This window comes from Crenobacter luteus (assembly GCF_004345725.1).
Lineage (GTDB): Bacteria > Pseudomonadota > Gammaproteobacteria > Burkholderiales > Chromobacteriaceae > Crenobacter > Crenobacter luteus.
Genome location: NZ_SLXG01000023.1, coordinates 1 through 44,154, shown reverse-complemented (window position 1 = coordinate 44,154; position 44,154 = coordinate 1). Strand labels below are relative to the sequence as shown.

General features: G+C 62.5%; 36 protein-coding genes and 3 pseudogenes. 28 read left to right on the top strand and 11 right to left on the bottom strand.

Going from position 1 to position 44,154, the window contains the following annotated elements:
• A pseudogene (locus EV683_RS12250) lies at positions 1-183 on the bottom strand (IS481 family transposase); the annotation flags it as partial.
• Between the two features lie 101 nt (positions 184-284).
• On the opposite strand from EV683_RS12250, the pseudogene EV683_RS12245 reads away from it, so the two are divergent.
• The 17 genes and pseudogenes from EV683_RS12245 to EV683_RS12165 form a co-directional block, all read left to right on the top strand.
• Positions 285-518: pseudogene (locus tag EV683_RS12245) on the top strand (transposase); the annotation flags it as partial.
• Between the two features lie 80 nt (positions 519-598).
• Positions 599-2,068, top strand: coding sequence for a lipopolysaccharide biosynthesis protein (locus EV683_RS12240; RefSeq protein ID WP_131862973.1), 1,470 nt, complete (start codon positions 599-601; stop codon positions 2,066-2,068).
• Between the two features lie 40 nt (positions 2,069-2,108).
• Positions 2,109-3,512 (top strand): hypothetical protein, encoded by a 1,404-nt coding sequence (locus EV683_RS12235; RefSeq protein ID WP_165916833.1) that lies wholly within the window; start codon positions 2,109-2,111, stop codon positions 3,510-3,512.
• Between the two features lie 241 nt (positions 3,513-3,753).
• Entirely contained in the window at positions 3,754-4,641 is an 888-nt protein-coding gene (locus EV683_RS12230) for an NAD-dependent epimerase/dehydratase family protein (protein WP_207910458.1), read from the top strand.
• Positions 4,638-5,669 (top strand): GDP-mannose 4,6-dehydratase, encoded by a 1,032-nt coding sequence (locus EV683_RS12225; protein WP_131862971.1) that lies wholly within the window; start codon positions 4,638-4,640, stop codon positions 5,667-5,669. Before EV683_RS12230 ends, EV683_RS12225 begins: the two co-directional genes overlap by 4 nt.
• Before the next feature lie 13 nt (positions 5,670-5,682).
• A complete protein-coding gene (locus EV683_RS12220; RefSeq protein ID WP_131862970.1) occupies positions 5,683-6,714 on the top strand; it encodes a GHMP family kinase ATP-binding protein in 1,032 nt (343 codons plus the stop codon).
• Positions 6,711-7,295, top strand: a complete 585-nt coding sequence (locus EV683_RS12215) for a D-sedoheptulose 7-phosphate isomerase (RefSeq protein WP_131862969.1) — start codon at positions 6,711-6,713, stop codon at positions 7,293-7,295. Before EV683_RS12220 ends, EV683_RS12215 begins: the two co-directional genes overlap by 4 nt.
• Positions 7,295-7,984, top strand: coding sequence for a nucleotidyltransferase family protein (locus EV683_RS12210; RefSeq protein WP_131862968.1), 690 nt, complete (start codon positions 7,295-7,297; stop codon positions 7,982-7,984). The genes EV683_RS12215 and EV683_RS12210 overlap by 1 nt, the downstream gene beginning before the upstream one ends.
• The gene (gmhB, locus tag EV683_RS12205) at positions 7,981-8,541 is read left to right on the top strand and encodes a D-glycero-beta-D-manno-heptose 1,7-bisphosphate 7-phosphatase (RefSeq protein WP_131862967.1); all 561 of its coding nucleotides are present in this window, start codon (positions 7,981-7,983) and stop codon (positions 8,539-8,541) included. Before EV683_RS12210 ends, gmhB begins: the two co-directional genes overlap by 4 nt.
• Positions 8,542-8,565: 24 nt before the next feature.
• A complete protein-coding gene (locus EV683_RS12200; protein ID WP_131862966.1) occupies positions 8,566-9,528 on the top strand; it encodes a hypothetical protein in 963 nt (320 codons plus the stop codon).
• 46 nt (positions 9,529-9,574) lie between these two features.
• Positions 9,575-10,585 carry a hypothetical protein gene (locus EV683_RS12195; protein WP_131862965.1) on the top strand — a complete coding sequence of 337 codons (1,011 nt, stop codon included), beginning with the start codon at positions 9,575-9,577 and terminating at the stop codon, positions 10,583-10,585.
• Positions 10,586-10,595: 10 nt separating this feature from the next.
• Positions 10,596-11,738 carry a non-hydrolyzing UDP-N-acetylglucosamine 2-epimerase gene (gene wecB, locus EV683_RS12190; protein WP_131862964.1) on the top strand — a complete coding sequence of 381 codons (1,143 nt, stop codon included), beginning with the start codon at positions 10,596-10,598 and terminating at the stop codon, positions 11,736-11,738.
• Positions 11,739-11,818: 80 nt separating this feature from the next.
• A pseudogene (locus tag EV683_RS12185) lies at positions 11,819-12,785 on the top strand (IS5 family transposase).
• A gap of 232 nt (positions 12,786-13,017) precedes the next feature.
• Positions 13,018-13,872, top strand: a complete 855-nt coding sequence (locus tag EV683_RS12180; RefSeq protein ID WP_131862963.1) for a dTDP-4-dehydrorhamnose reductase family protein — start codon at positions 13,018-13,020, stop codon at positions 13,870-13,872.
• Between the two features lie 21 nt (positions 13,873-13,893).
• Entirely contained in the window at positions 13,894-14,922 is a 1,029-nt protein-coding gene (locus EV683_RS12175; RefSeq protein ID WP_131862962.1) for a polysaccharide biosynthesis protein, read from the top strand.
• A 29-nt stretch (positions 14,923-14,951) separates the two neighbouring features.
• Positions 14,952-16,082, top strand: a complete 1,131-nt coding sequence (gene wecB, locus EV683_RS12170; protein WP_131862961.1) for a non-hydrolyzing UDP-N-acetylglucosamine 2-epimerase — start codon at positions 14,952-14,954, stop codon at positions 16,080-16,082.
• 15 nt (positions 16,083-16,097) lie between these two features.
• Entirely contained in the window at positions 16,098-17,294 is a 1,197-nt protein-coding gene (locus EV683_RS12165; protein WP_131862960.1) for a glycosyltransferase family 4 protein, read from the top strand.
• A gap of 66 nt (positions 17,295-17,360) precedes the next feature.
• On the opposite strand, the gene mnmE is transcribed toward EV683_RS12165, so the two are convergent.
• The 5 genes from mnmE to rpmH all read right to left on the bottom strand — a co-directional run bounded on the left by mnmE (position 17,361) and on the right by rpmH (position 21,261).
• The gene (gene mnmE / locus EV683_RS12160) at positions 17,361-18,707 is read right to left on the bottom strand and encodes a tRNA uridine-5-carboxymethylaminomethyl(34) synthesis GTPase MnmE (RefSeq protein WP_424948510.1); all 1,347 of its coding nucleotides are present in this window, start codon (positions 18,705-18,707) and stop codon (positions 17,361-17,363) included.
• 216 nt (positions 18,708-18,923) lie between these two features.
• Entirely contained in the window at positions 18,924-20,558 is a 1,635-nt protein-coding gene (gene yidC / locus EV683_RS12155) for a membrane protein insertase YidC (RefSeq protein ID WP_066613939.1), read from the bottom strand.
• A 17-nt stretch (positions 20,559-20,575) separates the two neighbouring features.
• Positions 20,576-20,785, bottom strand: coding sequence for a membrane protein insertion efficiency factor YidD (yidD, locus tag EV683_RS12150; protein WP_131862958.1), 210 nt, complete (start codon positions 20,783-20,785; stop codon positions 20,576-20,578).
• Entirely contained in the window at positions 20,761-21,123 is a 363-nt protein-coding gene (gene rnpA, locus EV683_RS12145) for a ribonuclease P protein component (RefSeq protein ID WP_131862957.1), read from the bottom strand. Before rnpA ends, yidD begins: the two co-directional genes overlap by 25 nt.
• 3 nt (positions 21,124-21,126) lie before the next feature.
• Positions 21,127-21,261 (bottom strand): 50S ribosomal protein L34, encoded by a 135-nt coding sequence (gene rpmH, locus EV683_RS12140; protein ID WP_004283944.1) that lies wholly within the window; start codon positions 21,259-21,261, stop codon positions 21,127-21,129.
• A 297-nt stretch (positions 21,262-21,558) separates the two neighbouring features.
• On the opposite strand from rpmH, the gene dnaA reads away from it, so the two are divergent.
• From dnaA to EV683_RS12100, 7 genes are all read left to right on the top strand, one after another.
• The gene (gene dnaA / locus EV683_RS12135) at positions 21,559-22,950 is read left to right on the top strand and encodes a chromosomal replication initiator protein DnaA (RefSeq protein WP_131862956.1); all 1,392 of its coding nucleotides are present in this window, start codon (positions 21,559-21,561) and stop codon (positions 22,948-22,950) included.
• 51 nt (positions 22,951-23,001) lie between these two features.
• Complete coding sequence (gene dnaN / locus EV683_RS12130) at positions 23,002-24,108, top strand: DNA polymerase III subunit beta (RefSeq protein ID WP_066613943.1); 1,107 nt, start codon at positions 23,002-23,004, stop codon at positions 24,106-24,108.
• 80 nt (positions 24,109-24,188) lie between these two features.
• Positions 24,189-26,585: a DNA topoisomerase (ATP-hydrolyzing) subunit B gene (gene gyrB, locus EV683_RS12125; protein ID WP_131862955.1), complete on the top strand. Its 2,397-nt coding sequence runs from the start codon at positions 24,189-24,191 to the stop codon at positions 26,583-26,585.
• Positions 26,586-27,200: 615 nt separating this feature from the next.
• Positions 27,201-30,038 (top strand): YjbH domain-containing protein, encoded by a 2,838-nt coding sequence (locus tag EV683_RS12115; protein ID WP_341773910.1) that lies wholly within the window; start codon positions 27,201-27,203, stop codon positions 30,036-30,038.
• A gap of 60 nt (positions 30,039-30,098) precedes the next feature.
• Positions 30,099-31,991 (top strand): SLBB domain-containing protein, encoded by a 1,893-nt coding sequence (locus EV683_RS12110; RefSeq protein WP_165916831.1) that lies wholly within the window; start codon positions 30,099-30,101, stop codon positions 31,989-31,991.
• A gap of 43 nt (positions 31,992-32,034) precedes the next feature.
• On the top strand, positions 32,035-33,219 hold the full coding sequence (locus tag EV683_RS12105) for a GumC family protein (RefSeq protein ID WP_131862952.1): 1,185 nt from the start codon (positions 32,035-32,037) through the stop codon (positions 33,217-33,219).
• Positions 33,220-33,295: 76 nt separating this feature from the next.
• Positions 33,296-34,414, top strand: coding sequence for an MraY family glycosyltransferase (locus tag EV683_RS12100; protein ID WP_243694759.1), 1,119 nt, complete (start codon positions 33,296-33,298; stop codon positions 34,412-34,414).
• A gap of 52 nt (positions 34,415-34,466) precedes the next feature.
• Here EV683_RS12100 and EV683_RS12095 read toward each other — a convergent pair whose 3' ends face one another.
• The 3 genes from EV683_RS12095 to EV683_RS12085 all read right to left on the bottom strand — a co-directional run bounded on the left by EV683_RS12095 (position 34,467) and on the right by EV683_RS12085 (position 37,528).
• Complete coding sequence (locus EV683_RS12095; RefSeq protein WP_131862950.1) at positions 34,467-35,243, bottom strand: 3-hydroxybutyrate dehydrogenase; 777 nt, start codon at positions 35,241-35,243, stop codon at positions 34,467-34,469.
• Positions 35,244-35,393: 150 nt separating this feature from the next.
• A complete protein-coding gene (locus EV683_RS12090) occupies positions 35,394-36,821 on the bottom strand; it encodes an ATP-binding protein (RefSeq protein WP_207910457.1) in 1,428 nt (475 codons plus the stop codon).
• Positions 36,818-37,528, bottom strand: a complete 711-nt coding sequence (locus EV683_RS12085) for a response regulator (protein ID WP_231879859.1) — start codon at positions 37,526-37,528, stop codon at positions 36,818-36,820. The genes EV683_RS12090 and EV683_RS12085 overlap by 4 nt, the downstream gene beginning before the upstream one ends.
• 199 nt (positions 37,529-37,727) lie before the next feature.
• On the opposite strand from EV683_RS12085, the gene EV683_RS12080 reads away from it, so the two are divergent.
• Positions 37,728-38,222 carry a Spy/CpxP family protein refolding chaperone gene (locus EV683_RS12080; RefSeq protein ID WP_066612160.1) on the top strand — a complete coding sequence of 165 codons (495 nt, stop codon included), beginning with the start codon at positions 37,728-37,730 and terminating at the stop codon, positions 38,220-38,222.
• Positions 38,223-38,333: 111 nt separating this feature from the next.
• On the opposite strand, the gene alr is transcribed toward EV683_RS12080, so the two are convergent.
• Positions 38,334-39,563: an alanine racemase gene (gene alr, locus EV683_RS12075; protein WP_131862949.1), complete on the bottom strand. Its 1,230-nt coding sequence runs from the start codon at positions 39,561-39,563 to the stop codon at positions 38,334-38,336.
• A gap of 755 nt (positions 39,564-40,318) precedes the next feature.
• Between alr and EV683_RS12070 the strand changes: the two genes are divergently transcribed.
• The 3 genes from EV683_RS12070 to EV683_RS12060 all read left to right on the top strand — a co-directional run bounded on the left by EV683_RS12070 (position 40,319) and on the right by EV683_RS12060 (position 43,801).
• On the top strand, positions 40,319-41,188 hold the full coding sequence (locus tag EV683_RS12070) for an outer membrane protein OmpK (RefSeq protein WP_066612165.1): 870 nt from the start codon (positions 40,319-40,321) through the stop codon (positions 41,186-41,188).
• Positions 41,189-41,328: 140 nt separating this feature from the next.
• Complete coding sequence (locus EV683_RS12065) at positions 41,329-42,696, top strand: nucleobase:cation symporter-2 family protein (RefSeq protein ID WP_197457442.1); 1,368 nt, start codon at positions 41,329-41,331, stop codon at positions 42,694-42,696.
• 166 nt (positions 42,697-42,862) lie between these two features.
• Positions 42,863-43,801, top strand: coding sequence for a LysR family transcriptional regulator (locus EV683_RS12060; protein ID WP_066612167.1), 939 nt, complete (start codon positions 42,863-42,865; stop codon positions 43,799-43,801).
• Between the two features lie 137 nt (positions 43,802-43,938).
• On the opposite strand, the gene EV683_RS12055 is transcribed toward EV683_RS12060, so the two are convergent.
• Positions 43,939-44,154: outer membrane beta-barrel protein (locus tag EV683_RS12055; RefSeq protein WP_165916830.1), on the bottom strand; the 216-nt coding region annotated here is incomplete at its 5' end.

The window sequence follows — 44,154 nt, the reverse complement described above, 5'->3', positions numbered from 1 at the left end:
GGTTTGCAAGCGATGCGCGGTGTGCGAGCGATCCTCGACGCTGTCGCGATGCTTCCATTTGCGGATGGTATCGACGGTGACGTTGTAACGCGCAGCCAGTTCGACCAGCGTACCGGTAGCCTGGCGGATTTCCGCACGGATGGCCGGCGTGGTGCGGGCCTGCTGGTGAAGCTTGACGATCATCGGGACTCAGCCTGTAGCGTTTGCAGAAGCTTACCCAAACCCTCGCGGGCAAGGGTCAGTTTCCCGATGCGTTTGCATAGATGATCGTCCGGGATGCGACACCGCCGGCGATTCGCAAGGTCATCTACACAACCAACGCCATCGAGTCGGTGAACATGAGCTTGCGGAAATTGACCAAGAACCGGGGCTCGTTTCCGAGCGACGAGTCCTTGCTGAAGCTCTTCTACCTGGCACTGCGCAACATCAGCAAAAAATGGACCATGCCCATCCGGGATTGGAAGGCGGCCCTCACTCGCTTTACCATCCAGTTCGGGGAGCGGATTTCCCAAAACTGAGTTCAACCCCGTTTACACAAAAATTCGGACACGCCCGGAACTCACCCCACCCAGAATTACTCAACAAAGCCGCTGAAATCATGATTAGCAATAGCAACTTCTACAATAAGGTAACGATCAACACGTTGATCGCGGTATTCTCGACTGGGGTATCGATTTTTCTGGCCACCGCGATCGTGCCAGTGATCGTGTTTTCGCTGGGCACGGAGAACTGGGCGCGTTACGCCTTCTTCCTATTGTACGTGGCGGCGCTCCAGTGTGTGGAAGCTGCCTTGCAAGGCTATACGCTGCAGATGAAAGCAATTGCCAATTCGACCGGTGCCAGCTACGAATGGCGGCACGATCGTACCCTGCGAGCAGGCATGCTATGGCTTGCGCTCGCCGCGAGCCTTGCCGTTGCTGCCAACTACGCGTTCGAGGCTATCAGCGATGGCGACATGCGTGTGCTGATTAGCCTTGCGGTCGTAAATGTGTTTCCGCGCGCTTTCTGCGCGGTATTAAAAGGCAACATGCTGGGGCAGCAAAGTCAGACGCAATACTACTTCGTAACTACTGTTTTCAATGTCGGGCGTCCGTTGTTCCTGCTGCTCTGCCTGTGGGTGGCCGGAGTCCGTTCAGTGGTTACGCTGGCCCTGCTGTATGTATTGTTCAGCCTTTTCGAACTGATCGTACTATGGTGTCTGATCGGGAAGGTGCGTGCCGGGCAAGGTGTGCATGCACAGCAGGCCACTTGCGAACGCCAACTGCTGCCCGCGCTTATTGCCGCCAACCTGATGTCAACACTGTCGACCAATTTTGACAAGATTCTCGCATACGGCGCACTGAATTTGCGGATGCTAGGCGAGTACACCTTCGCGGCACAGATCGCTGCACTGCTGAACCTGTTCGTGAATTCGGCGGTGGCCGCTTTCAGTCCCCGTTTCCGCGAGCTTTACATTCAGCGCGACTACGAGCAGATCCGCCGCGTCTTCATGCTGCTTTCAGCCCTCAACAATTTCTTGGTCTTGGCTGCCGCAGTGCTGTTTCTGACAAACGGCGAATTTTTTCTCAGCGTGTTCAAGGGACTCATTGGCCGCGAAGCTTTGCTCGGCACTTTTGCGATCCTGGCGGGGGCGACCTTAGTCAGCAGCAACTTGTGGTTCCCGGGCGCCATCGCTACTTCCACAGGCAAGCCGCATTTCAGTGTGTTCACCAATATAGGGTTTATGGCAGGTTACCTGTGCTCGTTCCTCGTACTGCGCAACCGTTTTGGCGATTCCGTATTCGCCTTGTCGATGTTGTGTTCGGCAGTGGTGACCACAACAGCCGGGCTTGTGTATTTCAAGCTACACGTGCTGGACTTCAGCCTGTCTAGATATGGCTTGGTCGCGATGGCTTTGCCAGTACTGATTGTAGGCGTTACCTATGTCCTTCCAGCACTACTCATCAAGAACCATTTCAGTGGCGTGCTGCCGGGTCTGGCGTTCGCAGCTGCGTGGCTGGGTGCGCTGTTACCGGTGGCTTTCCACGGGCGGCATCTTCTTACGCCAGGACGGCAGCATGCCAATTAAATGCAGTCGGGTACTATCCCCTCACGCTATGAGAAGCGGTATGATGGCCTCGGCGGCTTTGTCTGAGCGCAGCGAGGAATACCGACGGACTCAGGTTGTGCCCTATCTGGTCACGGCGGTAGTGCATCTGGTCTCAAGCCTACCGGGGCTGAGCCCACTGTACCTAGTGTTCTCGCTGGTCGGCTTCCTATATTGGACGGTTAAGAAAAAGGACGAGCTTGCACTGTTGGTATTGCTGCTCGGTTCGTCGTTCTCCTATACCAGCTTAAATGTCTGGAACAACGGCGTAGTTCCAGGATTGCCGTTCCTGTTGCTGGGGGTATCGTTGCTGGTGACCCAGGTGCGGATTACGATGGCCGGCGTGGTAATCACGGCGTTATGCATCGTCGGGTTGTTCGCTCTCAGTGTGGGCAACGTATTCGAGGTCGGCATATCGCCCGTTATCGTCGATCTGCTGGTAATCGCGTCAGTCCCGTTGGCGGCGCTCCGTTTCCGCAAATTGTCTGAGCATCAGTTCTTTCTGGTATTATCGGCCTGCGCGCTGATTACGTTGGCAAAGATAAGCATTTTTGCTTTCGGAGGCATCGAAAACCCGAAGCTGTCGACCTACACAGAAGCGAAATTCCTAGACACTTTAGACGAGTTGACTGGTTTTTTCCTGGTGTTCGCACTGCTGTTGATGTCCGCACCGAACCGCTTGCGCTGGGTGATCATCGGCCTCTTCGGCGCTCTGGTATTTCATTACATCAGTTCGGATTACTGGCTCGGTTACTACGGTATCGGCTCACAGACATTGCTTGCAATATTCGTCTTTTTCATTTTTCTGTTAGTCCGCTTTCCGGTCGGCCTTGTCGCCATTGCAGGTGTAATGGTGTTTCTTATTCATCTTATGACGGCGCCTTTGGACGGTGCGGGCGACCTGAAGCTGCAGCAGCTGCTGTCGGTGCTAGATATCTTAGCGGGATCCAACATAGCCTTGCTGCCGCACAGCGTTCACGTTCGCGTGGCAGAAATAACAACTTTTTTTGACAGCGCCTGGTGGCATCAAGTGTTCGGTGGCGGGCTGGGTGGCTATATCAACCTGTCCGATGACTTTCCCAATTATTTGGGGCCGGACGACTATAGCGAGCAGCAAATCAATTCCGGAAAGATCACCACTCCCCATAACTTGGGTTACTTGATGATCAAGTTCGGCTATTCTGGCTTGGCACTGGCACTGGCGTTCCTAGTCTGGATCTATCGTCCGGCGCGGCGAATGACTGCGCTAAAATTTGCGTTATATATGACATTTGGCGTGTTTCTAATCCTCAACCTTGGCTACACGCTGAAGATTTCTTTCTTGCTCGGGGTGCTGTGGGTTGTGATCCGCAATTGCTACTGGCTTGAGAGGGTAAAGCTGCCACAGCCGGATGTAGACGAAAGCACAAGCAGGAGGAAAATTTGAATATAATGATTACCGGTATCGGTAGTATGGTCGGTACGCACATGACCGATTACCTGTACGAATGTGGGGGCCGCCCGGTCGGTCTGTACTTTAACTCGACAGCCCCCTTGTTTGATGTCGATCGGAACTGCCTGGGCGTAATTCACCGTTTAGCGGTGCAGAGCTACCCTGCAGCCTTGTGGCTGTGCCCGGCGGATACACTCGACATCAACCTAGTCGGTACCGTCAACGTGTGCGAGGTATGTCAGTGATGGTGGCCAGCAGATATATCGTAATTGGTGGCCATGGTTACCTTGGTGCCAAACTATACGCCTCGATTCCCGATGGAATCATCGGCTTGCGTACCGCATCGTCGCCGTCCGAAGGATTTCTTCGCTTGCGTCTCGAAGTCCGACAGGATGGCGCCGATCTGCCGATTAATGATGGTGATGTTGTCTTCTTAACTGCTGCCATTTCGGCACCAGATATCTGTGTCCGTGAGCACGACCGAGCATGGGCTGTAAACGTCACTGGTACAACAGAGCTCATAGAGAATGTGATTGCGCGTGGTGGCCGAGTAATTTTTTTCTCCAGCGACACAATCTATGGAGAGCATGTAGATGAATTCGAAGAGCGAGCCAGTTGCAATCCTGCCGGTGAATATGCAGTAATGAAGTATGAGGTTGAGCAACGTTTTGCCGGGAACCCTTCGTTTAAAGCGATTCGTCTTTCTTACGTGTATTCTCGCGAAGACAAGTTCAGTCGCTACCTAGCCGGGTGCGCGGAGCGAAACGAGGAAGCCGACCTGTTTCATCCGTTTTTTCGCGCTATCGTCCATAGGGATGACGTCGTCACTGGCGCATTGAAGCTAGCTGAGCGTTGGGATGAGATGCCCGAGCAGGTCATTAACTTCGGCGGCCCGAAAGTGATTTCAAGAATCGATTTTGCCGAATGCCTTCGCGAAGCTTACCTTCATGATCTGCGCTTCAAAGTAACGGAGCCTGGCCCCGATTTTTTCAAAAACCGACCTCGCGTCATTTCTATGATATCACCAGTTTTTGCCAGATTACTTGGGCGGCCCCCGCGCACACTTTGTGAGGCGGCTCGCCTAGAGTCTGCATCGTTTTCCAATTCTGAGAGAGTTTTATGACTAAAAGGATATTGATAACCGGGATTACAGGCCAAGTAGGCTCGCAGCTTGCCGATTATGTACTCGAACGCACATCGTACGACGTCGTCGGCATGATGCGATGGCAGGAACCGATGGATAACCTCTATCATCTGACTGACCGGATAAATCGCAAGGATCGCATCAGCCTGCACTACGCCGACTTGAATGACTACTCTGCTCTTGCGCGCATGCTTAAATCCACCCGACCGAATTACATCTCGCACTTGGCCGCGCAGTCGTACCCGAAGACATCATTTGATATTCCGATCGAGACACTACAGACCAACATCATCGGAACAGCCAATCTGCTTGAGGCCGTCCGCCAACAGAAGGAATCCGACGGCTATGACCCGGTCGTCCATATCTGCTCTTCGAGCGAAGTCTATGGGCGCGCCAAGCCCGGTATTCCGCTTGCGGAAGACACGCCCTTTCATGGTGCAAGCCCGTACAGCATTAGCAAGATCGGCACCGATTATCTGGGCCGCTTCTATGGCGAGGCGTACGGCCTACGTACTTTCGTGACCCGTATGGGCACGCACTCCGGCCCGCGACGGAGCGACGTGTTCTTCGAGAGCACCGTGGCGAAACAGATTGCGCTGATCGAGGCCGGCTACCAGGCGCCGGAGATTCGCGTCGGCAATCTCTCCAGCACTCGGACTTTTCAGGATGCGCGAGATGCCGTCCGGGCCTACTTCCTTTTGCTGGAAGCGAGCGCCCAGGGCAAGATCTCCTGTGGCGACTATTTCAACATCGCCGGCGAAGAGGCTTTCCAGCTGCCGGAAGTGATCGAGATTCTGCTTGGATTCAGCCGTCGCACTGACATCAAGGTCGTGACCGATCAAGACCGCCTGCGGCCGATCGATGCCGACTATCAGATGTTCGACAACACGAAGATTCGTGCGGCGATCGATTGGAGGCCAGAGATTCCTGCAAGAAAGATGTTTGAAGACCTGCTGAACCACTGGCGAAATGAAATCGCCAAGGGTCGCATTCCCTTGAATCGCTGATCGGGGAGATGCGATGCCCATTTTCCGCTCCCGCGCACCACTGCGCCTCGGACTGGCCGGTGGCGGCACTGACGTTTCGCCGTATTGCGACATGTATGGTGGCTATGTGCTGAATGCGGCCATTGACCGCTACGCCTATGCCGTGATCAAGACACTGGATGAGCCGGTGGTCCGCTTCATCGCCACCGACCAGCGTGTCGAGACGGTTGTACCGGTGCAAACGACCTTGCCGCTCGATGGTAAGCTCGATTTGCACAAGGCGGTGTACAACCACATCGTTCAAAATTTCAATGCCAGCAAGCCAATTCCGCTGGAATTGAGCACGTTCTGCGACGCCCCTGCTGGATCCGGGTTGGGTTCTTCCTCCACGCTGGTGGTGGCGATGATCCGCGCCTTCGCGGAACTGCTGAACTTGCCGCTGGACGACTACACCATCGCCCACATGGCCCATCAGATCGAGCGGGTGGACTGCGGGCTCCAAGGGGGCCGGCAGGATCAGTATTCGGCGACATTCGGCGGCTTCAACTTCATGGAGTTCTATAACGACGAGCGTGCCGTCATCAATCCGCTGCGCATCAAGAACTGGATTGTTTGCGAACTGGAGTCGTCTTTGGTGCTTTACTTCACCGGCGTTTCGCGAGAATCGGCGCACATCATCGCCGATCAGAGCAGCAATGTGAAATCCGGCGCTACAGATGCGTTGGAGGCGATGCATGGTATCAAGCGCGAGGCATTGGCGATGAAGGAATGTTTGTTGCGTGGGGACTTTGAGGGCCTAGTTGAGTCCATGCGCTTGGGCTGGGAAAATAAGAAACGCTCAGCCAAGACAGTATCTAATCCGCAAATCGATGCCATCTACGATGCAACCGTTCAGGCGGGAGCCTTGGCAGGGAAAGTTTCCGGTGCAGGGGGCGGCGGCTTCATGTGGTTCTTTGTGCCAGCAGAGAAGCGCATGGACGTGATCCGTACCCTGAATGGCTTTGGTGGGCAGGTGAGCAACTGCCACTTTACTAAATATGGCTCGCAAGCCTGGAGAATTGCATGAGAAGTTATATCACATCCCAGATTCAAGAAGCCCAACGGGTCATGTCAGCCATGTTAGCGGACGACACGCTGCTGGCACGCGTGGAGGCGGCTGCCGAGGCGTGTATTCATGCCATGAAGAGCGGCAACAAAATATTACTAGCCGGTAATGGCGGCAGCGCAGCGGACGCCCAGCACATTGCAGGTGAACTGGTGAGCCGTTTTGCCTTCGACCGCCCTGGCCTTCCGGCGGTCGCGCTAACCACCGATACCTCAATTTTGACCGCGATTGGCAACGACTACGGCTACGAGCGCCTGTTCGCGCGCCAGATCCAGTCGCACGCTCAGAAAGGCGATGTTTTCATCGCCTACTCGACGTCCGGCAAGTCGCCCAATATCCTGCTGGCGCTCCGAGAAGCGCGCGAGCGTGGCCTAGTATGCATTGGCCTGACGGGCAACCGCGGAGGACCGATGCCGGAACTGTGCGACCACATCCTGGAAGTGCCATCGGCCGATACGCCCAAGATCCAGGAGGGTCACCTCGTGCTGGGCCACACCCTGTGCGGGATGATCGAGAACGTCATCTTCGGAGCTACGGTTTGATGGAGGCAATCGTCTTAGCAGGAGGCAGGGGCACGCGCTTGCGTACAGTCGTGTCCGATTTACCCAAGCCAATGGCGCCGGTTGCGGGCCGGCCTTTCCTCGAGCTGCTACTACGTTCGCTGGCGGCTAAGGAATTTTCGCGCGTAATCCTTTCGACCGGATACATGGCCGAGAAGATATCCGGCTATTTCGGCTGCTGTTTTGCAGGCATTGAGCTCGACTACTCGGTGGAGAGCGAGCCACTTGGAACTGGGGGCGCAGTGTCCCAGGCGGCCCGGCTGGTGCGCGAAGATCATTTCTTCGTATTCAACGGCGATACCTTCCTCGACCTGGACGCGCGCGCCGTCGACGCCATGTGGCAGCGCGCGCGGGAGCCAGTGATTGTCGCGCGCGAGGTGGAGGATACTGAGCGCTACGGCCGTTTGGAAGCCGACCAGGGGCATGTGGTTCGTTTTGCTGAGAAGGACCTGGCCGGGCCGGGGCTAATCAACGCCGGATGTTACGTCTTTCACGCCGACCAGTTCGCAGGTGTCGAGCCTGGGGCGCGATTCTCGCTGGAGACCGATTTCCTCGCACCGCTGGTCGAGCGCGCGGCAGTCGCGCTGCACGTGGCAAGCGGCTTGTTCATCGACATTGGGGTTCCCAGTGATTACGCGCGGGCACAGCACCTACTGGCTGGGCTTGCATGATGCGCCGCGCCTTGTTTCTTGACCGGGACGGCGTGATTAATATCGATCACGCCTATGTCCATAAGCAGGAGTCCTTCGAATTCATCGACGGGATTTTCGAGCTTGCCAGGAAAGCGCGTGAATTCGGCTACCTCGTGATCGTGGTGACTAACCAGGCCGGGATTGGCCGCGGTTATTACAGCGAGGACGAGTTCCTGGTGCTGACGGAATGGATGAAAGCCCAGTTCGCAGCGCGCGGCGCGGACATCGACGCCGTTTACTTCTGTCCGGATCATCCGCTGCATGGCGTGGGCCGCTACCTGAGGGACAGCACGATGCGAAAGCCGGCCCCCGGGATGCTGTTGCAGGCGCGAGAAGAGTTCGGTATCGACATGTCTCTTTCTGTCATGGTGGGTGACAAGCGGACTGACATGCAGGCGGGTGCTGCGGCCGGTGTCGGCACGCTGCTATGGCTCAATCCGGATGAAGAAGGAGGTCCCGGAGAGCCGGTGTTCTCCCTGCAGCAAGTGGCGCACCGCTTGTCTCCCGCGCAAAGCCGCCCGGCGTCCTTGGCGTAACGAACGTACAGCGTGAATAATTTCATGAGCGATAACAAAGTTCTATTCGTAGACCTGCTGTACAGCGAACACGGTTCGTATGACGACGACTTCGAAGCAATTCGCCAGGCTTTGCCTGGGGTAGAGTGCGATTATCTGAAGTGCGATGTGCGTGATGGCATGGGTAGCGTGCTGCGCGCGCTGCGTAGTGCGTTGTTGTTCCGTTACGCCAAAGTGGTATTCCTTTCAGCCAAAGTCAACCAGCTTGCCATGCTGGCGCCCTTGGCTTTGTTGCGCAAGACTTATGCGATCTACCACTTCATGCCCAATTCACGGGTGCGCCTGCACTCGCGCCTGCTGCCAGTGTTATCCAAGTGCTTCCGCTTTGCGACCTATGCCGATGCCGTGTCGGACCTTTTCGGCAGTGTCGCCGGCGCCCGGCCGCCAGCACTCCCATCGCGTATCGTCGATAAGGCCGAAAGCGAGCGACTCCTACGCGAGAAGTTTTCTGGTGGGGCGGCGCTGCGGGTGCTGGTTCCCGGAGTGCGCCCTAGAGTACGCAAGTTCATAGACCCGCAGCGGCTGCTCGCGCAGCTGCAGCAGGCGACCGGCGCCCGCGAAATCCGCCTGTTCATTCAAGGCGAGCCCGTCGACGCCTTTGTCGATCATCCGAGCATCGAGATCGAGTTCGTCCGCAAAGGCATCCCAAAGGATGAATACGATGCACTGTATCGTAGCTGCCATGTGATCGCAGTCGAATTTGACGACAGCTACGAGGTACGCGCGTCCGGCGTGATCCTTGATGCAGCCGCGTCCGGCTGCCTGGTTCTGACCACCGAGCATGCTATTAACCACGGTTACGGCTTCCCCGATTCGATCCTTTGCGACATTGAACGCATCGGCGCGCTGATTGACCGGATCCGCTCGGGCGAGCCCTTGCAGCCGCTTGTCCCGGGCGTAGGAGTCAAGGAATTCAGCCAGCGCTGGCGCACATTTTTGAGCATCTAGGCATCTTTGATGCGCTGCCCCACGCCGTCTACTTAAGTACCTTTACATGTATATCCACGTACTATCGCCGTATCGTCGCCAATTTGCATACCCGTCGTTCTGGAAGTTGCTGGACCAGCTGTCGGCCGCGCATACAGTCCACAACCCGATCGACGCGGTGCGCGCAGGCTGGCTGCAGCGTGCATACGACACCAAGCTGAAACACCTGCTGCCCCTGCTGTTTTCTCTGTGGGCTGCGATCAGGGCGCGTAAGGCGCCAGACGCGATCATTACGTTCGGCTCCTACCAAGTACCGTTCGTGTTCCTTTTGCGGCTTATATTCCCGGGCGCTCACCTGATCACCTACCAGCCCGAGCTGTTCGAGTTCGACTCGGGCCTGCTGACCAAGGCGTTTCGCGTCTCGGCGCATCGCTACGACTTGTTTCTGGATGTCGAGCCGATGCGGCTGAAGCTGCGCAAGCGCTATTTCCCCAGAATGCGCGCCATGCATGCAGTAGTGCTGCCGAACTTCGACCATAAAGTGGAAGCCGAACAAGAGCGTGCCAAATCGCGGCGCGTGGTCTACGCTGGCGTGATCGACAGCGAAGTAAGCCTAGTGCGCATGTGCGCCCAGTTCAAGATCGGTACCGCCGACCTTGACTGTTATGTCACCAAATACTTGGACCAGCAGCCGCCGCAGGTTTTCAACTCGCTGCAACCGCGTCCGTTCCAGCAGATCGCCGAGCAGGGTTACGGGTATGGCTTGATCTGCTACCCATTCACCAATGGCGCTCGCGGCTCGCTGAACAACAAGTATTGCGCGCCTTCCAAGCTGTTTTCCTACTTGGCTTGGGGCATCGTCCCCGTTCACTACGGCCACCCTACCTTAAAGCGCTTTGTCAAAGCTGGCATATCGACCGATCGTGCGTTGGACCATGATGCCCCGGTAGCCGTGCAGGGGGCAAAGGTGCAGGCGCTGTTCCAGCAGATGGAAACTCAAATCGCCATCGCCACCGAGACCATCGCTGCCACCATAAGCCAATCCGCCACGGTCGTGCGCGCCGTGACAAAAATATGAACAGGGATTTATGAAAGTACTCACCGTTTTCGGAACCAGGCCTGAAGCCATCAAGATGGCTCCGCTGGTCCATGCACTGAACGACAGTCGGGATTTCGAATCGGCTGTGTGCGTGACTGCGCAGCACCGCCACATGCTGGACCAGGTGCTGGCCACCTTTGGCATCGTGCCCGACTACGACCTCGACCTGATGCGCCCGAACCAGAATCTGAACAGCCTTACTTCGGCCGTTCTGACGGAATTGCCCGCCGTGTTCAGCGCCAGCAAACCGGACGTGGTGCTGGTGCATGGCGACACCACCACGGCGTTTGCCGCATCCGTGGCCAGTTTCTACGCAAGTATTCCTGTCGGGCACGTGGAAGCGGGACTACGGTCATTCAATCTTTCCGCACCGTTTCCGGAAGAATTCAACCGCAAGGTCGCGAGCATCGTGGCTCAGTGGCATTTCGCGCCAACGCTGACCAGCCGCAAGAATCTGTTGAAAGAAGGCGTGCGTCCGGAATTGATCAGCGTGACTGGCAACACGGTGATCGACGCGCTCTTGTTGTCGCTCGAGCGCATCGAGCGCGACGCGAAGCGCCGCGCTGGCATCGTTGCGACACTCGATGCCCGGCTCGATTTCGACTGGCGGACCAAGCGCTTCGTGCTTGTCACTGGCCATCGCCGGGAAAATTTCGGCGAGGGCTTCCTCGACATCTGCCGCGCGCTGGGCGAACTGGCCCGCATGCACCCGGATGTGCATTTCGTCTATCCGGTCCACCTCAACCCGAGCGTTCGCGAGCCTGTGTTCCGCCTGCTCAGCGGCGTGCCAAATATTGCTCTGATCGAGCCAGTGGACTATGAGCCATTCATTTATCTCCTCAAGCATTGCCACGTAGTGCTGACCGACAGCGGAGGCATCCAGGAGGAGGCCCCGAGCCTTGGCAAGCCAGTTTTGGTGATGCGCGACGTGACCGAACGGCCCGAAGCGGTCGAGGCCGGTACCGTGCGGCTTGTCGGCTCCAGCGCCAGCCGTATCGTCCCGGCGCTGTCGGCCCTGCTGTCAGACGGCGCACTGTACGAGCAGATGTCCCGCGCGCACAACCCCTACGGTGACGGCAAGGCGTGCCGCCGCATCCTGCAAGCATTGCTCGCGGGGACCGCCAAGCCTTAGAGTCGCTAAGGAAGGTCTGAACAAGTCCTGCTCTACCGGGTAAACTGACTCCAATCAAACAGCATGTTCCGGACTCCACCATGCGCCAGCAAATGACCTTCACCGACCTCGAGCAGACTGCCAAGAAAAAGCAGACCCGCCGGGAAATCTTTCTGGCCGAGATGGAGCAGGTCATGCCGTGGACGGAACTGGAGGCAGTGATCGAGCCGGTTTACCCCAAGGCCGACCACGGACGTCGCCCTTATCCTTTGTCTTCCATGCTGCGCATCCACTGCCTGCAGCAGTGGTATGGCCTGTCCGACCTGGCGATGGGAGAAAGCTTGTACGAAATCGCCCCCATGCGGCGCTTCGCCGGCGTTGGCATCGACGCCATTCCCGACGAAACCACGCTGCTCAACTTCCGTCATTTGCTGGAGAAGCACCAATTGGCCCGCGCGCTGTTCGACGCCATCCACCGGTACCTCTCCGCCAAAGGTCTGCTGCTCAGGCAAGGCACCATCGTCGATGCCACCTTGATTCACGCCCCCAGCTCAACCAAGAACGCCAAAGGGGGGGCGCGATCCCGACATGCACCAGACCAAGAAGGGCAATCAGTGGTACTTCGGCATGAAAGCCCATATCGGCGTCGACGCCCAGTCCGGCCTGGTGCACCACGTCGCGGGAACGGCCGCCAACGTGGCGGATATTGTCATAGTCGACCAACTGTTGCATGGCGAAGAAAGCGATGTGTTTGGCGATGCCGGTTTCACCGGCATTCACAAACAGGCAGAGCCTCAACAGCGCTCGGTGAACTGGTAGGTCGCGATGCGACCGGGTCAACGCAAGGCATTGACGGATTCGCCCGATGATCGTTGGGCCGAGCAGGTGGAAACAGTCAAAGCCAAAATCCGGGCGAAAGTGGAACACCCATTCCGGGTGATTAAACGGCAGTTCGGCCATGTCAAGGTTCGCTACCAAGGTCTGGCCAAAAATACCGCGCAGCTGTTCACGCTGCTTGCCTTGGCCAATATCTGGATGGCCTGCAAGCGGCTGGCCAATCTGGCCTGAACAGCGCTGGCCGGTCTGCCCCGGCCCCGTCGCCGTGTCGGACAGGCAGGTCGCGGCAGCGGTGGCTGAACAGCGACCAAGCTCCCGGGTAGCTGATCAGTGAAAAGCGGACTTGTTCAGACCTTCCCTAACAAAACCTAATTTCCCCGCGAGCCGGTGCATGCCGGATCAAGACCTTACGGTTGCTCGATTGAGGTTTTGTTAGCAGCTCTTAATCAACCAGGAAAAAATCATGCGAGTACTTATTCTTGGAGCAACGGGAATGTTGGGCAGCACGTTGCTACGGCTGTTCCATGTGCATCCCGGCATAGAAGTGTTTGGCACGGTTCGCTCGCCATCGGCAAGAGAACTGCTGCCGCATGAGGTCCACGCTCAACTGGTGATCGGCGTCGATGTGGAGAACAACGAGCATCTGTTGCGCCTGATGGCGAGGGTGCGCCCGGATGCCGTCGTGAATTGCATCGGGCTGGTCAAACAGTTGTCGGAATCGGAATTGCCTCTGGCCGCCATTCCGATCAACGCGCTGTTACCACATCGGCTGGCCGAAATCTGTGGCTTATTTGGCGCCCGGCTCATACATATCAGTACCGATTGCGTTTTTTCCGGAAGAAAAGGTCTGTATACCGAAACCGATTTTGCGGACGCAGACGACCTTTATGGCAGAAGCAAGTATCTGGGCGAGGTTGATTACCCGCATGCAGTTACTTTGCGCACATCGATTATTGGGCATGAATTGAACGGTAGCCGCAGCCTGGTGTGCTGGTTTCTCGCGCAGCACGGGCAGGTTTCCGGTTTCAGACGCGCCACCTTCTCGGGACTGCCTACCGTGGAGCTAGGACGAGTCATATTGGAGCACGTTCTTCCAAATACAGACTTGCATGGCCTGTATCACGTGTCGGCAGAGCCGATCAACAAATTCGACTTATTGGCACTAATAGCGCAGCACTATGGGAAAAATATTAATATTATCCCCGAAGACGATTTTTTCATTGACCGCTCACTGGATTCCAGTCGCTTCAGGCAAGCTACTGGCTTCCAGCCAAAAGCATGGGATCAACTGGTCCAATCAATGAAAGAATTTGGTTAAAGTTGGGAAAAGGAAATTAGTGTGTTCGAAAACAAAATTTTACTAATCACTGGCGGAACTGGTTCATTTGGCAATGCTGTATTGCGGCGCTTCCTGAATTCTGATTTGAGCGAAATTCGCATCCTGAGTCGAGATGAAAAGAAACAGGATGACATGCGCAAGAAGTTTAATAATCCGAAATTGAAATTTTACATTGGGGATGTAAGAGATTATCGGTCTGTCTTGAGTGCCGTAAGAGGGGTCGACTTTATTTACCACGCTGCGGCCTTGAAACAAGTGCCTTCTTGTGAATTTCACCCAATGGAAGCTGTAAAAACCAATATATTGGGTACGGAAAATGTGCTTGAGGCGGCCATCAACTGCGGGGTAAAGCGCGTGGTCTGCTTAAGCACGGACAAGGCGGTATATCCCATCAATGCAATGGGAATCAGCAAGGCGATGATGGAAAAGGTTGTCGTTGCAAAATCTCGCTCATCTGCGGCCACCATCATCTGTGCAACCAGATACGGAAATGTAATGGCATCGCGTGGATCCGTTATTCCGCTGTTTACTAATCAAATCCGAGCAGGCCAGCCTCTAACTATTACCGATCCGAACATGACTCGTTTCATGATGACTTTGGATGATGCAGTGGATCTAGTGCTGTACGCATTCGAGCATGGAAAACCTGGTGAAATATTCGTACAAAAGGCACCCGCTGCAACGATTGAAACCCTCGCCAAGGCTCTGACAGGTCTGCTGGGGGCGTCCGATCATCCGATTAATGTTATTGGCACCCGTCATGGTGAGAAGTTATACGAGGCACTGCTTAGCCGAGAAGAAATGTTTGCCGCTGAGGACCTGGGAGGATACTACCGCGTACCACCAGATTTACGCGACTTGAACTACGGGAAATACGTCGAGCAGGGTGAGGTTAAGATCTCCGAGGCCATAGATTATAACTCTCACAACGCCACTCGACTCGACGTTAATGGCATGTGCGATTTGCTGATGAAGTTACGATTCATTCAGGCGCTTGTCAAAGGCGAAAATATTGAGCCAGAAGAATAAATCCATCAAGTGAAACCTGAATCTTCGCTATGAAAAAACTCAAAGTAATGACGGTGGTGGGTACGCGCCCGGAAATCATCCGGCTTTCCCGCGTCATGGCAAAATTGGATCAATTTTGTGATCACGTTATCGTGCACACAGGTCAGAATTACGACTACGAACTAAATCAAATTTTTTTTGATGATTTAGGGATAAGGAGCCCGGATCATTTTTTAAATGCTGCGGGGTCAAGTGCTGCCGAAACCATCGGAAACGTGATCGGAAATATCGATAAATTTCTTGTCAAGGAAAAGCCGGATGCATTGCTTGTGCTTGGGGATACCAATAGCTGTCTGTCAGTGATTCCAGCCAAACGTCGAAAGGTTCCAATTTTCCACATGGAAGCGGGGAACCGTTGCTTCGACATGCGGGTGCCGGAGGAAACCAACCGACGAATTGTGGACCACACGTCCGACGTCAACCTGACGTACAGCGACATTGCTCGCGAATGCCTCTTACGTGAAGGTTTGCCCCCAGACCTGATTATCAAGACAGGTAGCCCAATGGCTGAAGTCCTCGACCACTACCGAGACAGCATTGACCGGTCTGTTGCATTAGAACACCTGGGCCTTGAGTCGGGAAAATATTTCTTGGTCAGCTCGCATCGTGAAGAGAATGTCGACTCTGAAGTCAACTTCTCACGTCTGGTACATTTGCTGAACGCAGTGGCGAAGCATTATCAGTTGCCTGTCATCGTTTCAACCCATCCACGTACCCAAAAGCGCGTTCAGGCAATGGGCGTGACCTTTCACGAAAAGGTCAAACTCATGAAGCCCCTTGGCTTTACCGACTACGTCAGCCTGCAGCGCTCGGCAAAAGCTGTGCTGTCCGACAGCGGTACCATCAGTGAGGAATCTTCTATCCTGAATTTCCCCGCACTGAACTTGCGCGAAACACAGGAACGGCATGAAGCTTTCGAGGAGGCTTCAGTCATGATGGTCGGCCTAGATGTTGATCGGGTCATGCAGGGGCTTTCCATTCTCGAAACCCAACCTCGCGGGAAATCCAGGTTACTGCGCCAAGTGGCCGACTACAGCATGCCCAACGTCAGTGACAAAGTGGTGCGCATTATTCACAGCTATACGGACTATGTGAACCGTGTGGTGTGGAAGAAGTATTGAGCGGGTGCCTGATTGATGCGTCTTGTGCTGATTGCTGATACCTTCCCCCCTTTGCGCACGTCGGGTGCGGTGCAACTGCGCGATCTGTCGCGTGAATTTGCTAGGCAGGGCCATACCTTGACCGTGCTGTTGCCGAATGCTGACCAGCGTGAGCTGTGGAAACTGGAAGAGGTGGACGGGGTGCAAGTGGCCCGTTTGCGCGCCCCGCGTACCAAAGACATTGGCTATGTGCGCCGCACGCTGGGCGAGTGCCTGATGCCTTACGCCATGCTGAGGGCGTATTGCCAGAGTCCCTTGGCTGACGAGAGGTGGGGGGGCGTGATTTGGTATGCGCCTTCCATCTTTCATGGACCGCTGGCCCAGGCATTAAAACGACGGAGCGGCTGTAAGGGTTACCTGATCGTCCGCGATATCTTCCCGGAGTGGGCGGTGGACATGGGATTGATGGGCCGCGGCCTGCCTTACCGCTTTTTCGATGCAGTGGCGCGTTACCAGTACTCGGTGGCTGACACGATTGGCGTGCAGACGCCGGGTAACGAGGCGTATTTCATGCGCTGGAAGCAAGGCCTTGGACGCAAGCTGGAGGTGCTGCAAAACTGGCTGGACAAGCCCGCGCAGCGGCCTTGCTCCATCCGCATAGTCGATACGCCGCTGGCTGGACGAAAGGTCTTTGTGTATGCCGGCAACATGGGGGTGGCGCAGGGCATGGACATTGTGCTGGACTTGGCCGAGCGTTTTGCAGGGCGGCAGGATGTGGGCTTTGTGCTGGTTGGGCGTGGGCGCGATGCCAAACGCCTTGCGTCATCGGCTCAGAATCGAGGCCTGAACAACGTCTTGTTCTTTGACGAGATCGATCCAGATGAGATTCCTGATCTATACGCCCAGTGCAGCGTGGGCATCGTGGCGCTGGACCCGCGTCACAAGTCGCACAACATCCCTGGTAAGTTCCTGACCTACATGCAAAGCGGCTTACCGGTGTTGGCCAATGTGAATGCAGGCAACGACCTTGCCGACTTGATTCGTCGCGAGCAGATAGGGCGAGCTTGCGAGACGAACGACGTGAATGCGCTGGAAGCACTGGCTCTGGACCTGCTGGCACAGGTTGATCGCGATGCTGAGTTGCCCCAACGGTGCAAGCAGCTGTTCGAACGGCAGTTCTCCGTTGCGCAGGCCGTGCGGCAGATTGTGGCTGCCCTTGAGCAGGATGCATGACGGTATGAGCGCCCGCGTGTTGATTTGAGGTTTTTCGGGGTCTGGCGAACGTCTGCGGAAGTGAAATTATTTCCCGATACAGAACCTCGAAAAAATCACCCCCAGCAAATCGTCCGGCGTGAATTCGCCGGTGATCTCCGACAGCGCCGACTGCGCCATGCGCAGCTCCTCGGCCATCAGTTCGATCTGCTGGTAGGCGGCCTCGGCCGCGTCGAGGTGGGCGCGGGCGCGGCGTAGCGCGTCCAGGTGCCGCTCGCGCGCGAGGTACAGCCCTTCTTCGGCGCCGTGCCAGCCGATCGCCTGCAACAGCAGCGCGCGCAGTTCCGGCACGCCCGCCATCGTTCTGGCCGACAGGCGCACCGCCGGGCCGTTTTCCTCTTCGATCTGGCCGGCGGCTTCGCCGGAGAGGTCGACCTTGTTGTACACCGTGACGCGCGGCAGTGCCGGCGGCAGGCGCTCGAGCAGCGCCTCGACCGAGGCGGTGACGCCGCTGCGGCTGTCGACCAGCACCAGCGCGAGGTCGGCCTTGCCGACCGCCGCCCAAGTGCGCTCGATGCCGATCTTCTCGACCACGTCTTCCGTTTCCCTCAGCCCCGCGGTGTCGATCACGTGCACCGGCACGCCGTCGATCAGGATCTCCTCGCGCACCGTGTCGCGCGTGGTGCCGGCGATGTCGGTGACGATGGCGATCTCGTCGCCGGCCAGCGCGTTCATCAGACTCGATTTGCCGACGTTCGGCTCGCCGACCAGCACCACGTGCATGCCTTCGCGCAGGATCGCGCCCTGGCGCGCGTGGCCGAGCACGGCGTCGAGTTCGGCCCGGATGCGGTTGAGCTGGCCGCGCGCGTCGGCGGCCTCGAGGAAGTCGACGTCCTCCTCGGGGAAGTCGAGCGTCGCCTCGGTCAGCATCCTGAGCGTGATCAGGTGGTCGACCAGCTGGTGGATGTCGTGCGAGAACGCGCCCTTGAGCGACTTGAGCGCGCTTTTTGCCGCCGTGGCGCTTGAGGCGTCGATCAGGTCGGCGACGCTTTCGGCCTGCGCGAGGTCGAGCTTGTCGTTGAGGAAGGCGCGCTTGGTGAATTCGCCGGGCTCGGCCAAGCGCGCGCCCAGCTCGACGCAGCGCGACAGCAGCATCTGCATCACCACCGGGCCGCCGTGGCCCTGCAGTTCGAGCACGTCCTCGCCGGTGAAGCTGTTCGGGCCGGGGAAGTACAGCATGAGGCCGTTGTCGATCGGCTCGCCCGCCGCGTCGTAGAAGTCGGTGTAGGTCGCGTAGCGGGCTTTCGGCGTCTTGCCGCCGGAAATCGCCTGGGCGAACGGCAGCAGGGCGCGGCCGGAAACGCGGATGACGCCGACGCCGCCGCGACCGGGGGCGGTGGCGACGGCGGCGATGGTGGATTCGGGGTAGCGCAGCGGATTCATGCGCCAAGTATACCGCGCGGCATGAGGCCGGGGTTGGCCGAGCCCGGTGGGCGGTGGCCGGCGGCGCCGACGGGAGCCCGAACCGGCCGGTGTCGCGGCTTGCACCGGCGCCGGCTGGCCATTGCGCGTTGACGTTGGCCGAGCCCGGTGCGGCGCAAACAAAAACGCCCGTCGCGGGGACGGGCGTTTTCAGGGGAGCGGGGCCGCTCAGCTTTGCAGCGCGGCCTTGCGGGCCTGCTCGATCGAGCGGTTGACGTACCATTGCTGCGCGATCGACAGGATGTTGTTGACCAGCCAGTACAGCACCAGGCCCGACGCGAAGAAGAAGAACATCACCGAGAAGGCGATCGGCATGATCTTCATCATCTTCGCCTGCACCGGGTCGGCCGGCGGCGGGTTGAGGAAGGTCTGCAGGTACATGGTGACCGCCATCAGCGTCGGCAGCACGTAGTACGGGTCCGGGCGCGCGAGGTCGGTGATCCACAGCACCCACGGCGCCTGGCGCAGTTCGACCGACGCCAGCAGCGCCCAATAGAGGCCGATGAAGACCGGGATCTGCACCAGGATCGGCAGGCAGCCGCCGAGCGGGTTGATCTTTTCGGTCTTGTACATCTCCATCATCGCCTGTTGCATCTTCATGCGGTCGTCGCCGAACTGTTCCTTCAGGCGTTCCAGACGCGGCGCGAGCGCCTTCATCTTGGCCATCGAGCGGTAGGACGCGGCGTTGAGCGGGTAGAACACCGCCTTGACCAGCACGGTCAGCAGCACGATCGCCCAGCCCCAGTTGCCGACCAGCGCGTGCAGCTTGGTCAGCAGCCAGAACAGCGGCGAGGCGAAGATATGCACCCAGCCGTAGTCCTTGGTCAGCTCCAGGCCTTCGGCGGTCTTGACCAGGGTGTTGTACTCCTCGGGGCCGGCGTACAGCGGCACGGAAAGGCTCTTCGCGGCACCCGGCGCGATCGCCGGCAGGTCGACCAGCGTGGCGGCCGAGTACAGGCCGCCGTTTTCCTTCAGCTCGAAGCGGCAGGCCTTGTCGTTGGCGCACACGCTGGCGCCGCCTTCGGGCTTGAGCAGCCAGGCCGACACGAAGTAGTGCTGCACCATCGCCACCCAGCCGTTGTCGGCGTGCCGTGCGTAGTTGCCTTTGCCCTGGGCGACGTCCTCGAAGCTGACCTTCTGGAACTTGCCCTCGGCGGTGTAGACGGCCGGGCCGGTGAAGGTATGGGTCAGGCGGCTCTCGCCTTCCGGGACCTGGCCGTCGCGCAGCAGGCGGTAGTAGGCGGTCGCCGTCAGCGGCTTGCCGCTACCGTTGACAATGTCGTAGCGCACGTCGATGCGGTAGCTGCCCTTCTTGAAGACGTAGACCTTGGACACCTTGACGCCGCCCGCCTCCGGCGCGGTCAGGCGCACCTCGAGCGTGTCGCCGTTCAGCGTGTAGGCGCTCTTCTCGGCGCTGAACACGGTCTTGTGCGTCGGCAGCGCCGCCTCGGCGCCCGACATCAGCCCGGTCTGCGCGACGTAGACGCGGCCGCCCTTGTCGGTGAACAGCTCGAACGGCTTCTTCTCGTCGGTGGCCGAGTCGAAGGCCTTGAGCGTCAGCTGGCGCAGGTCGCCGCCGACGGTGTCGATCTCGGCGTCGATCAGGTCGGTGGACACCTTGATGCGCTGGCCGCTGCTGAGGCGGGCGGCGTCACCGCCCGGCGTCGCGGTCGCGGCCGGCGCGGTGGTCGGCGCGGTCTGCGTGGCCGCTACCGGCGGCGCCTTGGGCGCGAAGTAGTGGTCCCACAGCAGCAGGATGCCGAGGGATAGCGCGATGAAAAGAATGAGACGCTTGGAATCCATCTTCGTTAACCGGAAAGTTAGGGGACCGGGTCGTAGCCGCTGCCACCCCAGGGGTGACAGCGCGTCAGCCGCCGGATGGCCAGATAGCCGCCCTTGAGGGCGCCGTGTCGCCTGACCGCCTCGATCGCGTAGCTCGAACAGGTCGGCGCGAAGCGACACCGCGGCGCCAGCCACGGGCTGATCGCCACCTGGTAGAAACGGATCAAGAGGATGAGCAAGCGCGACATCGGGCTAGTTTAGCAAACAGCGCGGACAATGCCGTGACGGCGTCGTTGCGATTGTCGCGGCCGAATGCCAGCCGGGCGCGCACCACGAAGTCGCACGCCGGCAGTTCGGCCTGGTTGAGGCGGAACCATTCGCGCACGGTGCGCTTGATGTAGTTGCGGCGCACCGCCCGCTTGGCGACCTTCTTGCCGACCACCAGACCGAGCCGGGCGTGGCCCAGCGTGTTGGGGGCGGCGTAGACCTGGAAGAAGAGATTGCTGCGCGCGCCGCGCAAACGAAAAACGGATGAGAACTCATCCGTTTTCAGAAGCCGGTGCACTCGGCGGAAGCGGTAAGCCAAGGCTTACACGGCCAGGCGCTTGCGGCCCTTGGCGCGACGGGCGGCCAGAACGGCGCGGCCACCGCGGGTTTTGGAGCGCACGAGGAAGCCGTGGGTGCGCTTGCGACGGGTGACGGACGGCTGGTAAGTACGTTTCATGATTCGATTTCCTATTCCGGATGGGAAATAAACCCGTGATTACACAGGCAAAGTTGTCGGCTGTCAACCTGAATCGGGGGGCGCCGCCGCGCGGCGGGCGCCGTCTGTGGATAACTTGGCACAAACCCTGTAAAATGCGCGGGTTAACCACCCGCTTATCCGACGCGGTCGCCCGCCGGCTCCCCTGCCGCCGCGGCGCGGCCGGTCCGCCCTGCCGCCGTTCCGGCCCGCAGCGTCCCGAAGGGCGCGCGGGCCGGAGCCGCCGGGGCGAGCCTTTCTTCACGTTTTTGGGTACCGATGACCGATCGCGATCAATTCTGGCCGGCGTGCCTGGCACGCCTGGCCGGTGAGCTTTCCTCGCAGCAGTTCAATACCTGGATCAAGCCCTTGACGGCCGAGGCCGGCGAGGACGCGCTCGTGCTGTTCGCGCCCAACCGCTTCATCCTGCAGTTCATCAAGGACCGCTTCCTCGCCCGTATCGAGGAGCTGGCGGTCGAGCTGGTCGGCGAGTTGCCGATCGAGTTGCGCGTCGGCGCGCCGGGCAAGGCGCCGGCCGCGCCGGCGACGCCGCCGGCCCCCCGTCCGGCCGCCAGCGCCGCCGCCGGCAGCGCGATGCAGGCGCAGGCCAAGCAGGCGGCGGTCAAGGCGATCGGCGCCGGCCACGAGAGCACGCGGCTGAACCCGGCGTTCACCTTCGAGAGCCTGGTCACCGGCAAGGGCAACCAGCTGGCGCGCGCCGCCGCGCTGCAGATCGCCGAGAACCCGGGCGACGCGGCGTACAACCCGCTGTTCGTCTACGGCGGGGTGGGCCTCGGCAAGACCCACTTGATCCAGGCGATCGGCAACCATGTCTACCAGAAGAACCCGGCGGCCAAGATCCGCTACATCCACGCCGAACGCTACGTCGCCGACATCATGCGCGCCTACCAGCACAAGGCCTTCGACGAGTTCAAGCGCTACTACCACTCGCTCGACCTGCTGCTGATCGACGACATCCAGTTCTTCGCCGGCAAGAACCGCACGATGGAGGAGTTCTTCTACGCCTTCAACGCGCTCTTGGAGGGCGGCAAGCAGGTGATCATGACATGCGACACCTTCCCGCGCCACATCGAGGGCATGGACGAGCGGCTGATCTCGCGCTTCTCGTGGGGGCTGACGGTCGAGATCCAACCGCCCGAGCTCGAGATGCGCGTCGCGATCCTGATGAAGAAGGCCGAGGCCGACAACCTCAAGCTCGAGCACAACGTCGCCTTCTTCATCGCGCAGAACGTGCGCTCCAACGTGCGCGAGCTCGAGGGCGCGCTCAAGCGCGTGGTCGCCTACTCGCGCTTCTCCAACCAGCCGATCACGCTCGAGCTGGTCAAGGAAGCGCTCAAGGACATCCTCGCCGCCGGCAACCGCCAGGTCACCGTCGACGCGATCCAGAAGACGGTCGCCGAGTTCTACAAGATCAAGCTGTCGGACATGCACAGCAAGAAGCGTTCGCGCGACATCGCGCGCCCGCGCCAGATCGCGATGGCGCTGGCCAAGGAGCTGACGCCCTTGAGCCTGCCCAATATCGGCGACGCCTTCGGCGGCCGCGACCATACCACGGTGCTGCACGCGTGCAAGACCATCGCCGAGCTGCGCGGCAATGACGCGGATATGGCCAACGATTACGATACCCTTTTGCAGATGCTGCGTAACTGATCCAACCTGCCGGGCGGCCCGCCGGCCGTCCCGTCCCCGGGAGTTTTGAGCATGTTGATTTTGCAAGCCGAACGCGATGCCCTGCTGAAACCGCTGTTGGCGGTGACCGGCATCGTCGAGCGTCGCCACACCTTGCCCATCCTGTCGAATGTGCTCATCGAGAAGAAGGGCGGCGAGGTCGGCTTCCTCGCCACCGATCTGGAGATCCAGATCACCACGGCCAGCCCCGAGGCGCTGCCGGGCGAGGACTTCCGCCTGACCACCTCGGCCAAGAAGTTCGCCGACATCCTGCGCGCGATGCCGGCCGCCTCGACCGTCACGCTCGAGAAGGACGACGGCCGCCTGACGCTGAAGGCCGGCAAGAGCCGCTTCAACCTGCAGACGCTGCCGGCCGACGACTTCCCGCTCTTGTCGGCCAACGGCGCGGCGACCGCCGCCTTCCGCCTCGCGCAGAAGGACCTCAAGCGGCTGTTGTCGCAGGTGCAGTACGCGATGGCGGTGCAGGACATCCGCTACTACCTGAACGGCCTGTTGCTGCAGACCGACGGCGATACCGTGCGCCTGGTGTCGACCGACGGCCACCGGCTGGCGCTCGCGTCGGCCAAGCTCGACGCCGCGCTGCCGCGCGCCGAGGTGATCCTGCCCCGCAAGACCATCCTCGAACTCTACAAGCTGTTGGCCGATTCGGACGACGGCATCGACATCGAGCTGCTGGCCAGCCAGGTGCGCTTCTCGTTCGGCAGCACGGTGATCATCAGCAAGGTGGTCGACGGCAAGTTCCCCGACTTCAACCGCGTGATCCCGCTCGACAACGACAAGATCTTCCTGATCGACCGCGTCACGCTGCTGCAAGCGCTGCAGCGCGCCGCCATCCTCGCCAACGAGAAGTTCCGCGGCGTGCGCCTCGTGGTCGCGCCGGGGCGGATGTCGATCCTGTGTACCAACAGCGAGCAGGAGGAAGCCGAGGAAGAGCTGGAGATCGCCTACCAGGGCGGCGCGCTCGAGATCGGCTTCAACATCAACTACCTGCTGGACGTGCTGACCAACGTGCCGGCCGAGACGCTGCAGCTGGCGTTCGGCGACGCGAACCGCTCGGCCTTGTTCACCATCCCGGACAATCCCGACTTCAAGTACATCGTGATGCCGATGCGCATCTAGTCGGCCTCGGCCAACCTTGGGCACGCGCCAAGGTTGGCCGAACCCGACCCGACCGACGTGCAATCAGCAAGAGAAGGTTTATGAGCGAACAGCAGCAGGAATACGGCGCCGACAGCATCAAGGTCCTCAAGGGCCTCGACGCGGTCCGCAAGCGCCCGGGCATGTACATCGGCGATACGCAGGACGGTACCGGCCTGCACCACATGGTGTTCGAGGTGCTCGACAACGCGATCGACGAGGCGCTGGCCGGCCACGCCGACACCATCCGCGTCACCATCAACCCGGACAACTCGATCTCGGTCGAGGACAACGGTCGCGGCATCCCGACCGACATCCACCCGGAAGAGGGCCGTTCCGCCGCCGAAGTGATCATGACCATCCTGCACGCCGGCGGGAAGTTCGACTCCAACAGCTACAAGATCTCCGGCGGCCTGCACGGCGTCGGCGTGTCGGTGGTCAACGCGCTGTCCGACTGGCTGCGCCTGAAGATCTGGCGCGACGGCAAGGTGCACGAGATGGAGTTCCGCCGCGGCGACGCGGTCGCGCCCTTGACCGTCACCGGCCATACCAGCCACCGCGGCACCGAGGTGACCTTCCTCGCCAGCGAGGAAACCTTCGGGCGCGTCGAGTACCACTTCGACATCCTCGCCAAGCGCATCCGCGAGCTGTCGTTCCTGAACCAGGGTGTCGCGATCACGCTGATCGACAAGCGCGTCGGCCGCGAGGAGAACTTCGCGTTCTCCGGCGGCGTCGCCGGCTTCGTCGAGTACATGAACCGCAACAAGAGCGTGCTGCACCCCAAGGTGTTCTACGCGATCGGCGAGAGGGACGGCATGACCGCCGAGGTGGCGATGCAGTGGAACGACTCGTATCAGGAGTCGGTGCAGTGCTTCACCAACAACATCCCGCAGCGCGACGGCGGCAGCCACCTGACCGCGCTGCGCCAGGTGATGACGCGCACGCTGAACCAGTACATCGAGGAGTCGGAAGTCGCCAAGAAGGCCAAGGTCGACACCTCCGGCGACGACATGCGCGAGGGCCTGACCTGCGTGCTGTCGGTCAAGCTGCCCGACCCGAAATTCTCCAGCCAGACCAAGGATAAATTGGTCTCCAGCGAGATCGGCCCGGTGGTCAACGAGGTGGTCGGCGAGGCGCTGAGGAACTTCCTGCTCGAGAACCCGAACGACGCCAAGATCATCACCGGCAAGATCGTCGAGGCCGCGCGCGCGCGCGAGGCGGCGCGCAAGGCGCGCGAGATCACCCGCCGCAAGGGCGTGATGGACGGCCTCGGCCTGCCCGGCAAGCTGGCCGACTGCCAGGAAAAGGACCCGGCGCGCTCCGAGCTCTACCTGGTCGAGGGCGACTCCGCCGGCGGCTCGGCCAAGCAGGGCCGCGACCGCAAGTTCCAGGCCATCCTGCCCTTGAAGGGCAAGATCCTCAACGTCGAGCGCGCGCGCTTCGACAAGATGCTCGCCAGCCAGGAAGTCGCCACGCTGATCACCGCGCTCGGCTGCGGCATCGGCAAGGACGAGTACAGCCCGGACAAGCTGCGCTACCACCGCATCATCATCATGACCGACGCCGACGTCGACGGCGCGCACATCCGCACGCTGCTGCTGACCTTCTTCTACCGCCAGATGCCCGAGCTGGTCGAGCGCGGCCACATCTACATCGCGCAGCCGCCGCTGTACAAGCTCAAGCACGGCAAGACCGAGCAGTACCTGAAGGACGACTTCGAGCTCAACCAGTACCTGTTGAAGCTGGCGCTGGACAAGTCCGAGCTGGTGCCGGGCGAGGGCGCCGAGCCGCTGTCGGGCGAAACCTTGGCCGAGGTCGCGCGCCAGTACCTGCTGGCGCGCGCGGTGGTCGAGCGCGAGAGCCGCGTGGTTGACCCGGTGATCCTGAACGCGATGCTGGCGCTGGACGCGCTGTCGCTCGACACCGAGGGCGCCGCCAACGCGACGCTGGCGACGCTGAGCGCCGTGCTCGACGACCCGGCGATCAGCCTGACGCTGGTGCACGACGAGAAGAACGACGGCCACCTGCTGCGCATCAGCCGTCGCGTGCTCGGCAACGTGATGACCACCTACCTCGACCAGGATTTCCTCGAATCCGGCGACTACCAGACGCTGGTGAAGACCGCCGCCCTGCTCAAGGGCCTGCTCGGCGCCGGCGCCTTCGTCCGTCGCGGCGAAACCGTGCGGCCGGTCGCCGACTTCGGCGAGGCGCTCGACTGGATGTTGGCCGAGGTCAAGAAGAACACCAATATCCAGCGCTACAAGGGTCTCGGCGAGATGAACCCGGAGCAGCTGTGGGAAACCACCATGGACCCGACCGTGCGCCGCCTGTTGAAGGTGAAGATCGAGGACGCGATGGCCGCCGACGACGTGTTCACCACGCTGATGGGCGACAACGTCGAACCGCGCCGCGCCTTCATCGAGAGCAACGCGCTGATCGCGCGGAACATCGATGTGTGATGTTGTCGATTGGAAGGCGCCTTGCATTACAAAGATGCGCCAGCGCGTGAAAAGTGGTCTGTTCCGTGTCCAGGGCTAATCATAGAAACCCTTACGATCTATATGATTGTTGTACAATGTGACACTTGAATATTGCCCTGACAGGGGCTTGAGGGAGACTGTGCTATGAAACGTATCGCGACTCTGGCCTTGCTGGCCATGTTTGCTTCGAGCGGCGCGCTGGCCGCGCCTGGTGCTGGTACTGGCGCCACTGGTACTGGCGCCACTGGTACTGGCGCCACTGGTGCAGGCACCGCTGGTGCAGGCACCGCTGGTGCAGGCACCGCTGGTGCAGGTGCCGCTGGTGCAGGTGCCGCTGGTGCAGGTGCCGCTGCCGGCACCGGTCTGGCCGCCGCCGCCGTTGGCATCCCGGTGTCGCTGGGTGCGGTCGCCATCGGCGCAGCCGTCGCCGGCGCTCTGGCGCTGGCGGGTAACTCGAACGATTCGGGTTCCACGACCTCCCACGCGGCGACGTCTCACCACTGAGCCGCATGGCGAACCGGCTGAAGCGGCCGGCACAAGGGAGCCACCTCGCAGTGGCTTTCTTTTTTTTGACCGTCGAATTCGTATTGTTTTGTGAAAAAGCCTTCTTTATACCATTGTGCTTATCTAGTGGTGCCCGCGTGTTTGGCCGGCGGAGTGTGCGCCGCGCCCAGCCTGACCGGGCAGGAGGGTTACATCAATATGCCTAGCGCGCGGACCGGCGACGACGGCACGTGGAGCATAGGCTACAGCTTCGACCGCCCCTATAGCACCTTGTGGACCTCGGTGACGGTGCTGCCAGCGCTGCAGATGACCGGGCGCTACGTGGCGGTGATGGGCATCCCGGGCTTTTCGAACGAGGGCTACGGGGCGGGCTATGGCCGCTACAAGGACAAGGTTTTCGACGCGAAGCTGCAGCTGTGGCCGGAAGGCGAGCATCTGCCGGCCGTGGCGGTCGGGAAGACCGACCTGTTCGGCACCGAGCTCTTCAAGGGGGAGTATCTCGCGCTGAGCAAGCGCTTCGGCACTGTGGAGACGACGCTGGGCTACGGTCGCGGCCGTATCGACGGGCCGTTCGCCGGCGCGCGCTGGTCGCCGGCGGCCTTGCCTTCGTGGTCCCTGGTCGCCGAGTACGACGGCAACGACTACCGCAACGATTTCCGCGCCGCCGATACATTCGCCGCCGAGCGTAACCGTGGGGTGAAGGCGGGGCTCGAATACCGCTGGGGCTGGCTGTCGATGCAGCTTGCGCATCAGCGCAGCCATAACAGCGTCAACGCGATGGTGAATATCCCGACCAACGATCGCGAGTTCATCCCCAAGATCCACGAACCGGCGCCGTTTTCCCCCCGCGAACTTCCCGTTCGCCCCAGCGCCGGCGAGTGGCGTTCCAACCCGGCGCACGTCACAGGGCTGATCCGCGCGCTGGAAAAGCAGGACTACAAGCTGGTCTCGGCGGCTTACGAGCGCGGCACGCTGCACCTGCGGCTGACGAACAGCCGCATTTCCAACCTCGGCCGCGCGGTCGGCCGCGCAGCGAGGACGGCGCTCTACTTCATGCCCGTCGAGACGCGGACGTTGAAGATCACCTATACCGAACGCGATCTGCCGATCGCGACCTACGAGTTTTTCGACCTGCACCGGCTTGGCGACTACCTGAATGGCAAATCCGACCGGACGTCGTTCAACCAGTTCGTGCTGGTGCGCCCCGCCTCGGGCGACGACGCGGCGGCGCCGGCGAGGGAGGCGGGCGATGACTTGCGCACGGGTCTCGAGGACGACCCGGAACTGCAGGTTCTGCTGTCCGAGGACGGTGATTTCGTGCAGCTCAAGCAGCAGGACGCGCAGCTGAACCGCTTCAAGATCGCGCCCAAGCTCGGTTTCTTCTTCAACGACCCGAGCGGCGCGCTGCATTACGAGCTGAACGCGCTCGCCAACTTCGACCGCCGCCTGGGCCAGGGGCTTTATTTCAATTCCGCGCTGGGCGCAACGTTGGCCGAGAGCGTCAGCAATGTCACCCAGCCCTCGAACAGCCTGCTGCCGCACGTGCGCTCCGACGTCGCCGAATACAAGCGGGGCGGCCGGGTCAAGCTGTTCCGCGCCGTGCTGAACCAGTACTTCAAGCCGGCTTCCGACTGGTACGGCCGCGTATCGGGCGGCATCTACGAGGAAATGTTCTCCGGCGCGGGCGGGCAACTGCTCTACGCGCCGAGTGGCCGGCGCTGGGCCGTCGACCTCAGCGTCGACGCGCTGCGCCAGCGCGACTACAAGGGCTGGTTCGGCAATCTCGACTACAACACCGTCACCGCGCTGGCCGCGCTGCATTACCGCCTGCCCTACGGCGTGACCGGTACGGTCAGGGCCGGCCGTTTCCTCGCCAAGGACAGTGGCGCGCGGCTGGAGTTCAAGCGCCGCTTCCGCTCCGGTATCGAGGTCGGCGCCTGGTATACGCGCACAGACGGCAAGGACACCACCTCGCCCGGCACGCCGGCCGCGCCCTACCACGACCGCGGCATCTTCTTCAGCATCCCGCTCAACTCGATGCTGACCACCGATACCCGCTCGACCTCCGGCATCAGCCTGTCGCCGTGGACGCGCGACGTCGGCCAGATGGTGGCGAGCCCGGGCGACCTGTACGACATCGTCGAGTCGCCGCACCGCGACATGAATCTGTTCGACGGGCTGGGCAACCTGGCCGAGCGTCTGGACGAAGTCTCCCACCCCGCCAACACGCTGCCCATCGAACGCTTCAACCCGTGGCCCTCGGTGCGTCTGCGGCTCGACGACTCCGCCTCCGCGCTGCCGGAGTGGTCGCCCGCTGCCAAGGGGACCGCGCTGGCGGTCGGCGCCGTCGGCCTGGCCGCGCTCAGCGACAAGCGCTGGGACGCCTTCGTCAAGGACAGGCAGGACAACAAGCTGCTTGATGCCTGGGGCAAGGCTGGCAAGGTCGCTCCCTGGATCGGGGCGGGGCTGGCCGGCGCCGCGATGGCCTTCGGCGACGACCGGCTGCAGAACACCGGCTTCATTTCGCTGCAAGCCGCCGCGCTGGCGGGCGGTGGCAGCCTGCTGATGAAGCAGGCCGTCAACCGCGCCCGGCCCGAGGCGGGGTTCGGTCACTGGACGCGGCAGCGCGACGGCGAGGCCAAGACCGACAGTTCGTTCCCGTCCAACCATGCGGCGCTGGCCTTCGCGCTCGCGACGCCGTTCGCGTCGGAATACGACGCGCCGTGGCTGTACGGCGCGGCTGGGCTGGCGGCGCTGGGCCGCACCGCCGAACGCAAGCACTGGCTGTCGGACACGGTCGCCGGCGGCCTCGCCGGCTACGCGGCGGGCAAGTGGTTGTGGAAGGCGCAACGGCGCGAACAGCGCTACCAGGCCATGTTCAACGTCGGCCACGACCGGGTGGGCGTCAACGTGAGCGCACAGTATTGAGTTTTTCCGCACGCGGTGCGGATGCCGAAATCGACAAGGATTGTTTTTAGGACGTTTCCCATGCAGAAAAAAGCCATACCCCGTCAAGCGCTCGCGGTGCTGGCGCCCGCAGGCCTAGCCCTGCTGTTGTCGGCGGCCGTGCAGCCGGCCGCCGCGATCGAGATGAACCCTTTCCTGGCGCCGGGCTACGAGACCGACAGCGCATCGGGCCTGCCCAGCATCAACGGGCCACGGCAGCCGGCGGCCGCTACTGCGCAGGCCGCCGCGGCCGTGCCGCCGCTGAGCCGTGCCGAGATCGCCCAGAAGCAGCAGTCCGCCTTCGGCGCCTACGTCGAAACCGTGACCGGCCAGACCTTGCCGGTCTTCGGCAGCGAGCTGTTCCAGTCGGCGCCCAGAACCTTCACGCCACTGGAGGGCGTGCAGGTCAACGGCGACTACGTGCTCGGGCCGGGCGACGAAATCCAGATTCGCGGCTGGGGCATGGTCGACATCGACCTGACGGTTACGGTCGACCGCGCCGGCAGCATCTACCTGCCGCGCGTCGGCGCGGTCAAGGTGGCGGGCGTCAAGTACCGCGACCTGCAGGGCTACCTGAAAACCGCCGTCGGCCGGGTGTTCACCAACTTCGACCTCTCGGCCAGCGTGGCGCAGACGCGCGCCGTGCAGGTCTACGTCGTCGGCCACGCTGTGCGCCCCGGCACCTACACGCTCGGCGCGATGAGCTCGCTGCTCAACGCGCTGTTCAGTTCGGGCGGGCCGTCCGGCACCGGCTCGATGCGCAATATCCAGGTCAAGCGCGGCGGTGCCGTCGTCACCACCTTCGACCTGTACGACATGCTGGTGCACGGCGACAAGAGCAAGGACGTGTCGCTGCAGGACGGCGACGTGATCCACATTCCCGAAGTGGGACCGCTGGTGGCGCTGAGCGGCGACGTCAAGCGCCCGGCGATCTACGAACTCAAGGGTAGCAGCAGCATCGCCGACGTCGTCGAGTGGGCCGGCGGCCTCGAAGCGGCGGCCGAGCGCAAGGACGTAATTGTCGAGAAGAACAGTGGCAACCGCTACCAGACCGTCGCCGAGTTGCGCGGCGACAAGGACGCGCTGCGCCAGGCGCTCGGCCAACTTCCACTGGCGCCGTCCAACGTGATCCGCGTGTTCTCGCCCGGCGCAGTGCCGGTCGTCGCGCAGAAGCAGCGCGAATTCGTCCGCGTCGGCGGCGAGGCCGCGCAGACCGGCGTGTTCCAGATCGCCAAGGGCGAAACGCTGCGCGAGCTGGTCGCCCGCCTTGGCGGCGTGAACGAGGACGGCTACGTGTTCGCGACCCGAGTGACGCGCGACAGCGTGCGCCGCGCCCAGCAGGCCAAGCTCGACGAGATCGCCGACCGCTTCGAGCGCGAGATCGAGTCGATCGCCACCCAGCGCGTCGCCGGCACCACCGACAAGGACAACGTCGCCAACATTCAAGCCGAGGTCGAGCGCCAGCGCCGGCTCGCGCAGAAGATGCGCTCGGTGAAGGCGGACGGCCGCATCGTGCTCGAGCTCGAGGATGGCCGCGCCCAGGTCAAGAACCTGCCCGACCTGCCGCTGCAGGACGGCGACAGCGTCTACATTCCACGCCGGCCGGGCACCGTCGAGGTGCTGGGTGCCGTCTATCAGCAGAACTCCTTCATCTACAAGCCCGGCCGCACGGTCTCGGACTATCTCGCGATGGCGGGCGGCCCCAGCCAGACCGGCGACAAGGGCGAAATGTACGTGATCCGCGCCGACGGCACGGTCGACGCGACCGGCGGCTGGCTGGGTGGCGTTGGCGGTTCGCGCGTCAATCCGGGCGACACCGTCGTCGTGCCGGAGAAGATCGAGCGCTCGAGCTGGACGCAGAGCGTGAAGGAATGGACCACCATTCTCTACCAGTTCGGCCTCGGCGCAGCGGGTCTGAAAGTGCTCAAGGACTGAACGAGACGGCCCCGCGCAGGACGCGGGGCGACCGGGAAACACGATGAACGACATGCAAACGACCGAAAACAAGGCGAGCGGCCACCCAAGCGACGAGATCGACCTGCTCGACATCCTGATCGTGCTCGCCCGCCAGAAAAAATGGATCGCCGGCTGCACCATTGGTATCGGCGGCGCGGCGCTGGTAGCCAGCCTGCTGATGACGCCGATCTATACCTCTACCGCCAAGATCATGCCGCCGCAGCAGCAAAGCTCCGGCCTCGCCGCGATGATGGGGCAGCTGGGCGCGCTGGCCGGCGCGGCGGGGGGCATCGCCGGGCTCAAGAACCCGAACGACCTCTACGTGGGCATGCTGCAGAGCCAGACGGTGGCGGACAACCTGATCCAGCGTTTCAAGCTCAAGGAGCGATTCGAAACGGCGACCCAAGTTGATACCCGCAACCAACTGGCGACCAAGAGCAGCATCGCGGCTAGCAAGGATGGCTTGATCAGAGTCAGCGTTGACGACAAGGACCCGAAGTTCGCCGCCGAACTGGCCAACGCCTATGTCGACGAACTGGTCAAGCTCACGCAGACGCTGGCGGTGACCGATGCCGCGCGGCAGCGCCTGTTCTACGAAAAGCAGCTTCAGGCGACCAAGAACACGCTTGCCCAGGCCGAAGTCGCGCTCAAGCAGACGCAGGAAAAGACCGGCCTGCTGCAGCCGGACGGGCAGGTGCAGGCTATCATCGCCAACGTCGCGCAACTGCGCGCGACAATTGCAGCCAAGGAAGTCCAGCTGGCTGCGATGCGCAGCTTTGCCACGGAACAGAACCCCGACTACATCCGCACCCAGCAGGAAATCCAGGGCTTGAAAGCACAGCTGGTCAAGCTGGAACAGGGGCAACCCGAAGCGGGCGATTTCATAGTGCCCACAGGCAAAGTGCCGCAAACCGGGCTGGAGTACGTCCGCAAGCTGCGCGACGTGAAGTACTACGAGACCATGTTCGAACTGCTGGCCAAGCAGTATGAGCTGGCCAAGATTAATGAAGCCAAAGATAGCTCAATGATCCAGCTACTGGACAAGGCCACTCCGTCTGACAAGAAGTCCAAGCCTGAGCGGGCATTGATTACCTTGGTAGGTATTTTCATGGGCTTCTTTGTCGGCGTGCTGGGCGCTTTTGTTCGCGAGTCTTATTGGAAGAGTCGAAAAAATGGGTTCTTCACGGCATCGACGACAAGTGATTGATTGAAATGGCATTTCGCGATATGCTGTAGTCAAAAAATTCGTATAATGTCATAAAATTATGATTCTCAGTATATTGGTGGCATTGCTGACGTCTGTCTTCGTCGGCTGGCTCATCCTGCGCTCCTGCCATCTGCACGCCCGCTTCTCGATGGACCACGATACCGCCGGCGTCCAGAAATTCCACAGCCACGCGGTGCCCCGCATTGGCGGGGTGCTGCTGATGGCGGGCTTGCTGGTGGGTACGCTGGCGCTGGCGGTGCATCATGGTTCGGATCTGGCGCAGGGTCTGGTGTTGTGTTCGCTGCCGGTTTTCGCCTCGGGCATCGCGGAAGACCTGACCAAAAAGGTCGGCCCGCTGCCGCGCCTCCTGGCGGCCTTCGTCGCCGCCGCGTGCTCGTTCTTCTTGCTGGACGCCGGGGTCTACCGGCTGGACGTGCCGCTGCTCGATACGCTGCTGGCCTGGCACTGGCTGCCGGTATTGCTGTTCACCATGCTGGCGGTCGGCGGGGTCGCGCATTCGATCAACATCATCGACGGCTACAACGGCCTGTCGAGCGGGGTCGGCCTGATCATTTTCGCGGCCTACGCCTTCGTTTCCTGGCGGGTCGGCGACCAGGCCTTGCTGGGGGTCAGCCTGATCATGATGGCGGCGCTGGCGGGCTTCCTGTTCTGGAATTTCCCCCGTGGCAAGATCTTCGCCGGCGACGGCGGAGCCTACCTGGTCGGCTACATGATCGCGGTCGTCGGCGTGCTGCTGGTCAGGCGGCACGAGCAGGTGTCGGCGTGGTTTCCGCTTGTCTGCGTGGCCTACCCGGTGTTCGAGACGCTGTTCTCGATTTTCCGGCGCCGCTTCCTGCAGGCGCGTTCGGTCGGGCAGCCCGACGCGCTGCATCTGCACCAGATGGTCTACCGCCGGCTGGTCCGCTGGCGGGTCGGCTCCACGGAGACACAGCACAAGCTGTTTCGCAACGCGCTGACCTCGCCTTATATGTGGCTGGTTTCCATGGTGCCCGTCGTGCCGGCGGTTTTTCTGTTCGACTCGGCGAGTACCCTGTTCGCGATCTTCCTGTTGTTCGCGCTGAAGTACGTCTGGCTGTACTGGCGTCTGGTGCGTTTCCGTTCGCCGCGCTGGATGATCCTGTACCGCCCGCACAGCGCGAAGCGCGCGCGGCGTGCGCCATCCTTGCCCGTCTGAGCGCTTCGAGAAAAAGCCCGGTCCTCGCGACCGGGCTTTTTCGTTGGCGGCGTTACTGCGCCGTCCACCCCCCGTCCATATTCCACGCCGCGCCGCGGACTTCGGCGGCGGCGTCGCTGCACAGGAACAGCGCCAACGCGCCGAGCTGCGCCGGCGTGACGAAGGCGCCGGACGGTTGCTTCTCGGCCAGCAACGCGGCTTCGGCCGTCTCGACGGCGATCCCCTGCGCCCGGGCGCGCGCGGCGATCTGTTGTTCGACCAGCGGCGTCTTCACCCAGCCCGGGCAGATCGCGTTGCAGGTGACGCCGGTGCGCGCCGTCTCCAGCGCCACCGTCTTGCTCAGTCCGACCAGCCCGTGCTTGGCGGCGACGTAGGCCGATTTGTCGGCCGACGCGACCAGGCCGTGCACCGACGCGATGTTGACGATGCGGCCCCAGTTCCGGCTCTTCATATAAGGCAGCGCGAGCCGGATGGTGTGGAAGGCGGCGCTCAGGTTGAGCGCCAGCACCGCGTCCCAGCGCTCGACCGGGAAGGCGTCGATGGGCGCGACATGCTGGATGCCGGCGTTGTTGACGAGGATGTCGACGCCGCCGAATTCTTGCGCGGCGAAGGCCATCATGGCGGCGATCTGGTCGGGTTGGCCGAGGTCGGCGCCGTGGTGGCGTACCTTGGTGCCGTGGCGGTCGACGGCGGCGAGCGCGGCGTCGACGTCGCCGAAGCCGTTCAGCAGCACGTCGGCGCCGGCCTCGGCCAAGGTGGTGGCGATGCCGAGGCCGATGCCGCTGGTCGAGCCGGTGACGAGCGCGGTCTTGCCTTTGAGGATGGTCATGCTGTGCTCCTGCGGGCCGGCCGTCCGCTTGCGGTCGGCGTGGTGGGGGAGGGCGGCGCGTCGCGGGAATCGGATCGCCGCATAATGACGAAAGATTAGCATGCGGCCCGGCGCGTCCGGTGACGGGTTGGCCGAGCCTTGCCGCCGCCTTCAGGCTGGCGCGATGGGCAGCGTCAGCTTCGCGGAGAGTCCGCCGCCGGCGCGCGGCAGCAGCACGACGTCGCCGCCGTGGCCGCGCGCGATCGCGCGCGCGATCGCCAGCCCGAGCCCGCTGCCGCCGGTGTGGCGCGCGCGGCTGGCCTCGAGCCGCACGTAGGGTTCGAACACGCGCTCGCGGTCGGCGTCCGACAGGCCCGGGCCGCGGTCCTCCACGCGGATCGTCAAGGTATCGCCGTGTTCCTCGACCGCCACCTCGACGGCCGGCCCGCCGTAGCGGCGCGCGTTGTCGACCAGGTTCGCCAGGCACCTGCGCAGCGCCAGCGGCCGCGCGGTCAGCGGCGCGTTCGCCTGTCCGTGGCGTTCGACGGTCGCGCCGAGCGCCTCGGCGTCCTCGAGCACGCCGTCGATCAGCGCGTTGACGTTGACGCGCGCCGTCGGCTCGCTGCCGTTGCCGGCGCGCAGGAAGGCGAGCGTGTCGTCGATCAGCGCGTCCATTTCGGCCAGGTCCTTGTCGATGCCGGCCTTGTGCGGGCCGTCGGGCAGCGTCTCGAGCCGCAGCCGCACGCGGGTGATCGGCAGTCTCAGGTCGTGCGAGATGCCGGCGAGCATGTCGGCGCGGGTGGCGAGGTAGCGCTTCAGCTCGGTCTGCATCGCGTTGAAGGCGCGCGCCGCCTGCGCGACCTCGGCCGGGCCGGTCTCGGGCAGCGGCGGCTGGTCGAGGTTACGCGCCAGGCCGGTCGCCGCGTCGGAGAACAGCGCCAGCGGGCGGGTCAGCCGGCGCACCGCCCACGCCGACAGGAGCGTGACGCTAGTGCCGATCAGTGCGAGCCAGCCGAACAGCCGCAGCGGCGTATCGGGCTTGGGGCCGGGCAGGAAGTAGCGGAAGGTCAGCACGGTGCCGTCGGACAGCCGCGTCTGCGCGAGGATGCGCGTCAAGGGTGCGCCGCGCGGCTCGCGCCGTGGCGGCGCGTCGCCGTCGGGCGGAGGCGGCGGGGGCTCGGCCAAGTGCGTGGGCGCCGGCTCGAGCGACGGGCGGCGGTGGCGCTCCTCGCGCGCGACGCGCTGGATCGACAGCACCTGCAAGGGCGTCGCGTCGCCGAGCTTGTCGCGCAGCTTGGCGGCGAAGGCGGCCGCGTCCTCGTCGCTGCCGCGCGACGTCTGCCAGGGCTCGGCGGTGGACAGCCTGATCGGCGGCGCGTCGAGCACGCGCACCAGCCGCGCGCGGTCGTTCGGCGCGACGTCGTTCAACAGCGCGGTGATCTCGGCGATGCGCTGCGCCGCGTATTCGCTCCTCATCAGCCGGCCGAGTCGGATGCGCTCGTCGAGGTTGAGCCACATGCCGGCGAGGTTGGCGGCGATCAGTCCGGCCATCAGCGCCAAGAGGAGTTGGCCGAACAGCGTGCGCGGCAGCAGCTTCACGCGCGGCGCTCCACGTCGGCGGTCAGTACGTAGCCTTCGCTGCGTATCGTCTTGATCAGCGTCGGTTCGCGCGCGTCGTCGTTCAGGCGGCGGCGCAGCCGGCTGACCATCACGTCGATGGTGCGGTCGAGCGGGTCGGCGTCGCGGCCGGCGAGCGCCTCCATCAGCTGGTCGCGGCTGAGCACGCGCCTCGGGTGCTCGGCGAAGGCCTGCAGCAGCCGGAATTCGCCGGCCGACAGCGGCGTGACCACGCCGTCGGCGCCGGCCAGGTGGCGGGCGGACAAATCGAGCGTCCAGCCGGCGAACACGAGCGCGCGCGGCGCGGCGGCGTCGCCGGCCGTCTCCTGCGTGCGCCTGAGGATGCTCTTGATGCGCGCCAAGAGTTCGCGCGGGTTGAACGGCTTGGGCAGGTAGTCGTCGGCGCCCATCTCGAGGCCGATGATGCGGTCGAGCTCGTCGCCGCGCGCGGTCAGCATCAGCACCGGCAGGCGCGAGCGCGCCCGAAGGTCGCGGCACAGCGTCAGCCCGTCGGCGCCGGGCAGCATCACGTCGAGGATGACGAGGTCGAACGGCTCGCGCGCGAGCGCCGCCTGCATCGCGTCGCCGTCGCCGGCGTGGACGACGGCGTAGCCTTGTTGGCCGAGGTAGTCGGACAAGAGCGCGGACAGTTCGGGGTCGTCGTCGACGACCAGCAGCTTGTTTTGCACGGGGTGGCCCTTTCTGGATCCTTGTCTGCAAGGATACCCGCGCATCGCGCCTCGTTCCCGTGTGTAACGCGCCGTTGACGATTTTTTACACGCGATTTACAAAAAGCGGCGCACAGGACAAAGCCCATTCACATCGGCTTGCTTTAATACCTCCCAGATCGACAGCGATCGATCCCCCGTCAAATGCAGGAGGTACATCATGAAAGTCCCGTTTACCGTCCCCGTTTCCCGTGCGATCGGCGCGCTGACCCTCGGCGCGGTGCTCGCCGCTGTTTGCATGCCGGCGCTGAGCCAGCCGGGCCCGCATCCCGAAGGGATGAAGGCGCACCGCATGGTCGACGAGGCCGACCGTGTCGCCTTCGCGCAAAAGCGTCTCGACCGCCTCGCCGGCCGCCTCGAGCTCAAGGCCTCGCAGCAGGCGGCGTGGAAGGCCTACAGCCAGGTGGTGCTCGAGCAGGCGCGCCGCATGGCGCCGCCCAAGCCGGACGACAAGGCCGACGCGGCAGCCGTGCTGCGCGAGCGTGCCGAGCACATGAACCAGCGCGCGCGCCAGCTCGGCCAACTGGCCGACGCGACCGCCAAATTGTCCGCCGCGCTGAGCGCCGAGCAGCGCCAGGTGCTCGACGCCTCGGTGCGCGAGCACGGCCGCTTCCACCACCGCCACGGCGGCAAGCCCGGCGGCGAGCGCCCGTAAGCCGCCCGCGCCGGCCACGCCCGCGCCGTCCTTCCCCTCTCTCTCGGGGCGGCGCGGTACGCCGCCCGGGCGCCCCCTCGCCCGGGCGGGCCGTGGCCACAGGGCGAAGGCTCAGCGGCGGCGCAGCGCGACTTTGGGGTTGGCGTTGTCCCAGTTCGTGCCCAGGTCGACCAGCAGGGTGCCGCTGAGACTGACGATCTCGTTGCGGCTGATTTCGGCCGCCCCCTGCTTGCCGAACAGCACCACCTCGTCGCCGGCCTTCACGCCGGGAATGTCGGTGACGTCGACCATCGTGGTGTTCATCGAGACCCGACCCACTACCGGTGCCCGTTGGCCGTTCACCAGTACGTAGCCCTTGTTGCTGAGCGTGCGGCGATAGCCGTCCGAATAGCCCAGCGGCAGGTTGGCCGGCACCGAATCCCGCTTCAGGGTGAAGGTGCGGTCGTAGCCGACGGTGTTACCGGCCGGATAGCGGTTGACGGACGCGACCTTGGTCTTGAACGTCATCAGCGGACGGTACTGGGTGTAAGTCGGCACGGTGTCGCCGTACAGCGCGCCGCCCGGACGGACCATGTCGAGCCGGGACTCGGGCACCTCCAGCGTGGCGAAGGAGTTGGCCGCGTGCAGCAGCAGCTTGCGGCGGTCCAGCTTGGCTTCGCGGATCAGCCATTCCGATTCGGCGTTGAATGCCGCCAGCCCCTTGCGGACTTCGTCCTTATCCTCGACGGGGAAGTGGGTCATGATGCCGGCGATGCGCAATGGCAGCCGGGTCAGCGCCAGCGCGTCCTGCTTGCCCTGTTCGCTGCCCAGATCCAGCCCGTTGCGGCTCATGCCGGCCGAGTTCAGCCCCAGGTGCACCGTCAAGGTGCGGCGGTGCTGACGCGCGACGGTTGCGGCCTGACGGGCGAATTCGAGGCTGCCAACCAGTTCTTCCATGTCGTACTTCAGCGCCGCTTCCACTTCGGACAGCGTGGCGGTGCGGACGCGGATCAGCCGTCCCTTGAAGCCGCTGGCGCGCACGACGCGCGCTTCTTCGTTGCTGGCCACGGCGACGCAGGGCACGCCCAGCCGGATGACCGACGGCATCAGCAGTCCGATGCCGTGGCCGTAGGCGTCGGCCTTCATGACCGCGCACAGCTGCGACTTTCCGCCCAGTTCCGCCTGCAGGGTGCGGATATTGTGTTCGAACGCGGCCACGTCGATTTCCAGCCAGGCGTTATTGTTGTTGTCGTTCAGTACCGATTGGCCGTTATTCAGCGACTGTGGCGGTGCGGCATGCACCGGGGCTTGCAGCACGGCAAAACCCAGCGACAGGGCCAGCAGGGTACGGGTAAAGGTCATCTCGTTCTCCTTTGCAGTCCGGGGGTGTCCCGGTGCTTGTCATCGCCGTCCCGCTGGGGGGCTTTTGGCGGCCCGCGAGCGGAACGGCGCGGCCATGTTATGACGATAAAATTATTGCCGCCATCAGGTTTTTGACAATTTCATAAAACGTCATTTCCTGCCGTACCGGGCTGATCGGGTCTGCCGGGAGGATTGCGCCCGTGTGCGCCGGCAAGCTCGCGACGATCCGTCGCCCCCATGCTGCACGCGGGGCGGGCGGCTTTCGCTCCTGCACGGCGCCATGTCGGTGCCCGCTCCTGGCCCGGCCTATCCTGGCGGATGGACATCGCCTGTCGGGCCTGGAGGTTTTTGCGCGTCGCCTGCGTGGTAATCACGCCACGAAAGCTGTCCGAACGGCGGCCGGATGGCGCCGGAAGCGCGCGGTTGTGGCCGATGCACCACGGTTCTTATGCATGTTTTCTTATAAAAGTGGTCGCTTCACGCGAAGCAAAATGGCGAAAAGAAAATGGCCGATGTGGTAACGCATCGGCCATTTTCTTTACCTGGTTGGCGGAAATGTCGTTTCCATAATGTGGAAATCTTTTCCAAAGAAAGGCGGTGTCTTTTAGGAAAGATACATAAATATAAAAAATATCAATAAAACCTATGAGCGCGGCTTTTCAAGCTCCTTGCTAGTATCGGCAGCACAACAAAGCGGCAGGCATGGGACCCCGCGTCACTGACCCGCCACATTCAGCACCAAGGAGAGAAACTAGATGAAGCAACGCCACACCCTCAAGGCCGGTGTCCTTTTCGGCAGCGCCCTGCTGCTCGCCGCCGGTTCGGCTTCCGCCGCCACCTGGAGCGACACCTTTATCGGCTACCGCTACGGAACCGATTTCCACGAGCCGAACAACCCGGAAGACGTCCAGAAGCACGTCGTGCAGCTCGGCCACGCCAGCGGCTACGCCTACGGCAGCAACTTCTTCAACGTCGACGTGCTGATGTCGGACGACAAGGATCCGGCCAACGGCGCGACCCGCGGCGACGGCGGCAGCGGCGCGCAGGAAATCTACCTTGCCTACCGCACCCAGCTGCACCTGTCCAAGGTCACCGGCCAGAGCTTCGCGTTCGGCCCGGTCAAGGACCTCGCGCTCACCGGCGGCTTCGACCTGAACACCAAGAACACCGCGGTCGCTCCGAAAAAGCAGATGTTCGTGATCGGCCCGACGCTGAAGTTCGGCCTGCCGAACAACGGCTTCGCCGACTTCAGCGTGCTCTACCGCACCGAGAAGAACCGCAACAACTTGGCGCCGACGCAGAAAGACATCCGCTTCGACGACACCTACCAGCTGAGCCTGGCCTGGAAGGCACCGTTCCAGCTCGGTCCGGCACCGTTCAAGTTCCAGGGCTTCGCCGACTACATCGGCACCAAGGGCAACAACACCAAGCAGGAAATCCTGATGCGCGCCTCGCTGATGGCCGACGTCGGCCAACTGGTGGCGGGCAAGAAGGACACCGTCTACGCGGGCGTCGGCTACGAGTACTGGCACAACAAGTTCGGCAACAATCCGGGTACCGGCGCCCAGCCGGGGCTGGGTCTGAAGACCACCGCACCTACACTGAATCTGGAATGGCACCTGTAACACGCTAGCGTGCTCTTTAGGTAAGGCGAGAGCCGATACCTTCGGGCGCTTGAGGAAGGCCCGCCCACGGCCGACAGGACCCGCGGCAAGACGGGGGCTGCGGGGCGGGAGATGCAGCAGGAAAGTATGAGGAGATTCTTGTGAGTACCCAAAGCAATACCGTGAATACCGTGCACCCGGTCGACCAGGTGCTCCCGTGGGGCACGATGCTGCCGGTGGCGCTGCAGCACGTGATGGTGATGTACGCCGGTGCGATCGCCGTGCCCTTGATCGTCGGCGGCGCGATGAAGCTGTCGCCGGCCGAGATCGCCTACCTCGTCAACGCCGACCTGTTCGCGGCCGGCATCGTGACGCTGATCCAGTGTCTCGGCATCTGGAAGTTCGGCATCCGCATGCCGGTGATCATGGGCGTGACCTTCGCCGCCGTCGGCCCGATGGTCGCGATGGCCAACTCGGGTCTCGGTCTGACCCACATCTACGGCGCGGTGATCGCGTCGGGCCTGTTCACGGTGCTGGTGGCGCCGGTGTTCGGCAAGCTGGTGAGGTTCTTCCCGCCGGTGGTGACCGGCACCATCATCGCGGTGATCGGCATCACGCTGCTCAAGGTGGGCATCACCTGGGCCGGCGGCGGCGCCAAGGCGGCCGACTTCGGTTCCGCCCAGAACATCGGCATGGCGACGCTGGTGCTGGTGGTGATCCTTGCGATCAGCAAGTTCGGCCGCGGCTTCCTCGGCAACGTGTCGGTGCTGGTCGGCCTGATCGTCGGCTACCTGGTCGCGATGCCGCTGGGCATGGTGCACTTCGACCATGTGAACGAGGCGTCGTGGTTCAGCGCGATCATGCCGTTCCACTTCGGCCTGCCGCAGTTCGAAATCGGTTCGATCATCTCGCTGTCGCTGGTGATGATCGTGGTGATGGTCGAATCGACCGGCATGTTCCTCGCGCTCGGCGAGCTGTGCAAACGCAAGGTCGACGCCGAGGACATCTCGCGCGGTCTGCGTACCGACGGCATCGGTACCGTGATCGGCGGCGTGTTCAACACCTTCCCGTATACCTCGTTCTCGCAGAACATCGGCCTCGTCGGCATGACCGGCGTGCGCAGCCGCTGGGCGGTGGCGTGCTCGGGCGTGATCCTGCTGATCTTCGGCCTGTTCCCGAAAATGGGCGCCATCATCGCCTCGATCCCGCAGGCGGTGCTCGGCGGCGCGGGCATCTGCATGTTCGGCATGGTCGCCGCGACCGGCATCAAGATCCTGCAGCGCGTGAACTTCGAGAGCCGTACCAACCTGCTGATCGTCGCGATCAGCGTCGGCCTCGGCATGATCCCGATGCTGGCCCCGGACTTCTTCCACAGCCTGCCGTCGTGGACGGCTCCGCTGACCCACAGCGGCATCACGCTGGCCGCGGTCTCGGCGGTGCTGCTGAACGCCTTCTTCAACCGCGCGCAGACCGAAGAAGAGATCGAGAAAGAATTGATGCACAGCGCCCACAGCGCCGGTGCCGAATAAGTTCCCACGCAAACCTCCGCCTAATAGGCACCTCCGGCTGTAAAGCCGGAGGTTTTTTTTTGCCGGGCACCGACGGCGGACGTAGTTGACCGGATGCCCTGCGGAGAAATAGGGCGTTACCATGGGGGCTGGCGCGGTTTTGGCCGCCGAGCGAGAAAGAGGAACGATGTCTGGCAAGAAAACCTGGGAAGCACTCGACGTGCAGCACCTGAGGGTGCTGTACACGCTGCTGTCCGAACGCAATGTGTCGCGCGCCGCGCGCCGCCTCAATCTGTCGCAGCCGGCGGTCAGCATTGCACTCAAGCGCCTGCGCGAGATCTTCGGCGACCCGCTCCTGGTCCGGAGCCGCAACGGCATGACGCCGACCGACATCGGCGAGTCGCTCTTCCAGCCGGTCAAGAGCGCGCTCGACCAGCTCGAGAGCATCGTCGCGCACAACAGCGCCTTCGACCCGCAGCAGACCACGCGTACCTTCAACGTCGCGACGCCCGACTACCTGAGCCCCGAGCTGCTGCGCGACTTCATGGTCAACGTGCGCCAGAAGGCGCCCGACGCGCAGCTGGTGTTGCATTCGCTCGGCTACCGCTACGACTACGACCAGGGCCTCGAGAACGGCGAGCTCGACCTCGTGGTCGGCAACTGGTCGGAGCCGCCCGGCCACCTGCGGATGGCGCCGCTGCTGGACGACGACATCGTCTGCATGATGCGGCCCGACCACCCGGCGGCCAAGGACAGCCTGACGCTCGACGAATACCTCGCGCTCGACCACCTCGCGCCGACGCCGTACGCGGTCGGTCAGCGCGGCGTGATCGACACCTACCTGAAGAAGGAAAAGCTCAAGCGCAACGTCGTCGCGCGCGTGCCCTACTTCCAGCTCGCCCCCTACCTCGTCGCCGAGAGCGACATGGTGTTCACCTCGTCCCGCCTGTTCGCCGAGCACTACGCGCGCTTCTTGCCGCTCAAGCTCGTCGCGGTGCCGATCCAGTTTCCGCGCATGCACTACTACCTGTTGTGGCACGACCGCACCCACCATTCGAGCGACTGCCGCTGGCTGCGCGACCAGTTCCTGCTCGCCGCGCGCGAGCGCTTCCCCGCCGCCGGCTGAAGGCCAAAAAAAGGGGCCGGTCGCTGGACCGGCCCGAGAGGCTTTCACACAACACTACACGGAGAGGAGAAACTGCAATGAAGCGGGGTACTGCTGAATCAGACTGACCAGGCCGGCGGCGGTTCCCGCCGGACCGCTCAGAAACGCGCGGTCAGGCCGACGTTGTACAGGTTCATGTCGGTTTTCTGCGCGCCGTCGCCGACGTTCATGATGCGGTCGTAGCCGGCGCGCACGCCGACGCGGTCGGTCAGCTTGTAGCCGACGCCGACGCCCAGGCCCGGCGCCCAGTCGTTGGCGGTGCCCGAGACGCCGTTCACGGTCGCCTTGGTGTGCACGTAGTTGGCCGAGGCCGC

Coding starts and splice junctions, on each gene's coding strand:
- EV683_RS12240 (WP_131862973.1), top strand. CDS start 599: ATGATTAGCAATAGCAACTTCTACAATAAGGTAACGATCAACACGTTG.
- EV683_RS12235 (WP_165916833.1), top strand. CDS start 2,109: ATGATGGCCTCGGCGGCTTTGTCTGAGCGCAGCGAGGAATACCGACGG.
- EV683_RS12230 (WP_207910458.1), top strand. CDS start 3,754: ATGTCAGTGATGGTGGCCAGCAGATATATCGTAATTGGTGGCCATGGT.
- EV683_RS12225 (WP_131862971.1), top strand. CDS start 4,638: ATGACTAAAAGGATATTGATAACCGGGATTACAGGCCAAGTAGGCTCG.
- EV683_RS12220 (WP_131862970.1), top strand. CDS start 5,683: ATGCCCATTTTCCGCTCCCGCGCACCACTGCGCCTCGGACTGGCCGGT.
- EV683_RS12215 (WP_131862969.1), top strand. CDS start 6,711: ATGAGAAGTTATATCACATCCCAGATTCAAGAAGCCCAACGGGTCATG.
- EV683_RS12210 (WP_131862968.1), top strand. CDS start 7,295: ATGGAGGCAATCGTCTTAGCAGGAGGCAGGGGCACGCGCTTGCGTACA.
- gmhB (WP_131862967.1), top strand. CDS start 7,981: ATGATGCGCCGCGCCTTGTTTCTTGACCGGGACGGCGTGATTAATATC.
- EV683_RS12200 (WP_131862966.1), top strand. CDS start 8,566: ATGAGCGATAACAAAGTTCTATTCGTAGACCTGCTGTACAGCGAACAC.
- EV683_RS12195 (WP_131862965.1), top strand. CDS start 9,575: ATGTATATCCACGTACTATCGCCGTATCGTCGCCAATTTGCATACCCG.
- wecB (WP_131862964.1), top strand. CDS start 10,596: ATGAAAGTACTCACCGTTTTCGGAACCAGGCCTGAAGCCATCAAGATG.
- EV683_RS12180 (WP_131862963.1), top strand. CDS start 13,018: ATGCGAGTACTTATTCTTGGAGCAACGGGAATGTTGGGCAGCACGTTG.
- wecB (WP_131862961.1), top strand. CDS start 14,952: ATGAAAAAACTCAAAGTAATGACGGTGGTGGGTACGCGCCCGGAAATC.
- EV683_RS12165 (WP_131862960.1), top strand. CDS start 16,098: ATGCGTCTTGTGCTGATTGCTGATACCTTCCCCCCTTTGCGCACGTCG.
- yidC (WP_066613939.1), bottom strand. CDS start 20,558: ATGGATTCCAAGCGTCTCATTCTTTTCATCGCGCTATCCCTCGGCATC.
- yidD (WP_131862958.1), bottom strand. CDS start 20,785: ATGTCGCGCTTGCTCATCCTCTTGATCCGTTTCTACCAGGTGGCGATC.
- rpmH (WP_004283944.1), bottom strand. CDS start 21,261: ATGAAACGTACTTACCAGCCGTCCGTCACCCGTCGCAAGCGCACCCAC.
- dnaA (WP_131862956.1), top strand. CDS start 21,559: ATGACCGATCGCGATCAATTCTGGCCGGCGTGCCTGGCACGCCTGGCC.
- dnaN (WP_066613943.1), top strand. CDS start 23,002: ATGTTGATTTTGCAAGCCGAACGCGATGCCCTGCTGAAACCGCTGTTG.
- gyrB (WP_131862955.1), top strand. CDS start 24,189: ATGAGCGAACAGCAGCAGGAATACGGCGCCGACAGCATCAAGGTCCTC.
- EV683_RS12110 (WP_165916831.1), top strand. CDS start 30,099: ATGCAGAAAAAAGCCATACCCCGTCAAGCGCTCGCGGTGCTGGCGCCC.
- EV683_RS12105 (WP_131862952.1), top strand. CDS start 32,035: ATGAACGACATGCAAACGACCGAAAACAAGGCGAGCGGCCACCCAAGC.
- EV683_RS12095 (WP_131862950.1), bottom strand. CDS start 35,243: ATGACCATCCTCAAAGGCAAGACCGCGCTCGTCACCGGCTCGACCAGC.
- EV683_RS12080 (WP_066612160.1), top strand. CDS start 37,728: ATGAAAGTCCCGTTTACCGTCCCCGTTTCCCGTGCGATCGGCGCGCTG.
- alr (WP_131862949.1), bottom strand. CDS start 39,563: ATGACCTTTACCCGTACCCTGCTGGCCCTGTCGCTGGGTTTTGCCGTG.
- EV683_RS12070 (WP_066612165.1), top strand. CDS start 40,319: ATGAAGCAACGCCACACCCTCAAGGCCGGTGTCCTTTTCGGCAGCGCC.
- EV683_RS12060 (WP_066612167.1), top strand. CDS start 42,863: ATGTCTGGCAAGAAAACCTGGGAAGCACTCGACGTGCAGCACCTGAGG.